At 69.7% G+C, this 45849-nt stretch carries 42 protein-coding genes, 1 tRNA gene and 1 pseudogene; 27 read left to right on the top strand and 17 right to left on the bottom strand.

The window, feature by feature from the left end:
* Positions 1 to 74: 74 nt before the first annotated feature.
* The gene (locus JHY01_RS13630) at positions 75 to 2549 is read right to left on the bottom strand and encodes a glycoside hydrolase family 3 protein (protein WP_205326198.1); all 2475 of its coding nucleotides are present in this window, start codon (positions 2547 to 2549) and stop codon (positions 75 to 77) included.
* Between the two features lie 141 nt (positions 2550 to 2690).
* On the opposite strand from JHY01_RS13630, the gene JHY01_RS13625 reads away from it, so the two are divergent.
* From JHY01_RS13625 to JHY01_RS13605, 5 genes are all read left to right on the top strand, one after another.
* On the top strand, positions 2691 to 3278 hold the full coding sequence (locus tag JHY01_RS13625) for a TetR/AcrR family transcriptional regulator (RefSeq protein ID WP_205326197.1): 588 nt from the start codon (positions 2691 to 2693) through the stop codon (positions 3276 to 3278).
* An 11-nt stretch (positions 3279 to 3289) separates the two neighbouring features.
* Entirely contained in the window at positions 3290 to 4162 is an 873-nt protein-coding gene (locus JHY01_RS13620; protein WP_374199532.1) for a putative RNA methyltransferase, read from the top strand.
* A gap of 99 nt (positions 4163 to 4261) precedes the next feature.
* Positions 4262 to 5107 (top strand): glutaminyl-peptide cyclotransferase, encoded by an 846-nt coding sequence (locus tag JHY01_RS13615; protein ID WP_205326195.1) that lies wholly within the window; start codon positions 4262 to 4264, stop codon positions 5105 to 5107.
* 42 nt (positions 5108 to 5149) lie between these two features.
* Positions 5150 to 5659, top strand: a complete 510-nt coding sequence (locus JHY01_RS13610) for a GNAT family N-acetyltransferase (RefSeq protein WP_205326194.1) — start codon at positions 5150 to 5152, stop codon at positions 5657 to 5659.
* 87 nt (positions 5660 to 5746) lie between these two features.
* Positions 5747 to 6910 (top strand): hypothetical protein, encoded by a 1164-nt coding sequence (locus tag JHY01_RS13605; protein WP_205326193.1) that lies wholly within the window; start codon positions 5747 to 5749, stop codon positions 6908 to 6910.
* Between the two features lie 35 nt (positions 6911 to 6945).
* On the opposite strand, the gene JHY01_RS13600 is transcribed toward JHY01_RS13605, so the two are convergent.
* Together JHY01_RS13600 and JHY01_RS13595 are read right to left on the bottom strand one after the other, a co-directional pair.
* Positions 6946 to 7863 carry a carbohydrate kinase family protein gene (locus JHY01_RS13600; RefSeq protein WP_205326192.1) on the bottom strand — a complete coding sequence of 306 codons (918 nt, stop codon included), beginning with the start codon at positions 7861 to 7863 and terminating at the stop codon, positions 6946 to 6948.
* A gap of 90 nt (positions 7864 to 7953) precedes the next feature.
* Entirely contained in the window at positions 7954 to 9066 is a 1113-nt protein-coding gene (locus tag JHY01_RS13595; protein WP_205326191.1) for a hypothetical protein, read from the bottom strand.
* Positions 9067 to 9378: 312 nt separating this feature from the next.
* Between JHY01_RS13595 and JHY01_RS13590 the strand changes: the two genes are divergently transcribed.
* Positions 9379 to 10626, top strand: a complete 1248-nt coding sequence (locus JHY01_RS13590; protein WP_205326190.1) for an ABC transporter substrate-binding protein — start codon at positions 9379 to 9381, stop codon at positions 10624 to 10626.
* A 106-nt stretch (positions 10627 to 10732) separates the two neighbouring features.
* Here the strand turns inward: JHY01_RS13590 and JHY01_RS13585 are convergent, their stop codons facing one another.
* Genes JHY01_RS13585 through JHY01_RS27360 form a run of 4 tightly spaced genes read right to left on the bottom strand, consistent with a single transcriptional unit; the run spans position 10733 to position 14833 of the window.
* Entirely contained in the window at positions 10733 to 11569 is an 837-nt protein-coding gene (locus JHY01_RS13585; RefSeq protein WP_205326189.1) for an ABC transporter ATP-binding protein, read from the bottom strand.
* A gap of 8 nt (positions 11570 to 11577) precedes the next feature.
* Positions 11578 to 12474, bottom strand: a complete 897-nt coding sequence (locus JHY01_RS13580; protein ID WP_205326318.1) for an ABC transporter ATP-binding protein — start codon at positions 12472 to 12474, stop codon at positions 11578 to 11580.
* The gene (locus JHY01_RS13575) at positions 12464 to 13507 is read right to left on the bottom strand and encodes a branched-chain amino acid ABC transporter permease (protein WP_205326188.1); all 1044 of its coding nucleotides are present in this window, start codon (positions 13505 to 13507) and stop codon (positions 12464 to 12466) included. The genes JHY01_RS13580 and JHY01_RS13575 overlap by 11 nt, the downstream gene beginning before the upstream one ends.
* A gap of 9 nt (positions 13508 to 13516) precedes the next feature.
* Positions 13517 to 14833, bottom strand: a complete 1317-nt coding sequence (locus JHY01_RS27360) for a branched-chain amino acid ABC transporter permease (RefSeq protein ID WP_205326187.1) — start codon at positions 14831 to 14833, stop codon at positions 13517 to 13519.
* A gap of 373 nt (positions 14834 to 15206) precedes the next feature.
* On the opposite strand from JHY01_RS27360, the gene JHY01_RS13565 reads away from it, so the two are divergent.
* The 4 genes and pseudogenes from JHY01_RS13565 to JHY01_RS13550 form a co-directional block, all read left to right on the top strand.
* Positions 15207 to 15280, top strand: a tRNA-Ile gene (locus JHY01_RS13565).
* 133 nt (positions 15281 to 15413) lie between these two features.
* Entirely contained in the window at positions 15414 to 15506 is a 93-nt protein-coding gene (locus tag JHY01_RS28135) for a helix-turn-helix domain-containing protein (RefSeq protein WP_205326186.1), read from the top strand.
* A gap of 60 nt (positions 15507 to 15566) precedes the next feature.
* Entirely contained in the window at positions 15567 to 15806 is a 240-nt protein-coding gene (locus JHY01_RS13555; protein ID WP_205326328.1) for a hypothetical protein, read from the top strand.
* Positions 15692 to 15994: pseudogene (locus JHY01_RS13550) on the top strand (zinc ribbon domain-containing protein); the annotation flags it as partial. The gene JHY01_RS13555 and the pseudogene JHY01_RS13550, both read left to right, overlap by 115 nt.
* Before the next feature lie 69 nt (positions 15995 to 16063).
* Here JHY01_RS13550 and JHY01_RS13545 read toward each other — a convergent pair.
* A complete protein-coding gene (locus tag JHY01_RS13545; protein WP_205326184.1) occupies positions 16064 to 16537 on the bottom strand; it encodes a GNAT family N-acetyltransferase in 474 nt (157 codons plus the stop codon).
* 64 nt (positions 16538 to 16601) lie between these two features.
* Positions 16602 to 17372 (bottom strand): SDR family oxidoreductase, encoded by a 771-nt coding sequence (locus tag JHY01_RS13540; protein ID WP_205326183.1) that lies wholly within the window; start codon positions 17370 to 17372, stop codon positions 16602 to 16604.
* Positions 17373 to 17475: 103 nt separating this feature from the next.
* Between JHY01_RS13540 and JHY01_RS13535 the strand changes: the two genes are divergently transcribed.
* Complete coding sequence (locus tag JHY01_RS13535; protein ID WP_205326182.1) at positions 17476 to 18330, top strand: helix-turn-helix transcriptional regulator; 855 nt, start codon at positions 17476 to 17478, stop codon at positions 18328 to 18330.
* Positions 18331 to 18543: 213 nt separating this feature from the next.
* Entirely contained in the window at positions 18544 to 19728 is a 1185-nt protein-coding gene (locus JHY01_RS13530; protein ID WP_205326181.1) for an MFS transporter, read from the top strand.
* Positions 19729 to 19969: 241 nt separating this feature from the next.
* Here JHY01_RS13530 and JHY01_RS13525 read toward each other — a convergent pair whose 3' ends face one another.
* Together JHY01_RS13525 and JHY01_RS13520 are read right to left on the bottom strand one after the other, a co-directional pair.
* Positions 19970 to 20950 carry a zinc-binding dehydrogenase gene (locus tag JHY01_RS13525; RefSeq protein WP_205326180.1) on the bottom strand — a complete coding sequence of 327 codons (981 nt, stop codon included), beginning with the start codon at positions 20948 to 20950 and terminating at the stop codon, positions 19970 to 19972.
* A gap of 8 nt (positions 20951 to 20958) precedes the next feature.
* Positions 20959 to 24192 (bottom strand): BTAD domain-containing putative transcriptional regulator, encoded by a 3234-nt coding sequence (locus JHY01_RS13520; RefSeq protein WP_205326179.1) that lies wholly within the window; start codon positions 24190 to 24192, stop codon positions 20959 to 20961.
* 204 nt (positions 24193 to 24396) lie between these two features.
* On the opposite strand from JHY01_RS13520, the gene JHY01_RS13515 reads away from it, so the two are divergent.
* Positions 24397 to 25212 (top strand): putative hydro-lyase, encoded by an 816-nt coding sequence (locus JHY01_RS13515; protein ID WP_205326178.1) that lies wholly within the window; start codon positions 24397 to 24399, stop codon positions 25210 to 25212.
* Here the strand turns inward: JHY01_RS13515 and JHY01_RS13510 are convergent.
* Entirely contained in the window at positions 25209 to 25889 is a 681-nt protein-coding gene (locus JHY01_RS13510; protein WP_205326177.1) for a winged helix-turn-helix transcriptional regulator, read from the bottom strand. The two genes, JHY01_RS13515 and JHY01_RS13510, sit on opposite strands and share 4 nt — an antisense overlap.
* 206 nt (positions 25890 to 26095) lie before the next feature.
* Between JHY01_RS13510 and JHY01_RS13505 the strand changes: the two genes are divergently transcribed.
* The 3 genes from JHY01_RS13505 to JHY01_RS13495 all read left to right on the top strand — a co-directional run bounded on the left by JHY01_RS13505 (position 26096) and on the right by JHY01_RS13495 (position 27520).
* The gene (locus JHY01_RS13505) at positions 26096 to 26707 is read left to right on the top strand and encodes a carbonic anhydrase (protein WP_205326176.1); all 612 of its coding nucleotides are present in this window, start codon (positions 26096 to 26098) and stop codon (positions 26705 to 26707) included.
* A gap of 26 nt (positions 26708 to 26733) precedes the next feature.
* Entirely contained in the window at positions 26734 to 27048 is a 315-nt protein-coding gene (locus tag JHY01_RS13500) for a 4a-hydroxytetrahydrobiopterin dehydratase (RefSeq protein ID WP_205326175.1), read from the top strand.
* Positions 27049 to 27172: 124 nt separating this feature from the next.
* Complete coding sequence (locus JHY01_RS13495; protein WP_205326174.1) at positions 27173 to 27520, top strand: hypothetical protein; 348 nt, start codon at positions 27173 to 27175, stop codon at positions 27518 to 27520.
* A gap of 10 nt (positions 27521 to 27530) precedes the next feature.
* Here the strand turns inward: JHY01_RS13495 and JHY01_RS13490 are convergent, their stop codons facing one another.
* Positions 27531 to 28790 carry a pyridoxal phosphate-dependent aminotransferase gene (locus tag JHY01_RS13490; protein ID WP_205326173.1) on the bottom strand — a complete coding sequence of 420 codons (1260 nt, stop codon included), beginning with the start codon at positions 28788 to 28790 and terminating at the stop codon, positions 27531 to 27533.
* 101 nt (positions 28791 to 28891) lie between these two features.
* Here JHY01_RS13490 and JHY01_RS13485 point away from each other — a divergent pair, with 101 nt between their 5' ends.
* Positions 28892 to 29812 carry a LysR family transcriptional regulator gene (locus JHY01_RS13485; RefSeq protein ID WP_205326172.1) on the top strand — a complete coding sequence of 307 codons (921 nt, stop codon included), beginning with the start codon at positions 28892 to 28894 and terminating at the stop codon, positions 29810 to 29812.
* A 17-nt stretch (positions 29813 to 29829) separates the two neighbouring features.
* On the opposite strand, the gene JHY01_RS13480 is transcribed toward JHY01_RS13485, so the two are convergent.
* Positions 29830 to 31110 carry a YibE/F family protein gene (locus JHY01_RS13480; RefSeq protein WP_205326171.1) on the bottom strand — a complete coding sequence of 427 codons (1281 nt, stop codon included), beginning with the start codon at positions 31108 to 31110 and terminating at the stop codon, positions 29830 to 29832.
* 217 nt (positions 31111 to 31327) lie between these two features.
* Entirely contained in the window at positions 31328 to 32110 is a 783-nt protein-coding gene (locus JHY01_RS13475; protein WP_205326170.1) for a maleylpyruvate isomerase family mycothiol-dependent enzyme, read from the bottom strand.
* Between the two features lie 144 nt (positions 32111 to 32254).
* Between JHY01_RS13475 and JHY01_RS13470 the strand changes: the two genes are divergently transcribed.
* Positions 32255 to 32824 carry a thiamine phosphate synthase gene (locus JHY01_RS13470; RefSeq protein ID WP_205326169.1) on the top strand — a complete coding sequence of 190 codons (570 nt, stop codon included), beginning with the start codon at positions 32255 to 32257 and terminating at the stop codon, positions 32822 to 32824.
* Positions 32825 to 32864: 40 nt separating this feature from the next.
* On the opposite strand, the gene JHY01_RS13465 is transcribed toward JHY01_RS13470, so the two are convergent.
* On the bottom strand, positions 32865 to 34211 hold the full coding sequence (locus JHY01_RS13465) for a GH1 family beta-glucosidase (RefSeq protein ID WP_205326168.1): 1347 nt from the start codon (positions 34209 to 34211) through the stop codon (positions 32865 to 32867).
* A 318-nt stretch (positions 34212 to 34529) separates the two neighbouring features.
* Here JHY01_RS13465 and JHY01_RS13460 point away from each other — a divergent pair, with 318 nt between their 5' ends.
* The 3 genes from JHY01_RS13460 to JHY01_RS13450 all read left to right on the top strand — a co-directional run bounded on the left by JHY01_RS13460 (position 34530) and on the right by JHY01_RS13450 (position 37866).
* The gene (locus JHY01_RS13460) at positions 34530 to 35858 is read left to right on the top strand and encodes an ABC transporter substrate-binding protein (RefSeq protein ID WP_205326167.1); all 1329 of its coding nucleotides are present in this window, start codon (positions 34530 to 34532) and stop codon (positions 35856 to 35858) included.
* An 86-nt stretch (positions 35859 to 35944) separates the two neighbouring features.
* On the top strand, positions 35945 to 36919 hold the full coding sequence (locus JHY01_RS13455; RefSeq protein WP_205326166.1) for a carbohydrate ABC transporter permease: 975 nt from the start codon (positions 35945 to 35947) through the stop codon (positions 36917 to 36919).
* Complete coding sequence (locus JHY01_RS13450) at positions 36916 to 37866, top strand: carbohydrate ABC transporter permease (RefSeq protein WP_240192743.1); 951 nt, start codon at positions 36916 to 36918, stop codon at positions 37864 to 37866. The genes JHY01_RS13455 and JHY01_RS13450 overlap by 4 nt, the downstream gene beginning before the upstream one ends.
* 52 nt (positions 37867 to 37918) lie before the next feature.
* On the opposite strand, the gene JHY01_RS13445 is transcribed toward JHY01_RS13450, so the two are convergent.
* Positions 37919 to 39028, bottom strand: coding sequence for a phosphatidylserine/phosphatidylglycerophosphate/cardiolipin synthase family protein (locus JHY01_RS13445; RefSeq protein ID WP_205326165.1), 1110 nt, complete (start codon positions 39026 to 39028; stop codon positions 37919 to 37921).
* Positions 39029 to 39279: 251 nt separating this feature from the next.
* Between JHY01_RS13445 and JHY01_RS13440 the strand changes: the two genes are divergently transcribed.
* From JHY01_RS13440 to dapB, 6 genes are all read left to right on the top strand, one after another.
* Positions 39280 to 39519 (top strand): hypothetical protein, encoded by a 240-nt coding sequence (locus tag JHY01_RS13440; RefSeq protein ID WP_205326164.1) that lies wholly within the window; start codon positions 39280 to 39282, stop codon positions 39517 to 39519.
* A gap of 100 nt (positions 39520 to 39619) precedes the next feature.
* The gene (locus JHY01_RS13435; RefSeq protein WP_307814431.1) at positions 39620 to 40549 is read left to right on the top strand and encodes a bifunctional riboflavin kinase/FAD synthetase; all 930 of its coding nucleotides are present in this window, start codon (positions 39620 to 39622) and stop codon (positions 40547 to 40549) included.
* A gap of 86 nt (positions 40550 to 40635) precedes the next feature.
* Positions 40636 to 40911 carry a 30S ribosomal protein S15 gene (gene rpsO / locus JHY01_RS13430; RefSeq protein WP_205326163.1) on the top strand — a complete coding sequence of 92 codons (276 nt, stop codon included), beginning with the start codon at positions 40636 to 40638 and terminating at the stop codon, positions 40909 to 40911.
* Positions 40912 to 41242: 331 nt separating this feature from the next.
* A complete protein-coding gene (locus JHY01_RS13425; RefSeq protein WP_205326162.1) occupies positions 41243 to 43669 on the top strand; it encodes a polyribonucleotide nucleotidyltransferase in 2427 nt (808 codons plus the stop codon).
* Positions 43670 to 44968 (top strand): pitrilysin family protein, encoded by a 1299-nt coding sequence (locus JHY01_RS13420; protein WP_205326161.1) that lies wholly within the window; start codon positions 43670 to 43672, stop codon positions 44966 to 44968.
* Positions 44965 to 45699: a 4-hydroxy-tetrahydrodipicolinate reductase gene (dapB, locus tag JHY01_RS13415; RefSeq protein ID WP_205326160.1), complete on the top strand. Its 735-nt coding sequence runs from the start codon at positions 44965 to 44967 to the stop codon at positions 45697 to 45699. Before JHY01_RS13420 ends, dapB begins: the two co-directional genes overlap by 4 nt.
* Positions 45700 to 45849 lie beyond the last annotated feature (150 nt).

The following is a 45849-nucleotide window of genomic DNA, read 5'->3' as shown; positions in this document are numbered from 1 at the left end:
CGCCCCCGGGTTTCTCAATCCTTTCCCGCCCCCGGGGGGGCGGGGGGTACTCGGGCCCCCCCCGCCGCGCTTTTCTAGTGCTTTTTGACCTGGGTTTTCAGTCGCAGGTCGGCGACGCTGCGGCCCGCGGCCACGGTCCAAGCGCCCGGCACGGTCCGCCAGGCGTGGTCCGCCTCGCTCCAGAACTGGAACGAGCGCTCCTCGAGCGGGATCGTGACCTCGACGGTCTCGCCAGGGGCCGCCTCGATGGCGGCGAAGCCCGCCAGGCGGTGGGTCTCGATGCCGCCTTCGATGTTGAGACCGGACTCAGAGGCGAGGTAGACCTGGACGACCTCGCGGCCGGTCACCTCGCCGGCGTTGCGGACCCGGATCCTCGCTTCGCCGCCGTCGACGACCAGGCCCTCGTATTCCCATGCGGTGTAGGAGAGGCCGTGGCCGAACCAGTACGCGGGCTCGTACCCGTCGCGCTGCTCCCAGGCCCGGTAGCCGATGAAGACGCCCTCGTCGTAGTGGAGTTCGCCGTCGCGCGGCACGACCTGGACGACGGGGGCGTCTTCGAGGCGGCGCGGCCACGTCGTGGTGAGGCGCCCGCCCGGTTCGGCGCCGAGCAGGACGTCGGCGAGCGCGTGCCCGCCCTCCTGGCCGGGGAACCAGGTGAGGAGTATCGCGGCGACGTCGTCGGCCCAGGGCATCTCGACCGGGGAGCCGGTGTTGACGACGACGACCGTGTGCGGGTTGGCCTCGGCGACGGCCGCGACGAGTTCGTCCTGGCGTCCCGGCAGGCGCAGGTCGCGCCGGTCGAAGCCCTCGGATTCGGTGAGCGCGGTCGTGGAGACCACGACGACGGCGACGTCGGCGGCGCGGGCCGCGTCGACGGCCTCGGCGATGAGCCGGTCCTCGTTCGGGCGGGGTCCGGTGTGCATGAGCCCGAACAGGACCGAGGGCGGGAAGCCGGGCGGGAACGAGAACGGCGTGAATTCGAGCCTGACCGGGATCCGCTGACCCGCTTCGAGATGCAGGGTCACGCGTTCGACGCCGGGCCCGAAGAACGCCTCGAACGGGTCGTCGGTCTCGTAGAACTGGTCGGCGTCGAAGACCACGTCGCCGTCGATGACGAGCCTGTGGTGCCCGAAGCCCCTGGTGCCGAACACGTGCTCGCCCGTCTCGGCGACGGTGAAGACGCCGTCGAGGACGGCGTGGTCGAACTCCTCTTGCGGGAGGTCGCCCGGCAGGTAGCCCATCCATTTGACGTCGCCGTTCGCGAGCGGCTCGGCGGGCAGTTCGCCGCCGTCGGTCCGCACCGGCCGCACGTTGAGGTCGAAGCCCCGCCCGGCGGGCTGGATCTGCTCGAACAGGTCCACGCCCTGCGCGTAGTGGACGCGGTCGCCGAGAGCCTCGCGGAGGCCGTCGAGCGGGGAGACCACCTCGGACGGGAACACGGTGGCGGAGCCCCCGCCGAGGATGCGGGCCTCGGCCGCGGCCGGGCCGATGAGCGCCAGGTACCGGATCGCGTCGGCCTGAAGCGGCAGGACCGGGTTGTGGCCGCCTTCGGGGGCGTTGTTCTGCGCGAGCACGAAGGAGCGCTGGGCGATCTCGCGCAGCAGCGCCTCGGGGTCGGCGACGGCTTCGATGCGTTCGTCCACCGCTGCCCGGACGCCTTCGAGGGCGCCGACGCGGGCGGCGAGCTTGAGCATGCGGCGCACCGCGTCGTCGACATGCGTCTCGCTGGTGCGGCCTTCGCGGACGGCCGCGACGAGGTGCTCGCCGTACACGGTGAACGGCCCTGGCATGGCGAGGTCGAGCCCGGCCTCGATGCCCTCGACGGCGTGGCGCGCGGCGCCCCAGTCGGAGACGTTGAAGCCGTCGAATCCGAACTCCCGGCGCAGGACCGCCATGAGCTCCTTGTGCGCGGTCATGGTGTGGCCGTTGACAGAGTTGTAGGCGGTCATGACGCCCCACGGGTGCACGGCGGCCGTGACCATCTCGAAGGGCCGCAGGTAGAGCTCACGAAGCGTCCGCTCGCCGATGATGTTGTCCACCGTGAACCGGTCGGTCTCGGCGTCGTTGCCCACGTAGTGCTTCATCGTCGTCCCGACGCCGCACTCCTGGACCCCGGCCACGTACGCCTGGGCGATGCGCCCGGTCAGGTACGGGTCCTCGCTGAACGCCTCGAAGTGGCGACCGCCCAGCGGCGACCGGTGCAGGTTGATGGTGGGCGCGAGCAGCACGTCCACGTTCTTGCGGCGGGATTCGGCCGCGAGCAGGTTCCCGATGCGGCGCACCAGTTCCGGGTTCCACGAGGCGGCCTGCGCGGTAGGGCTCGGCAGCGCGAGCGACGGGTCCGCGGCGGTCCAGAAGCGGCCGCGCACCCCGATCGGGCCGTCGGAGACGGTCATCGACCGCAGGCCCGCCTCGGGCACGGCGATCGTCCGCCACATGTCGAGCCCGGCCAGCAGGTCGGCCTTCGTCTCCAGGTCCATCTTCGCCAAGGCCGCTTCGACGGCCGCGTCGTACTCGGGCCTGTCGGCCGGAACGCTCCAGTCGCTCATGACGCCATCCTCTCAGTGTTCCTCGTTGATCCCGGGGGCATGGAAATCTTTGCACGCTTACCGAGTGATCGGTAGATTCCGTGTCTCAACTGTTACCCTCTATGCTCGGAGCACCCGCCCCCCCGCAGATTCGAGACGCCCATGACGAGCACGCAGCACAGCGCCCGCGGCCAGGCCCGCCGCGACGAGATCGTGCGGGCCGCCATCGAGGTCATCGCCGAACGCGGCTACCGCGGCGCCAGCCTCGCCGCCGTCGCCGAGAAGGTCGGCCTCACCCAGCAGGGGCTCCTCCATTACTTCCCGAGCAAAGAAGCCCTGCTCATCGGCGTGATCCAGTTCCGCGAACGCACCGACACCGGCGGCCGCGACACCACCGCCGAACCGATGACCATGGCCGCCACCATGGGCGTGGTGGAAGCGAACGCGCACCGCGAGGCGATCGTCCGCACCTTCTCCGCGCTCCTCGGCGAATCCGTCACCGAGGACCACCCCGCCGCCGAGTACTTCCGGCTCCGCTACCGCCGCGTCCGCGTGGCCCTCGCCGCCACCCTCCGCCAGGAATGGGGTGACCGGCTCCCGTCCGGGCTCACCCCGGAGGAGGCCGCGCCGCTCGTCATCGCGATCATGGACGGTCTGCAGTTCCAGTGGCTCCATGAGCCCGAGTCGTTCGACATGCCCGCTGCGTTCAGGGCCTTCGTCCGGCTCCTCGACCCGAAAGCGGCACCTTGACAGACAGCCCAGTGACCCTGCCCGCCCTCGACGCGCTGGCCTGCCCGAACTGCGGGGAGCCGCTCGCCCAGGCCGAACGGCGCCTGTCCTGCCCGAACGGCCACTCCTTCGACCTCGCCAAGCAGGGCTACGCCCCGCTGCTCGCGCCCGGATCGAACGCGACGACCGGCGACACCGCCGAGCAGGTCGCCGCCCGCGAGGACTTCCTCGACTCCGGCGTCTACGACCCGCTCATGGCGGCCGTCGCGAACGCCTCCCTCACCGACGCGCCCGGCGTGATCATCGAACCGGGTTGCGGCACAGGGCATTACCTCGCCGCCGCGCTGGCGGTCGACGACACGCGCGAGGGCATCGGCCTCGACACCTCGAAGTACGCGCTGCGGCGCTGCGCCAAGCGCGCCATTCCGGAGCGCGACCCGCGGCGAGCCGCCGCACCGCAGCGGCGTCCCGCCGCGGTGCTCGCCGACGCGTGGCAGCGACTGCCCGTACGCGACGGCGCGGCCGCCGCGGTCCTCAACGTCTTCGCCCCCCGCAACGCCGACGAGATCGCGCGCGTGCTCCACCCACGAGGAGCACTCGTGGTCCTCACCCCCCGGCAGGACCACCTGCGCGAACTCGTCGACGCCTTGGACATGCTGAGCGTCGACCCCGCGAAACCGCAGCGGACCGCCGATCAACTCGGCGCCCTCTTCGAAGCCGAGCGGACCGACGACATCCGGTATTCGATCGGTTTGGGACATGACGAGGTGCTGCGGCTCGTCGGCATGGGCCCGAGCGCCCGCCACCTCGACGCCGCCGAGCTCGCCGCGGCCGTGGCCGCGCTGCCCGAGAAGATCGAAGTGACGGTGTCCGCGAACGTGACCCGGTGGCGCAAGAAAGATTGATGGATTTCAATTTCTTGGATCGGTTCGAGTACTTGTCCTCGTTTGTCTCGACCAGTACGGTACGAACCAGCACCCACGAACCGGCTGGAGATGAGATCAGTGTTCGATGAGAAACGCGCGGCGCGGCGCGGCCTGGCCTTCGGCGCGACCGGACTGCTCGCCCTCGCCGGATGCGGCACCGGCGACGCCGCGGCCGAGGGGGCGGAGCGCTGGGCGATCCCAGACCAGGACTCGAACCTGCAGGGCACGATCGAAGTCCTCGAGACCCACGACCATGATCCCGATGCGTTCACCCAGGGCCTGGAGCTCGGCGAGCACCCCGAGTACGGCACCGTCTTCTACGAGAGCGCCGGGCTCTACGGCGAGTCGGACGTGCGCATCGTCGACCCCGCCACCGGTGACGTGCTGGCCTCCCAAGATCTCCCCGTAGAGGACTTCGCCGAAGGCCTCACCCTCACCGACGATGCGATCTGGCAGATCACCTGGCAGGAGCACCGCGCCTACAGACGCGACCTCGAGACCCTGGACATCGTCGAGACCGTCGAGTACGACGGCGAAGGCTGGGGGATCTGCTACGACGGCGAACGGCTCGTCATGAGCGACGGATCCGACCGGTTGACGTTCCGCGATCCGGCCACCTTCGAAGCGACCGGAACGGTCGCCGTCGAAGACATCGGCGGCGATCCGGTCTTCTCGATCAACGAGCTCGAATGCAGCCACGGGCTCGTGTGGGCGAACATCTGGCAGACCGATGACATCCTGGCGATCGACCCCGAGACCGGCGCCGTAGAAGCCCGTGTCGACGCCACCGGGCTCCTCCCCGAGGAGGAATCGGCCGGCGCCGACGTCCTCAACGGCATCGCCGCGGGCGAGGAGGACGGCACCTTCTACCTCACCGGCAAGCACTGGCCCAAGCTCTACCTCGTCCGCTTCACTTGGCCTTAAATCCGTTTCGCCGCCGGCCGGGACTGCGGTAGCGTCCCGGCCGTGACACCCGTACTGCGCACCGCGCGCCTCGTCCTCGAACCGTACGTTCCAACGGACGAAGAGGACTTCGTCGCGCTCTTCGGCGACCCCCGCGTCTCGCAGTGGATGGGCGACGGGCCCGAGCCCGAGGAGGCCACCCGGGCGCTGTTCCACCGCGTCTTCACGCACGTCTACGACGTCGACAAGTTCGACGTGTGGGCGGTGCGCGAGAACGGCGACCTCATCGGCCACGCCGAGATCAAACCCACCGAGGAGTCCGGCGGCCACGAGCTCATCTACGCCCTCGCCCACCGCGCCTGGGGCCGCGGCCTCGGCACCGAACTGGCCCGAGCGATCATCGACTACGGCTTCACCGCCCTCGGGCTCTCCGAGGTGCACGCCACCGTCGCCGACCAGAACACCGGCTCGCTCGCGGTCATGGCGAAACTCGGCTTCGAGCACGTGCGCGACAAGCCCGAGGACGACGGCTCCGTCACCAAGGTGCTCACCGTGAAGCGCCCCGGCGCGTAGCGAACCGCGCACACACCGTCCTCAAAGAACGGACCGGCCGCGAAAGCGGGAATTGCGCGGGAGGTGCGGGTAGGCCATGATGAGGTCATGGCCATCACACCCCTGGACCGATTGCTGGAGTACAAGATGCACCTCTTGACCGACTCCCGGCAGCCCCGCGCCTACGCCACCTGGTGGCAGGACCTCACCACAGCGGCCTTCTCCGCTTGGTTCTTCGGCGGCCTCATCCTCGACGTCAACGCCCACGCCCAAGGCTGGGCCGAATCGTTCTTCACCTGGTGGCACCTGACGTTCTACACCGGCTTCTTCGCCACCGCCGCCTGGATCGCCTGGATCTTCGTCCGCGCCCACCGCGCCGAGGGCCGCACCGGCATGGCCGCGGTCCCGCACGGATACGGCCCCGCCGTGATCGGCGTGCCGCTGTTCGTCCTCTCCGGCATCGCCGACATGATCTGGCACGAGGTGCTCGGCGTCGAGTCGAACCTCGCGATCCTCTTCAGCCCGTCGCACCTCACCCTCGCCGCGGGCGGCGTCCTCGTCGTCGCCGCGCCCCTGCTCTCGGCCTGGCGGCGCGTCGCGCTCGCCGCCGAACCGGAGCCGATCCCGCTCGAAGCCCGCATGGCCGCCCCCGCGCTCTCCCTCGGGTACATCACGACCGCGCTGGTGCTCTTCCTCGCCTACCTGGTGCCCCACGCGAACTCGCCGCACGCGGTGGCGGCGGCCCTGGAGGGCCCGAACGTCTACGACGGCTTCCCGGTGGCGGGCATCGTGTTCACCACGGTGCTCGTGCTCGCGCTGGCGGTCTCCATGACCGGCAGGTTCCGCCTGCCGCTCGGGTTCTTCACCGTCGCGTTCGCCTATCCGGCGGTCATGGTCGGCGCCTACACCGGTTTCGCCTACGGCGGGTACGTCTGGATCTTCCTGCTCTCGGGCGCGTGGCTGGACTTCCTGGTCTGGCTCGTCCGGCCCGAACTGCGCCGCCGCCGCGACCTGCTCGTGCTGGCCGGGGGCTGGGCCGTGCCGGTCTGGGCCGCGTTCCTCATCGCCACGGGCGCTGCCACCGGCGTGTGGCCGGCCGCCGAGATCGGTCTCGGCGCGCCCGTCGTCGCGGCCTTGGTCGGCGGCCTGTTCATGCTCGTGGTCCAGCCCGAGCGGCGCGACGTGATGCCCCCGGCCCCGACCGACCCCTCGCCGTTCGACGACGTGATCGCCCGCGCGAAGGCCATGACGGCCAACAAACCCGCGCAGTAGCGCACGGCCCCGGCGCGGAGCCGGGGCCGTGTTCGCTACTTCCTCAGCGCCGCAAGGCTTGCAGTCATCTGCTCGGCCGAGATGAGGGCGGTGCTCGTGCCCTTCGTGCGGCACGCGTACGCGCCCGCGACGCGGCCCGCGTCGAGCGCCATGGCGAGGTCGCCGCCCTGCGCCCGCGCCCAGAGCATCCCCGAGACGAACGCGTCGCCCGCGCCGTTCGAGTCCACGGGCGCCCAGTCGCTCCACCCGAGTTCGCGCACCGGGTCGATCGCGTCGTAGTGCTCGAGGGACCCGCCGCGCTCCAGTACGTACCCGCCGTGCTCGCCGTCCGTCGCGATCACGACCGAGGCGCGGCCGTTGTCGAGGACCCAGCGCATCGCCTTCTCGGGGTTCCCGCCGAGCCTCGCGGCCGACATGGTGACCAGGTCCGCGCGCTGGGCGAAGGCTTTCTGGTGCTCGGCCTCGCCGTCCCATCCGTGCAGGTCGGTCGAGACCGTCACGCCCTCGGGAACGGCGGTCAACACCGTCCTGGTGTGGTTCGGGATCGAGACGTGCACGTGGCGGGTCTCGGCCACGTGCGGCCCGAAGAACTCGGCGGGCATCCGCAGGTCGCGGTCGTGGCGGTAGTCGTAGAAGGAGAACCGGCGCCCGCCCGCGTCGACGAGGTTCACCGAGCGCGAGGTGCCGTCGGGGGAGATGAGGTGGCGGAAGTCGAGGCCGTGCTCCTCGTAGTGGCGGAGGACGAGGCGTCCCTGCTCGTCGTCGCCGATGTAGTCGATGAAGCGGGTGGCGAGCCCGAGGTGGAGGCAGCCGAGCGCGACCCCGTTGCCGGTGTGCGCCACGTAGTCGTAGATCGGTTCCACGCCGAGCGAGTCGCCCTCGCCGATCGCGATCTCGGGGACGCGCACGATGGTGTCGACGCCGACGCCGCCGACGACCAGGATGTCGAGCATGTGATTGCTTCCTTTGCAAGAGTTTGCAGTGAAATGTGGAACATGTTGCAGGACTCGACCTTAGGCCGAGTCCTGGCGTCGGTCAAGCCGCTATCGGACCACTCCGGCCCCGACCCGCCCCCGCCGGATCGCGTAGGCCAGCGTCGCCGCGCCGAGAGCGGGCCCCCAGAGCCAGAACGGGAACGACCAGACGATGTCGTAGGCGCCATGGCGCAGGCCCAAGGCGATCATGGGTACCGCCATGAACGTGAACACCGCGGCCATGATCGCCCCGGGGACGATCGCGATCATCGGCGGCACCGGCCGGCCCTTGACCGCGAACATCCAGAACGGCCAGCGTTCGCCCCACCGCTGGGTCAGGCCCAGGCACAGAATGCCGCCGCCGAGCGCGGCGAAGCCCAGGAGCAGGCCCCAGATCCGGGTGGCCGGGTCGAGCTCGTCGCCGAGCGGGCCGCCCATGTAGGCCCACGGCGTCAGCCAGGTCATCCGGACCAGGCCGTAGGGCAGCGCGCACGCGAAGGCGGTCCAGGCCGCGACCCGGCCCCATTTCGCGGCGCTGTCGGGGGCGAGCCAGCGGGGGGCGGGCTCGCCGTCGCGGCGCAGCACGAGCAGCTGGAGCGTCAGCGCGGTCCAGATCGCGGCGCCCGTGACGGTCCAGGCCTGTGCGAAGAGGTAGCCGCTCATCTCCGCGACGACGCGCCCGAGTTCCGCCGCGAAACCGCCCACGGCGGCGTAGTCGACGACTCCGGTGACGCCGAGGCCGGCGAGGACCGCTGCGATCGCGGCGGCGGTGAGGACTCGTGCGAGCGTGCCGCGCGCCAGGAGGATCGGGACCACGACGGCCGCGATCGGGAGCAGGAAGGCGACCAGGTACCCGGCGAACGAGATGAAGGTGGTGGTGGTGAGCAGCAGCCCGAAGACCGCCGCGTAGAGCGCGGTGAGCGGCCACAGCCGCGTTCTGGCCCTGGCGATGAGCAGCCCGAGGAGCCCTGCGGCGATGAGCGCGGCGGGCGCGATCCAGTCCGGGACCGCGGCGGGGAGGGGGATCGTGGGTTCGAAGAGGTCGTGCGAGTAGGGGCCGTGCTCGGGGTCGAGGAGCTGCCAGAGCCCGATCGGGAGGGCCAGGAGCGACCAGAGGAAGGCGGCGAGCACGGTCGTCCGCGTGAGCCGGGTGGGCCGCTGCAGCGGCGTAGTCGTTGTCATGCCTCCAGATTCGCGGTTTCGAGGGCCCGTTCCCTCCCGCGCGAGGGCGACTTCGCTCCCCTCGCAGGGGCGTCCGCGCTCCCCCTCGCGGGGGAGCGCCGGGAATCGGCGGTTGCGGGCGACTCTGGGCGGCAACACGGCCGAAGCGCGATTGCAATACCTGTTCGAGAAGGTCACGGGCTCATCACAAACAGGATCGGGTGTGGTCACGACCTGTGCCATCACCCCGGTCACTGCCATAGTGTGTAACTCGGATCACGCAGACCTCCAATCTCCCCTGTGATCCTCTCGAACAGAAAACTAGGAGCAACCATGTCTCGCTTCCCCCGGGCACTGCTGGCAGCCGCCACAGTGGGTATCACAGCGCTCTCGCTCACCGCGTGCGGCGAAGACTCCGGATCAGGCGGCACCGGCACTGACTGCGAGAGCGACGGCTTGAAGATCGGCACGATCCTGCCGCAGACCGGCTCGCTCGCATTCCTCGGCCCGCCCGAGTTCGCCGGTGTCGACCTCGCCATCCAGGAGATCAACGAGTCCGGCGGCGTGCTCGGCTGCGACGCCACCGTCATCCACCAGGACTCGGGCGACACCACTTCGGAGATCGCGAGCCAGTCCGCCGACGCGCTCGTCCGCCAGGGCGTCCACACCGTCATCGGCGCCGCCTCCTCCAGCGTGTCGCTCAGCTTCATCGACAAGCTCTACCAGGAGGGCATCGTCCAGATCTCGCCGGCGAACACGTCGCCCGAGTTCACGACGTACGCGAACGGCGACTACTACTTCCGCACCGCGCCTTCGGACGTCCTCCAGGGCCGCGTCCTGGCCGACACGATCATCGCCGACGGCCACAAGGACATCATCATCCTGGCGCTCCAGGACTCCTACGGCACCGGCCTCGCCGACGCCGTGGAGGCGAACTTCACCGAGTTCGGCGGCACGGTCATCGACAAGATCGTGTACGACCCGTCCGCGACCGAGTTCTCGGCCGAGGTCGGCAAGGTCGCCGACTCCGGCGCCGACGCGGTCGTCCTCATCACCTTCAACGAGATCGTCAACCTGGCCCCGGCCCTCGCCGAAGAGAACATGAGCGCGCAGGACCTCGGCTGGTACCTCGTCGACGGCAACCTCTCCAACTACGGCGACCAGTTCCCCGCCGGCTTCATGGAGGGCGCCAAGGGCACCTACCCGGGCGCCGACACCGCCGGCATCCAGGAACGCCTCCTCGAAGTGGACCCGGAGCTCGTCGACTTCACGTACGGCCCCGAGTCCTACGACGCCACCGTGCTCGCGGCCCTCGCCGCGATCCAGGGCGGCAAGGTCGACTCCGAGACCATCAAGGACAACCTGGTCGACGTCAGCCGCGAGGGCACCAAGTGCAACGGCTTCACCGAATGCGCCGAGCTCCTGGCGGACGGCGAGGACATCGACTACGACGGCTACTCCGGCCCCATCGAGTTCTCGCCTGAAGGCGACGTCACCGCCGCGACCATCGGCATCTTCCAGTACCAGGCCGACAACACGTTCGTGAACCTCGAGTACCGCTTCGGCGACCTCGAAGGCTAGGGCGCCGCTTCCCACGCACAAAGGCGATGCCCCCGGGGACCACAGGACCCCGGGGGCATCGCCTTATCCGTGTTCTAGCGAGCAGTACCGGTGAGCTTGCGAGCCGTCAGCGCGCACGGCCCAGCGTGCCCAGGTACAGCTCGACCACCTTCGGATCGTCGATGAGGCTCTCGCCCGGACCGGTGTAGGCGCTGCGGCCCTGGTCCAGCACGTAGCCCCGGTCGCAGATCTGGAGGCACCGCCGGGCGTTCTGCTCGACCATGACCACCGTGACACCGGTCTGGTTGATCTGCTTGGTGTTGAAGAAGACCTCGTCCTGCATCGCCGGGGACAGCCCCGCCGACGGCTCGTCCAGCAGCAGCACCGTCGGCTCCATCATGAGCGCCCGGCCCATCGCCACCATCTGCCGCTCGCCGCCCGAGAGCGAACCGGCCCGCTGCGCGCGCCGCTCGCCCAGGATCGGGAACAGGTCCGTCACGAAGTCGAACCGCGCCCTGAACGCCTTGGGCCGCAAGAACACCCCCATCTCGAGGTTCTCCTCGACCGTGAGCGTCGCGAACACGTTGTTCGTCTGCGGCACGAAACCGACCCCGAGCGGCACCAACTGGTGCGCCCTCCGGTTCGTGATGTCCTCGCCTCGCAGGGTCACCTTGCCGGCAGTGACCCCCACCAGCCCGAACATCGCCTTCAGCAGCGTCGACTTCCCGGCCCCGTTCGGGCCGATGATGCCCACCAGCTCGCCCTCGTTGGCGTACAGGTCCGTGCCGTTGAGGATCGACACGCCCGGCAGGTAGCCGGCCGTCACCTCGTCGGCGCGCAGCAGCGCCTCCTGCGAGGCTGCCAAGTGCCCCTCACGGGAGCACACTTCCGTGTCCGACTCCGGGACGGCCTCCAGGGGCACGCCCGTCGGCCCGATGCCGACCGCAGTCTCGTTGTCGCTCATGTCGTCTCCTAGTGCTGAGCCGCGTCGTGGTGGGCGCCCAGGTACGCGTCGATGACCCGCCGGTCCGCCGAGATCTGGTCCGGCGTGCCCTCGGTGATCAACTGCCCGGCGGCCATCACGGCCACCCAGTCCGCGATCTCGTGCACCATGTCCATGTCGTGCTCCACGAACAGGACCGTCATCCCTTCCTCGCGCAGGTCCTTGATGTGCTCCAGCAACGACTGCTTCAACGCCGGGTTCACCCCGGCCATCGGCTCGTCGAGCATGACCATCTTCGGATTGAGCATGAGCGCCCGGGCCATCTCGAGGAGTTTGCGCTGGCCGCCGGAGAGCTCCCCGGCGTAGTCCTCGCGCTTGTCGATGAGCTTGAACCGCTCGAGCAGTTCCATGGCCTTGGCGCGGTTCGCGGCCTCCTGGGCCTTCCACATGGGAGGGATCAGCCCGGCCCAGAACCGCTCGCCGACCTGGTTCGCGGCGCCGATGAGCATGTTGTCCATGACGGTCATGCGGGTGAGCGCCTTCGTCAGCTGGAACGTGCGGACCATGCCCGCCCGCGCCACCTGGTAGGAGCGCATCCGGTCGGCGCGGCGGCCGTCGAACACCCACTCGCCCCGGCTCGGCCGGTCGAAGCCGGTGAGCAGATTGAAGAACGTGGTCTTGCCCGCGCCGTTCGGTCCGATGAGCGCGGTGATGGTGCCCCGCTGGACCTCCAGGTGCTGCACGTCGACGGCGACGAGGCCGCCGAAGGCGCGGCGCACGCCGCTGGCCTTGAGGATCGGATCCTGTTTGGGCACACCGGGTTCGGTGCCCACGCCCGCGAGGGACGCGCGTGCCGCGGTGATACCCGCCCTGGCGTCGCCCACCGGCTCGGCCGGCTCGGTCTCCGGCTGCGCTTCATCGGACATCGAGCATCAGCTCCCTTCGGTTGCCGAGGATGCCCTGCGGCCGGAAGATCAGCAGCAGGACCATGCCGAGGCCCAGCAGGAAGAACACCAGCGGCCCCACCTGCGTCTGGTTCATGACCTCGGGCGAGATCAGCCCCGAGTTGATCGCCTCGCTCAGGCCCTGCGCGAGGATGTTGTACAGGAACCAGAACAGCGCCGCCCCGAGCACGGGCCCGAAGAGCCGGGCCGCGCCGCCGAGGATCAGGACGATGTAGAAGTAGAACGTGAAGTCGGTCGAGAACGTGTCGGGCTGCACGTTGGCGCGGGCCAGCGCGTAGACGAACCCGGCGACCGCGCCGATGAGACCGCCGATGGCCAGCGCCTGCATCTTGTACGCGAACACGTTCTTGCCCAGGCTCCGCACGGCCTCCTCGTCCTCGCGGATGCCCTTGAGGACGCGGCCCCACGGGCTGTGCACGAGCAGGCCGATGATCACCAGGAAGACGGCGATGAGCGCCCAGCCGACGGTCATGACCCACAGGTCCCGGTTCGAGTACTGGAGGTCGAACAGTCCGAAGTCGACGGTGAGGCGTCCGCCGTCCATGGAGACGAACGCGAACGTCCAGGACGCGTCCTTGGGGAACGGGTTCAGGTTGAAGAAGGGGTCCGAGAACTCGCGCATGCCGTCGGAGCCGCCGGTGTGCTCCGCCCAGACGGTGGCCCGGAAGAGCCGCCGTACGATCTCGGCTGCGGCGATCGTGACGATCGCGAGGTAGTCGGCGCGCAGGCGCAGGGTCGGTATGCCCATGAGCAGGGCCAGAACGACCGCGGCGCCCAGGCCGACGACGATGCCCCACCAGAACGGCAGCCCGAAGGTCGCCACCGAGAGGGCGAGGCCGTAGGCCCCGACCGCGGCGAACGCGGCCTGCCCGAAGTTGAGCAGGCCCGTGTAGCCGAACTGGAGGTTGAGGCCGATGGCGCCGAGCGCGTACACGAGCATCGTCGGCCCGATGGCCTGCGTGAGGGCCTGGCTGAGGACGAAGTGCCAATCCATTTCGCTCTCCTAGCCGATTCTCTCGCGGCGGCCGAGGATGCCCTGCGGCCGGGTGAGCATGATGATGATGAGGACGGCGAGCGCGCCGACGTACTTCAGCTCGGGCGCGATCACGAGGGTCGACAGCTGCACGAACACGCCGATGAGCATCGCGCCGACGAACGCGCCGAACGCGGTGCCGAGCCCGCCGAGGACGACGGCGGCGAACACCATGAGGAGCAGGTGCTGGCCCATGTCGAACTTGACGCCGTCGCTGATCGAGAGGAACACGCCCGACATGGCCGCGAGCGCGCCGCCGATGGTCCACACCAGGCGCACGACCTGCGTCACGTTGATGCCGGTGGAGGCCGCGAGCGAGGGGTTGTCGGCGACGGCCCTGGTGGCCTTGCCGAGGCGGGTGAAGACGAGGGCGAGGCCGACGGCGACGCACACGGCGAGCGCGATCAGGCCGGTCGCGACCTCCTTGGGGGCGATGACGAGCCAGCCGAAGTCCCAGGGCTTCTGGCCCACGTACTCGTCGTAGCGCTGGCGTTCGCCGCCGACGAAGAAGAGCGTCGCGAAGCGGATGAGCAGGGCCACGCCGATCGAGATGATCATCATCGAGACGAGGCCGGTGCCGCGTTTGAACAGCCGCGACCACAGGCCCCAGTCCTGGACCCAGCCGAAGGCGGCGCCGAGGAGGACGGCCGCGATCGCCGCGACCCACACCGGGACGCCGAGGGAGATGTTGAACAGGAGGGCCATGACCCCGCCGAAGGTGACGAGGTCGCCGTGGGCGAAGTTGGTGAGTCCGGTGGTGCCGAACACCATCGAGAGGCCGACGGCCGCCAGGGCGATCATGAGCCCGAAGTGGAGACCCGACACGAGCAGGCTGGCGGCGCGGGTGGCACCGCCCTCGTCCTCGATCTCGCCGAGGTTCTCGCCGTTCTCGGCGCCGTCGTCGCTCGACTCGCCGTCGGGGTCGCCGGTGGCGTCGCCGCCGGAAGTGGAGGGTTCGTCCCCGCCGGGGCCCGCGCCGCCGACGACCTGCGTGTCGAGCGGGAACAGCACGGTCCTGTCGGAGCTGATGTGGACTTCGAGCTCCGGCCTGCCGTTGCGCACGACCAGACCGTCGGGGAGGGTGGACTCGTCGAGGGTGACGACGTAGTCCCCGCCGGCGTCGAGCGGTACGGCCCAGGTGCCGTCCTCGGCGCTCTCGACCGTCGCGATCTCGGTGCCGGAGGCGTCGGACACGGTGATCGAGACCCCCGCGACCGGTTCGTCCTGCTGGTTCTCCAGGGTGCCGCGGACGCCGAAGGCGTCCTGGGCGAAGGCGCTGCTGTTCACCCCCAACCCCAACAACAGGCCGGCGAACGCAGCCGACAGCAACAACACTGCACGTCTCAATGGGCCCCCTCGGGAGGTTTGGGCTTCGGAACCCGCGCATCGTGGATTGTTCGAGAAACACGAAACGACGGGAGTGACTCGGATCTTATGGAGACGTGAGTAACAACTGCAGGTCTCGTTATCAAACCGTTGCCGTTGTGGCTCAGATGTTATCGGCGGTCACCGTCGTTGCGACCGGTTGTGCCCTACGTCCGTTGCGGCCGTATTCGGGTCCGATGACATCCCTGCGACATTCCCGCTCGACCGTCCCGGGCCCCCGAGTTCCCCTCCGGACACCGCCCGGCCACGAGGTGTGAGAAGATGTTCGGCGCCTGGGGCAGTAGCTCAGCTGGTTAGAGCAGGGGACTCATAATCCCTGGGTCGCGGGTTCAAGTCCTGCCTGCCCTACAGAGCGAAGGCCCCGCGAATGGCGGGGCCTTTTCTCATGCCCGGATTCCGTTCAAAAGTTATGTCGTATTTCAACCTCGAAACGCCATTCATGTCCTTCTGTCTTGTTGGTGTCTGTCTTTACTCTTGAGACATGCGTCGAAGTTTTCGTGTCCGTTTGTACCCAACTGCAGAGCATGAGCAAGTTCTGAGCCGCAGCTTGGGTTGCGTGCGCGTCTGGAACTAAGTCCTCAACTGGCGCAAGGAACTCTGGCAGGAGAAGAGGATCCTCGCTGCCTCCAGGTTCTTGGCGAACATCGAGCGCCAGAAGGACTTCGAGCTCCTCAATGAGGTGTCGAGCGTGCCGCTCGAGCAGGCCCTGCGGCATCAGCACCGGTTCTTCGTGAACTTCTGGGAGAAGCGTGCCAACTTCCGACGAGCAAACGCTGCTCGAACCTCGAATGCGGGCATGTGCTCGCTGAACTTCCGTTGGATGTCCGGAAGTGGACCTGCCCAAGCTGCGGCACCCGGCATGATCGGGATCTGAACGGTGCGAAGAACATTCTTGCCGCCGGGCTGGCGGTGTTGGCTGAGGAACAGGGCCGGAATGCACCTCCGGAGCAATCCGATCCCTCAGCTGACGAAGCCTGTGTAAGACCTTGGGAGCATTCGCCTCCGGGACAACGGGTGTTGAAGCAGGAAGCGCTCCTCAGCGAGGTCAATCTCCTCTGGTGAGCCTGAGACGATGCCAAGAGTCATCTGCTCTTACTTGTGAGAGGTCAAGCCAAGAGGCTGCGTCTCCACCTACCCGGCTGGTCTGGGTTTGCGAAGGTGCACGAGCTCGACGCCGGGCCTGCCCGGTCCGCGGTGGGACTCGGTGTATCCCAGGCGCCGGTAGAGGCGCAGGTTCGGTTCGCTCTTCGCGCCCGTGAACAGCGCGAAGTGCGCAGTGCCTTCGGCCGCAAGGCCTTCGAGGGCCGCGATCAGCCGCGAGCCGATGCCCCGGCCCTGCAGATCCGGGGCCACCGCGATCCGGCCCAGATGCAGAGCGTCGCCTTCCTGTCGTGCGCGTCCCGCGCCCACGATGCGGCCGTTCAAGACCGCTTTCAGGACACAGGCGGCATCGATCTGCGCCGCGACCTCCTCCAGCGTCTCGACCAGCGGCGGGAGGAACGGGTCGTCGTAGAGCTGCGCTTCGCTGACATAGGCGGCGCGCGAGAGGGTCAGGATCTCGCCGGCGTCGGCCGGCTCGGCAGGGGCGATGACGGGTCCGGCCATGGCGGGAGCCTAAACCCGGCCCGCCTGCGGGGCAAGCCGGATTCCGCCAGGCCGGACCGGTTCTCTACCAGGGCACCACTTCGGTCGCGAAGTACTCGTTGCCCTCCTGGAAGAAGCCGCCGTTGGGGCCGTCCTCAGGGAGCAGCGCCAGCTTCACCGCGGCCCGCGCGGCGTCCTCGGGCTTTCGCCAGCCCCGGTTGCCGTTCAGATCGGTCGCGGTGTAGCCCGGGGTCATCGCGTTGATCTTGACGCCGGTGGGCGCCAGCTCCTTGGACCAGGACACGGTCAGCATGTTCAGCGCCGATTTCGAAGCGCCGTAGGCGCCGCCCTGCATCGCCGCGAATTCGTGGTCGCCGGTCATGAAACCCAGGGAGCCGACCTCGCTGGAGACGTTCACGATCCGGCCCGCATCCGCCTTGCGGATGAGCGGCAGGAACGCGTTGGTCACCGAGACGACTCCGATCACATTGGTCTCGAAGACCTTCCGGGCCGTCGCGACCGTGAGCTCGCTGGTGTTCCAGTCCCCGTCCGCCAGGGCGATGCCCGCGTTGTTGACGAGCACGTCGAGCTTCCCGAACTCGTCCCCGACCCGTGTCGCGGCGGCCGCGACCAGGGCTTCGTCGGTCACGTCGAGGTGCAGGAAGCGGGCGTCCAGGCCTTCCTCTCGGAGCGATGCGGCGGCCTGCTCGCCGCGCTCCGGCGAACGGGCCCCGATGAGGACCGTGTGGCCCTCGCTTCCGAGGGCGCGGGCGATGTGGAATCCGATGCCCTTGTTGGCGCCGGTAATGAGGGCAACCCGGTTACGAGCGGTCTTGGGTGTCTGGTTCTCGGTCATGTCGACGAGCCTGCGCTCGATTGCGGGCCCTGCAAAGAGGACCGCTTATAGTGGTACCGGCCGTACCTGGTTCCGGCCGGCGATCCGGGGCATGATCGTGGGCATGGACCGCCAGCAGCTCGCCGACTTCCTCCGCACCCGCCGTGCCGGACTCCGGCCCGGCGACGTGGGGCTGCCCGAGGGGCCGCGGCGGCGCACGCCCGGACTGCGGCGCCAAGAGGTCGCGCAGCTGGCCGGAATCTCGGTGGAGTACTACATCCGCCTGGAACAGGCCCGCGGGCCGAAGCCGTCGCGGCAGGTGCTCGGCGCGCTGGCGCGGGCGCTGATGCTCGTCCACGACGAGCGGGCCCACCTGTTCAATCTCGCCGACGAGCGGCCCGACACGAGCGCTTCGAGTCGCGGCGACGTGCCGCCGACGATCCGGAACCTTCTGGCCGGGCTCGACGACTTCCCGGCGTACGTGGTGAACGCGGCGTACGACATGCTCGCCTGGAACCCGCTCGCGGACCGGCTGATGGGGTGGCTCTCGAAGCTGGCGCCCGAGCAGCGGAACATCCTGCGAACGAACTTCTCCGGTCCGCATGCCGCCGCGGCCCTGTCGGATTCGCGCTATGCGGGGTTCCTGCGCCAATGCGTGGCCGACGTGCGCGCCTCGCTCGCCCGCGACCCCGGGGACGTCGTGCTGCGGGCGCTCGTGGACGAACTCCTGCGGTCCAGCCCCGAGTTCGGGGAGCTGTGGGCCGACCACGAGGTCGGCGTCCGCACCGTCCAGAGCAAGCAGGTGGTGCACGAGGAGTACGGGCCGCTCGAGTTCGACTGCCAGGTCTTGGAGGTGCCCGGCACCTGCTTCCGGATGATCTTCTATGTGCCGCAACCGAATTCGCGCACCGCAGAAGTGTTCGCGACGATGGCCGCATTGGCGCCCGTCACTCCCGAAACCCCCGCGCGCCGTTCGTAACGCCACGGCGATCGACATCACGCCGGAATTTCATCTCCAGGACTTTTGCTCGGGCGGCGAGTGTATCTATGCTTGGCCCCAGAGGCGCGACAACCGCCTCCCGCTCTTGAACAGCGACCGGTAAGGCAAGGACGCAGCCGGTGACAGCCTCAGCGTTCTCACCCTCCCCACTTCCTTCCCGGAGCTGCTCCCATGCGCATGCCCCTGTTCGCCATGTCAATCGGTGCGTTCGGCATCGGCACCGCCGAGTTCGTCATCATGGGCATCCTGCCCCAGGTCGCCGCCTCCTCGGGCGTCTCGCTCGCCGAGGCCGGCCTCGCCGTCTCGGCCTACGCCATCGGCGTCGTCCTCGGTGCCCCGCTGCTCACCGTCGCCACCACCCGCGTCCCCCGCAAGCCGCTGCTCATCGCCCTGATGGCGTGGTTCGCGGTCGCGAACCTCGTCACCGCCCTGGCCCCCGACTTCGGGACCCTGCTCGCCTCCCGGTTCTTCGCCGGACTCCCGCACGGCGCGTTCTTCGGCGCGGCCGCGGTGGTCGGCGCGAGCCTGGTCTCCTATGAGCGGCGCGCCCGCGCGATCTCGGGGATCATGTCCGGCCTCACGGTGGCGACGATCATCGGCGTGCCCGCGAGCGCGCTGCTCATCGGGCAGTTCTCCTGGCGCTGGATCTTCGCGGCCGTGGCCGCCCTCGGTCTGGTCGCCGCCGCCGCGATCTGGGCCACGGTGCCCGACACCCGCGGGGTCATCGTGCCGACCAAGGCCGCCGACGAGATCCGGGCGATCCGCTCCAAGCGCGTCCTGCTGCCGCTCATCACCGGCGCGGTCGGCTTCGGCGGCATGTTCGCGGCCTACACGTACCTGACGCCGATCCTCGAGGAGGTCACCGGCCTCGGCGCGGTCGCCATCGCGATCACCCTCGCGGTGTTCGGCCTCGGCCTCACCGCCGGGAACATCGTCGGCGGCCACGTCGCCGACCGCGCCCCGATCCAGGGCCTGTTCGCCTCGTTCACCACCATCGCAGCCGTGATGCTGATGATGTACTTCACGATGGCGAACCCGGTCCTGGCGATCGCCGGGGTGTTCCTGATGGCGCTCTCGTCCTCGCTGGTCGGCCCCATCATGCAGCGGCTGCTGCTCGACGGCGCCCACGCCGCCCCGTCGCTCGCCTCCTCGCTGCACCACGCGGCCTTCAACCTCGCCAACGCGAACGGCGCCTGGCTCGGCGGTCTGGCCCTCTCGGCCGGGCTGAGCCTCACCGCGCCGATCCTCGTCGGCGTCGGCCTGGCCCTGGCCGGTCTCGCCCTCTCGGTCCCGCTCGCGCGGGCCCACGCCGAGGCCGAGGTCGTGCCGGTGGTGCCGAACCACCTGACCACCGCCGAACTCGCCCGGGCCTCGTAACCGCAGGTCTCCTGAACCGGCTGCGCCGCCCGCGTCAACCGCCGGGCGGCGCAGCCGTGTCCGGAGGGCGCCGATCGCATGTCCCACTTGGTTCCCCAGGCCGCGTGGCGCCGACGGAGTCGGCAGGCCCGCGCACGTACCCGATGATCACCGCCAGGACCGGCCTGCTCCCGGCCCGCATCATCAGCCCGGGCGTGCGTGCGATCCTCGGCGCCGTCTCGCAGCCTGGGGAACCGTGTTCCTACGGGATCAGCACCACCTTGCCGGTCGTGGCCCGGTTCTCCAGCGCCCGATGGGCTTCGGCCGCCTCGGAGAGCTTGAAGGTGTGCACCGCGGGCCGGAGGTTCCCGGCCGCGAGCGCGGCGAGCGAGCGCTCTTCGAGGGCCCGCAGACCGCCCAGTTTCTGGAGGAGTTTCGGTCCGAGCGCGCCCGAAACCGTGAGGCCGCGGCCCACGATGTCCTCGACCGTCGCCTCGGTCGCCTTCCCGGCCGACCATCCGAAGACCACCATCCGGCCGCCGAATCCGAGCCGGTCGAAGGCGGCCCGCCCGGTCTCGCCGCCGACGGAGTCGAACAGCAGCGTCGCCTCGCGGCCTTCCAACGCCTCGTCCAGCACCGAGGTCCAGTCCTCGGCCTTGTAGTCGATCGCCGTGTCGGCCCCGTTCGCGGCGACCTGCCGTACCTTGTCCGGCCCGCCCGCGAGGCCGATCACGTAGGCGCCCGCGTTCTTCGCGGCCTGCACCAGCAGTGTGCCGATCCCGCCGGCGGCGGCCGGGACGATCACCACGTCCTCGGCGCTCACCGGGCCGATCGACAGGACCATGAGCGCGGTCCGGCCGGTGCCGATCATCGCGATCGCCTCCGCGTACCCGGCGCCCTCGGGGATCTCGTGCACGTGCTCGACTTCGCGCACGGCCTTCTCGGCGTACCCGCCGGAAGCGAATCCGAGATGGGCGACCACGCGCTTGCCGATCCACGAGCCGTCGACGCCCTCGCCGACCGCGTCGACGATCCCGGCCGTCTCGCGGCCGGGGATCATCGGCAGGTCCGGGAGCGGGTACGGGCCGTTCCTGTCGCCGCTGCGGAAGGTCGTGTCGAGCAGGTGGACCCCGGCGGCGCGGCTGTCGATGCGCAACTGCCCGGGACCGGGCTCGGGGTCGGCCGCCTCCTCGTACACGAGCACTTCCGGGCCGCCGAATTCGTGTTGCCTGATCGCCTGCATGTCGTCCCTCACTGTCGTTCAGATGCGCTGTCTCGGTGGGTATGGGGACAACTGTAGAAACGGGACGACTGGGCCCGCATCTGTCGGACGACTGGAGCCGGCCCGGACCTTCGCCATCCGCTTGCCGCCGCAGCCCGGCCCCGGCGTGGTTGCCGCCATCGGAGGTCGTGGCGATGTTCACGATCCCCATGTCCAACCCCGTTTCGTAATCCTGGGTCGACGCCCAAGCCGCTCAGCAGCTCGCGGCGTTCCTGCCTGCATCGGTCGGCCTCCCGCGGGTGGCCGGCCGCCTGGTAGGCGTCGGCCAGCGCGCGCAGGCTGCGCGCCTGTCGCAGCGGATCGGGCATCGCGGCGAACACGTCGCAGGCCTGTCTGCCCATGCGCACGGCCCGGCGGAGGTCGCCGTCGGCGGTGTGGAGCTTGCACAGCACACGGGCCTTCACCGCGAGGGTCTCCGAGGTCTCGTACCGGTCGAGCGGCGCCGCCTTTTCGAGCGCGTCCCTGGCGTGGTCGAGCTGCTCGGTGTCGACGTAGAGCTCGGCGAGCCAGTAGGTGTAGACGAGCTGGTGCCGCCAGGCGTTGACCTGCTCGACCAGTTCGAGGCCGTGCAGCAGCGCGGCCTCGGCGCGCGGGTAGTCCTGGTCGGCGTGGTGCACCGCGGCCTGCCGGAAGTAGAGGCGCGCCCGGTAGTACTTGGAGGGGTGGTCGCGCAGCATCTCGGCGATCTCGTGGCACAGCTCCTCGGCGGTGCTGATGCGGCCCTGGTCGGCGTACAGCTCCGAGAGCGACAGCAGCGGGTAGACCGTGGTCGGCCCGTCCTCGGCGGACGCGTCGAGCTCGCGGGCCTTCAAGAGCAGGGTCTCGGCTTCGGCGAAGATGCCCATGCGGCGGAGCACCGTGCCGAGGGAGGTCAGGACCTCGACCTGGACGTACCGGTTCCCGGAGCGTTCGGCGGCGAGCATCGCCTCGCGCAGCAGCGAGACGGCCTCCCGGTAGCGGCCGAGCTGGGTGAGCGTGGTGGCGAGGTCGTTGCGGGCCTTCCCGGTCGCGTCGCCGTGCGGGGTCAGGCGCAGGTATTCGAGGGTCTTCTCGGCGAACGTCTTGGACTGGTGGAGGTCTCCGGACGCGTAGGCCACGGCGTCCGCGAGCGCGAAGGCGCGCACCGCGTCCATGGGCTCGTCGGAGCGCACGCCGGTCTCGATGCCGCGTTCGGCGACGAGGGCGAGCTCGGAGAGCTCGTACTGCGAGTCGGCGAGCGGCCGCCGCCCGGTGAGGTCCTCCCGGTACCCCGCGTCGGCGAACGCGATGAGCCTGGTCAATAGCCGCGAGACCTGCGGGTGGCCGTTCCATTCCAGGAAAGTCGCCACGATGTTGCGGTATTCCAGCACCGGGAGCCGGGTCGAGCCCTTCGCGTACCACGCCACCGCCTGCTCCCGGAGCCGTTGCAGCGCAGCCGGGTCGAACGCCGCTTCGGCTTTCCGTCGGGCGTATTCGCGCACCAGGTCGTGGAAGCGGTAGCGGCCCGGCCGGTACTCGTCGATGCGGTGGGCGGTGACGAGGTTGGCCAGGAGCCGTTCGGCCGCTTCGGGTTCCCAGGTGACGAGCGCGCACGCGAGGCCCTTCGAGAAGTCGGTCCCCGGCAGGCACGCGAGGTTGAGGTACAGCAGTTCCTCTTCGGGCTCGAGGGCCTGGTAGGACAGGTCGAACGCGGCCGCCACGGTGGTCGTGGGGTCGCCTTCGACGGCGAGGCGGGAGAGCCGGTCGTGCCCGGCGAGAGCCGTGGCGGTCGCCGCCAAGGTGGTGCCGGGTTGCGCGTCGAGGTTGGTGCCGACGATCCGCAGCGCCAGTGGCAGGCCGCCGCAGAGCTCGGCGACCCGCCGGGCCGCTTCGAGTTCGTGCGCGACGCGGCTTTCGCCGATGAGGCTCTCGAGGAGGCGCACCGAATCGCCGCCGTCGAGCGCGCCCACGGTGACCTGCCGGATGTCGTGTGCGGCGGCGAGATCGGGGAGCCGCCCGCGGCTCGTGACGACCGCGACGCACCCGGCCGTCGCGGGCAGCAGCGGCTGCACCTGGGCCGAGTTCCTGGCGTTGTCGAGGATGAGCAGCATCCGGGTGTCCGCGAGACGCGAGCGCAGCAGCGCGGCCGCCTCGTCGAGATCCGACGGGATCGCCTCGGTGGGGACCCGCAGCGCCCGCAGGAACCCGGCCAGCGCGTCGAGCGGCGCGAGTGACGGCGTCCGGTCGAAACCGCGCAGGTTCACGTACAGCTGCCCGTCCGGGAACCGCTCGCGGACCAGGTGCGCCCAGTGCAGCGCCAGCGTGGTCTTCCCCGAGCCGCCGATCCCGGAGATCACGGCGACCTGCGGGCCCGCATCGAGGAGCCGGTCGAGGACCGCCAGCTGTTCGGTGCGGCCGGTGAAATGGATGCTGTCGGAGGGCAGCTGGGCCGGGGCGGGGAGTTCGGCTCTCGGTTTGGGCGGCTCGGGTTTCGGTGCGGCCCTGAGGGACGGGTCGTCGCGCAGGATCGCGGTGTGGAGGTCCTTGAGGCGCCTGCCGGGGTCGATGCCGAGTTCCTCGGAGAGTTGGCGGCGGATCGACTCGTACACGTCGAGGGATTCGGCGGGCCGGTCCTCGCGGTAGAGCGCGGTCATGAGCAGTTCGGCCGTGTGCTGCCGGTACGGGTGCGCTTCGAGGACGCGCCGCAGGTCGGCCACGACGGATACCCCTGTGGCGAGCGAGAGTTCGAGTTCGGCGCGGGTCTCCTCGGCGGCGGCGCGTTCCTCGTCCCAGCGGCGGGCCCCGGCCTCGATGACGCGGCCGCCGAGTCCGGCGAGGGTGGGTCCGCGCCACAGGTCGAGGGCTTCGCGGAGGCTCGCGAGGGCCGCTTCGGGTTCGGAGGCCGCCTCCTGCTCGCGGGCGATGCGGACGGTCCGCTGGAAGCGCAGCGAGTCGAGCTTCTCGGGGCGCACCCGGAGCCGGTAGCCGTCGCCGACGGTCTCGAGTTCGCTGGTGCCGGCGGAGAGCAGGAGTCCGCGGGCGCTCGCGACGGTGTTCTGGATCTGCCGCCGCGCGGTCGCGGGCGGCACCTCCTCCCAGATCGCGTCGACGAGCTTCGGCAGGGGCACCACGTGTCCGGCTTCCAGGAGCAGCACGGCGAGCAGGCGTGGCAGGGTCCGCCCGGGGAGCGCCACGGGCAGGCCCTCCCAGGCCAACTGCAGGGGCCCGAGGATGCCGAAGTCCACGGTCCACCTCCCGGGGGAGTCGAGGTGCGGCCGTCATTGCATGGGGACGAATCCAGTCTATGGGCAGTTCATGATCAATTGGGAACGCTCGCTTCGGGTTTGCGCAGAGTGACGATGCAGGTACCGGTTTTTGTCTCGTGAACGACTCGTGAAGGTCTTGACGCGGCCGCCGCGATGCTCGACGTATCGAGCGAAGGAGGAGCGATGTTCACGAGACAGCGTCCCGAGTCCCAGACCAGGCCGCAGGAGGCCCGCGCCAGGTTCCGGAGCGGCCTGGTCGCCACCACGAGCGGCTGGTCGCACGGGTATGTGCAGGCGAACCTGGTGTCGGTCCCGGCCCGCCATGCGATCGCCTTGCGCCGCTTCGCGGTGCGCAACCCGCGGGCCTGCCCGCTGCTGGACGTGGTGGGGCCCGGCCGGTACCGGACCGAGTTGGCGTTCGGCGCGGACCTGCGTCGCGACCTGCCGGCCTACCGGGTGTGGCAGAAGGGCGAGCTGGTCGCCGAGCGCACCGATGTGGCGGATCTGTGGAGCGGCGACCTGGTGACCTTCCTGATCGGCTGCACCTTCACGTTCGAACCGTTCCTGGAGCGGGCGGGCATCCCGTTGCGCCACCTCGAGCAGGGCGTCAACGTCCCCATGTACCGCACTGCGCTGAAATGCCTGGGCGCCAGGCGGTTCCGCGGCCCGGTGGTGGTCTCGATGCGGCCGGTCCCGGCTGCGATGGCCGACCACGCGGCGGCGATCACCGGCGACATGCCGTACGCTCACGGCGCGCCCGTTCATATTGGACGACCGGCCGCGATCGGCATCCGCGATCTCGCCCGCCCCGACTTCGGCGAACCGGTGCGGCTCCACGACGGCGACGTGCCCGTGTTCTGGGCCTGCGGCGTGACCCTTCAGGAAGCGGTGGTCAGGGCCAGGCTGCCGTTCGCGATCACGCACGCGCCGGGGCACATGCTCATCACCGACCGCCGCGCCAAGATCAACGGCACCGGCGAGATACGCGTCATCGGCTAAGCCGGGCCCGGGGTCGCCCCCGCCGAGGCCGGGGCCGGCTCGGGCAGGCGGAACAGGCCCAGGAACCGCTCCGCCATGGCCTGGTCGCCCTGGACGGTGACCCGGCCCGCGTGCAGCGAGACGTCGAGGCTGCGGCTGCCCAGGGTGAGACGCTTCAGTGTCTCGGCGTCGGTGCGGATCACCGCGTGCGGGTGCTCGGGCCGGCCCGGCGCGAGGAGCAGCTGCGCGTCGATGATCTCGGCGATGAACGGCCGGTCGTCGACCCAGAGCTCGAACGCCGCGTCGAAGCCCCGCGCCGCCACGGGCATGAACAGGGTCCGCATCGAGAGGATCAGCGCGTCGGCGCCCATCGGCGCGTCGAGCGGGATCGCCGCCGAGCGCGCGCCCCAGCGCAGCAGGAACACGATCACCGGCTCCAGATCGCGGCCCCACTCGGTGAGTTCGTACACTTTGGACGCGGCAGGGGGCGGCAGGCGGCGCTTGGAGATCACGCCGTGCGACTCGAGTTCGCGCAGCCGCTGGGAGAGGACGTTCGCGCTGGCCCCGTGGAGGCCCGCGCGGAGGTCGGTGAAACGCTTGGGGCCGAGCAGCAGTTCGCGGACGATGAGGAGCGACCAGCGTTCGCCCACGAGGTCGAGCGCGTGGGCGGCCGGGCAGCCGTCGCCGTAGGTGCGCACGGTTCCTCCAAGAAACGGCGGGAGTGAAACCGCAGGTGAATCCCATTGCGGTAGTACGTATTCATCATAGAGTCACGTAAGACGAGAAGCTAGTCCTGGTTAATGACCATAAGATCTCGAAACGGTAACGTGCGCTCTGTAAAAGGTGCGTGTCCAGCGGCCGGTCCCGCTTGCGCCCGGGCGGATCCTGCGGCACCATTCAGGGCGTGCCAGAACTGACCGCCTCCTCGCTGATGGAGCACCACCAAGCCGCCAGCACGCTGCTCGCCCTCCTCGAAGGCAACGGCCGATTCGTGGCCGGCGAGCCGCGATACAAGCGCGACATCGTCGCCGCCCGCGAGGCCGCGCCCGGGCAGACGCCCAGCGCCGCGGTCTTCACCTGCATCGATTCGCGCGTCACCGCCGAGAGCGTGTTCGACTGCGACTTCGGGCAGCTGCTGGTGGTCCGCACGGCCGGGCACGTCCCCGACCGGGCCGCGGTCGGCTCCCTCGAGTTCGGCGCCGCCGAACTCGGCGTCTCCCTCGTCGTGGTCCTCGGCCACGAGCGGTGCGGAGCGATCAACGCGGCCCTGCACGCGGTCGAGGACGACTCCCACGACCCGCGGACCGGTTACCTCGTCGAGCAGCTGTGGCAGCCCGCCTCGCAGGCCTGGGCGGAGACGAAGGACCCTGAGGATGCCGCCTCGCGCGCGCTGCGGCTGCAGGTCCGCCGCACGGTCGCCGATCTGGGCCGCCGCGAGAACCTCGACGGGGTCCTGGTGGTCGGCGCGGTCTACGACCTGGACACGGGCAAAGTAACGCTCATCGACGAGAACTGATCGCGAAGAGCTGTCAGAATCAGGGTATGAAAGACCTACCCTTGACCGAGGCCGAGATCGAGCTCGCGCTGTCGGAACTGCCCGGCTGGAGCCATATCGGCGATCGCCTGGAGCAGACATGGACCTTCGACGGCCACCTCCAGGCCCTCGCCGCCGCGACCGCCGTCGGCTTCCTCAACGAGCAGCGCGACCACCACGCCGACCTGACGATCAACTACAACCGCCTCCGCGTCTCGACGACCACCCATTCCGCGGGCAACAAGGTCTCCGCGAAGGACACCGACCTCGCGCGGGCGGTGGGCGACCTTCTGGCGCTTTCGGTCGCCGACTTCCTGGAATAGCGCGGGAGTGGCCGCTGCGCTTCGTGATGCGCCTGCGCCCCTGACGCGTACCACCTGTGGAAACGGGGGACGCGACAGGCCTTCGTCTCTGCGATGATGAAGGAAGCACAGGTGGGAGCACGTCATGGACGCATATGCCGCTCGGGCCTCCGGGACCGACAAGCGCATCGCCCTCGACCGCCTCGCCAGGGCCCGGCGCAGGGGCATGATCGACTCCCGGGAGTACCGTCTGCGGCGTCAGCTGGCCGAGCAGGCCGACAGCGTCGCCGACCTCCAGACGCTCCTGCTGGACGTCGGCGACGACGAGCTCGGCCGGGACCACTGGCGTTACGGCCGCTGGCGCGGGCCGGTCAAGGACGGCCGCGAACTCGAGATCCAGCGCTTCGTGGGGGCGCTGTTCCTCTTCGCCGCGCTCGTCGTGGTGGTCGTCTGCGTGTCGGTCGCGATCGTGCTCTACGAGCACTGGAACTAGCAGTGCGCGCCTAGGCGACGAGTGCCTTCAGCTTGTCCCGCAGGCCGTCGAGGGACTCGGCGATCCACGGCATCTCCAGCGGGTCGTTCGAGAGCAGCGCCGCGAGGCGCTCGGAGTCGGACTCGCCGTAGATGCCGGGGACCGCGACGCGGATCGTCAGCGCCGCCGGGTCGTCCCCGAACGCGTCCCCGGCGATGACCACGATCCCGAACTCGTCCAACAGGACCCTCGCCAGGTCGGCGCTCGTGCGCACGCCCCAGCGCTCGGCCAGCGCCGCGCGCAGCGGCGTGAACTCCGGCCACACGTAGAAGCCGCCCTGCGGGACGCGAACGTCGCAGCCGACGGCCGCGAAGGCCTCGGCGACGGCGTTCGCGACCGCGCCGTGCAGCCGCCGCGCCATGGCGACCCGGTCGACGAGCTCGGCCGGGTCGGACCAGGCGTACGCGGCGGCGTGCTGCATCGGCAGCGGAGCGGAGGACCACAGCTCGGAGGCGACGCTCCGCGCCGACTCCTGGAGCCGCTGCCCCAGTTCGGAATCCGGGCCGTTCTTTGGAAAGCGTGCTGCGCCGATGCGCCAGCCGCCCAGGGCGTAGTTCTTGGACAGGGCCGTGGTCGTCACCGTCCGCTCGGGCGCCCACCGGCTGGGGGAGGGGAACGCGCCGGGCTTGAACATGAGGTCGCGGTAGATCTCGTCGGCGACGATCACGAGGTCGAGTTCGCGCGCCGCCGCGCACAGGGCCTTCACCGACGCTTCCGAGGCGAGGCGCCCGGTCGGGTTGTCCGGCAAGGTGGCCACGACGAGGCGCGGGTCGCGGCCCGCGGCGCGGGCCTCGCGCACGGCCGCGACCATGAGCGCGGCGTCGGGGACCCCGCCCTCGCCCGCGGGCACGGGCACCCGGATCGGTTCGCGGCCGAGCAGCTGCGACTGGGCCGCGTAGGACACCCACGCGGGCTGGGGGAGCACGACCTCGCCGCCGATGGCGTGCTGGAGCGCGAACAGGAGCGGCTTGGAACCGGGTCCGAGGAGCACCTGGTCGGCCTCGGTCGGGTTGCCGCGGCGGGTCCAGTACCCGGCGGCGGCCTCGCGGGCCTCCTCGGTGCCGGCGACGGGCCCGTACGCGATCCTCCCGGCGGCCTGGGCGAGGCGTTGGCTCAGCAAGGGGTGCACCGGAATCCCTGCCTCACCGAAGCCGAGCGCGAGCACCTCCTGCCCGGCGGCGCGGCGAGCGGCTACGGCCTCATTGGCGGCGAGGGTGGCGGAGACGGTCACAGGTGACTCCTTGGTGGATGCTCGTTCGACCTGCACCAATCTCCTCTCAACGGAGCATCAACGCAAGTATTTCTACCTTTCGCCGAGGGTAAGATTTCCTTATGCTCGATGTGCGCCGCCTGCGGCTTCTCTACGAATTCGCGGCCCAGGGATCGATAGCCGCCACTGCCGTGGCGACCGGCCAGACCGCCTCCGCCGTCTCACAGCAGTTGGCCGCCTTGGAGAAGGAGACCGGCGTGTCGCTCCTCGAACGCACCGCCCGCTCCGCTCAGCTCACCGACGCGGGACGCCGCCTCGTGGCCCACACCGCGCACATCCTGGAGGCGATCGACGCCGCCGAGACCGACCTCGCCGCCGAGTCCGCCGAACCGCGCGGCCGCGTCACCGTCACCGCGTTCCCCACCGTCGCCGTGGCCCTCGCCGGCCCGATCGTGCGCCGCCTGCGCCGCTACCCCGAACTCCAGATGGTCCTGCTCCAGCAGCACACCGTCTCCGAATCGCTTTCCCGGGTGCGCTCGGGCGAGATCGACCTGGCGCTCATCGACGACTGGTCCGGCCAGCGCCGGCCCGCCACCACGGGCCCGCTCACCTTCCACCACCTCGTGAGCGACCCGCTCGTGGCCGTCCTGCCGGTACGGCATCCCTTGGCGGGCAAGGAGGTGCTCTCGGCGCACGAACTCGCGGGGGAGTCCTGGATCGCCTCCCCGCACGGGGAGCCCTCGCGGATGGCGCTGGCTCGGCTGTGGCGTGCCGAGGGGATCAGCGCGCCGGTCTCGGAGTTCGAGGGCCTCGACACGATCCTGACCCTGGTGGCGAAGGGGCTCGGGGTGACGGTGGCGCCGTGGATGGCCGCGGCCGAGCGCAAGGACGTGGCCGTGCGGAAGGTGGTCGAGGACCTGCCGGGCCGGGACGTCTACGTGGTCCACCGGACGGCCTCGACGGGCCGCCCGGCGGTGATGACCGTGCTGCAGGCGCTCCACCAGGCCGCCCGGAAGCTCATGGCGGCGGCGGAGCAGTTCTGAAAGGCCGCGGTCGACCCTCAGCGCAGGTGCGAAGGCGGGTAGGGCGACTCGTCCTCGTCCCAGCCCGCGGCCTCCGGCTTGGGCTTCGGTTTCGGCTTCTCCTTGGGCGCCTTCGGCTCCTTCGGTTTGGGCTGTCGACGTGCGAGGGAGGCGGCGAGCCAGGTCGTGATCGGCACGGCCGCGACGAGACCCAGCGTGCCCGCGACCGTCCGCACGATCTCGGTGGCGATCGTCTGGCTCGTGAGCACCTGCTCCAGCGGACGGTTGGCCGCGGCGATGAGCACCAGCAGCGGCAGCGACGCGCCCGCGTACGCGAGGACGAGCGTGTTCACGACGGAGGTCAGATGGTCGCGCCCGACCCGCATCCCGGACTTGAAGAGCCGCGTCGAGCCCCACTTCGGGTTGGCCTTCGCGACCTCGTCGACGGTGGCCGCCTGCGAGACCGTCACGTCGTCGATGACGCCGAGCGCGCCGATGAGAATGCCGGCCAGGAGCAGGCCCGACATGTCGATCGGGTACTGCAGCGCCAGGTTCGTGGTGTTCTCGTCGTTGACGCCGTTGAGCTTCGTGAGGTTCACCGCGGCCTCGGCGAGCAGCACCGTGACGATGAGGGACGCGAGCGTGCCCACCACGGCCACCGTGGTCGTGCGGTTCCAGCCGTGCGACAGATAGAGCGAGACGAGCATGATCGCGGACGAGCCGACCACGGCGACGAGGATCGGCGAGGACCCGTCGAGCACCGCCGGGACCATGAACAGCAGCACGACCGCGAAGGTGATGCCGAGGCTCACCAGGGACCGCACGCCCTTCCACCGTCCGAACGCGACGATCGCGAGCGCGAACGCGATCACGAGCGCCCAGAGCGCACTGGACCGGTCGTGGTCGATGATGTGGTACTGCTGGCCCGAGACCGAGTCGGGCGTGTAGAGGAGGATGACGTCGTCCCCGGCCGCGACGACGGGAGCGCCCGGCCCGCTGGGGATGTCGACGATCGCCTCCTCGCCGGCGTGCTCGCCGGTGAGGAGCTGCACGACCACGTCGCCGCAGACGGTCACCCGCAACTGCTCGTTGATCTCCGCGTCGGCCGGTTCGCATTCGGTCTCGTTGACCGTGATGACGCGGCCGTCGACCTCGGTGCCGTAGCCTTCGATCCCCTCGGCGTCCGCGACGCCGGTGGGCCACAGCAGGATCAGGCCGAGGATCGTCGCGGCCGCCGCCGGGACCAGGATCCACAGCGCGGCGCGGGGGACGGCGTCGTTCGGGACGACATGACTGTGCTTCAGAGCATCCTGGTTCACGACCGTGAGCTTACGATCCCCCGGCCCCGTCGCCGCGCAGCAGCGCGCCCTGCGCGCCCTCTTCGCCCTTCTTGGCTCCGCAGAGCAATGGCTCGCACGCGCCGCCGAGGGGGCCTGCGGGCCACGAGTTCGCACCGCACGGACACAACGGACGGTGAGCGGTCGGCTACCTGCGACTTCACACTGTAGCGCTCCAGTCGCCCACGGTCAGCATTCGTCATACGTCCACGGGATCGACCCAGCGGACCGCGGAGTAATTGCGCCACAAGTGGAGCAGTGCCGGGTCCCCGCGGACCAGCAGATCATCGAACGGCAGCCGGTTCCACAGCGCCAGGTACAGCAGCTCGACCGGACCCTCGATGACGCAGTGCGGGGTCTCGACCTCGCTGAACGTCACGAGCGGACCCGTGTCGGTGGGGTGGATGTACCAGTCGCCGCGCCCCGGTGGCAGATCGGTGGCGTGGATGTGGAGCACGGTCGGACGAAGCGCCCGCACCCTGCTCGACGGCCTGCCGTGGAAACCCAGCAGCAGTTCGTCGATGCCGTCCGCCGCGAACTCGGGGCAGATCGGTGAGATCTCGTCCCCCCGGGCCTGCTCGGCGTCGACACGGTGGATGGTGGTCTCGTGAGCCTGCCTGCGGACCCAGAAGCGGCGCGACGACTCGGAGGGGAACATCTGCCAGCACTGGAGCCCGCTCGGAGCGGCCTCCAGCACGGCCGCGAGTCGCAAGAGCCCTTCGCGGACCCAGTCGACCAGCAGGTCGTCGTGCGGCAAGGGCCCGACGATGTGCTGGAACTCCTGTTTCCGTGGATCGTAAGGCAACGCTTCGCCCACGATCGCCGCCGCCCATCGATGGACGGTTCCGATGTGGGTCAAGAGATCCTTGACGTTCCATCCTGGGCAGGTGGGCACGCTCGCATTGAGCGCGAGTTCTCCACCAGCGACAGCGATCCGCTCCCCTTCGGTGCGCAGCCCGTTGATTTGATCGCCGATGTTCATCCCATGAAGTTTCGCACCTGTGTCGTGAATTACGCAAGTTCGAGGCCTGGACCGATACACAAGTGTTAAACCGGTGGAGCCATGGCGAGTCGGACGCGAGGCGACACATGGCACTTGCGCCACTTCGGACGTAGCATCGGGCGCGTGCGCCACCGACTCCTCGTCATCTCCGACCTGCCCCGGTGCCCGCGGCCGCTCACCGAGCAGGTCGCGCTGGCCCTCCGCGGCGGGCCGTTCGCACTCGTCCTGCGCGACAAGCACCTTCGTTGGGAGGAGCGGACGGCGCTGGCGGCGGGGCTGCAGCCGGTATTGGACGCGGCCGGGGGCCTGCTCATCGTCTCGGACCCCGCCGGGCCCGTCCGGGCCGCGCATCTCTCGAGGAACTTCCCGATACCGGTGCCGCGGCCCGCGCTCGTGGGCCGCTCGGTGCACGCCGGGGAGCCGATCGACCCGGCGCTCGACTACTGCACCTATTCGCCGATCTGGCTCTCGGACTCCAAACCCGGTTACGGGCCCGCGATCGGGCTCGCCGCGCTGCGGGAGGCGTGCGCGGCGAGCCCGGTCCCGGTGTACGCGCTCGGCGGCGTCGACGGCCCCGCCAGGGCCCGCGCCGCAAGGGAGGCGGGTGCGGCGGGGGTCGCTGTCATGGGCGCGGTCATGCGCGCCGCCGACCCGGAGCGCGCGGTGCGCGAGTTCCGGGCCGCGCTGGTGTAAGGGCGCGTTCGGCGCCCCCGTTCGGGGCGCCGAACCGGCCTTAACGCGTGAGGCCGTTGTCGGCGATCACCTTCGAGTAGAACTTCGCGCTGTCCTTCGGGGTGCGCTTCTGGGTCGCGTAGTCGACGTGGACGATGCCGAAGCGCTTGTCGTAGCCGAAGGCCCACTCGAAGTTGTCCATGAGCGACCAGGCGGTGTAGCCGCGCACGTCCGCGCCGGCCTCGATGGCGTCGTGGACGGCCGTGATGTGCGAGCGGAGGTACGCGACGCGCTCGGCGTCGTGGACCTCGCCGTCCTCGCCCGGTCCGGTCGGGTAGGCCGCGCCGTTCTCGGTGATCATCGTGGGGACGCCGTAGTCCTTGTGGATGCGGACCAGGAGGTCCGTGAGGCCCGTGGCGTCGACCGGCCAGCCCATGTCGGTGAATTCCAGGCCCTCGGGCGTGTAGCCCTCTATGCCGACGGTGCCGGGGCCGGTCTCCTGCTCGGGCTCGTCCGGGTTGGCGCGCAGCCAGGTCGGGCAGTAGTAGTTGATCCCGAGCACGTCGATCGGCTGGTTGATCTGGGCGAGGTCGCCCTCCCGGATGAACGACCAGTCGGTGTGGTGCCGCGTGCGCTCGATGACGTCCGTGGGGTACTGGCCGCGCAGGATCGGGTCGAAGAAGACCCGGTTCGCGATGCCGTCCACGACCCGCACGGCGTCTTCCTCGCCGCGGCACTGGGTCGGGTTGAGCACGATGGACACCCGGTCGGCCCCGGCGGCGCGCAGCGCCTGCACGGCGAGGCCGTGCGCGAGGTTGAGGTGGTGCACGGAGGCGAGCGCGGCGGCGGGCTCGGTGCGGCCCGGCGCGTGGTGGCCGTTGCCGTAGCCGAGGAACGCCGAGCACCACGGCTCGTTGAGGGTCCACCAGGTGTGGACGCGGTCCGAGAGGCGGGCGCCGACGATGGCGGCGTAGTCGCCGAATCGCTCGGCGGTCTCGCGCTCGGGCCAGCCGCCGCGGTCCTCGAAGGACTGGGGGAGGTCCCAGTGGTAGAGGGTCGGCATCGGCTTGATCCCGGCGGCCACCAGCTTGTCGACGAGCCGGTCGTAGAAGTCCAGGCCCTTCGGGTTGGCGGGCCCGGTCCCGTCGGGCTGGATGCGCGGCCACGCGATCGAGAACCGGTAGGTGTCGACGCCGAGGGAGGTCATCAGCGCGATGTCCTCGTCGACGCGGTGGTAGTGGTCGCAGGCCACGGCCCCGGACTGGCCGCGCCAGGTCTTGCCGGGCGTCGCCGAGAACGTGTCCCAGATGGACTGGCCCCGGCCGTCCTCGTTCGCCGCGCCCTCGATCTGGTAGGAGGCCGTGGCGGTTCCCCACAGGAATCCCTGCGGGAAGGTCAGCTGCGTCATCGATCGCACCTTTCGCGAACTATCGGCTGTATTTTATGAACAGCATTCGGTTGCCGGGCTCCGGAATAATACGTCATTGGTATCGCTCCCATACATTGAGTGTCGACAGATATCGATCCAATTGCACCCGGTAACGATTCAGCAATGCACACTTGACATTGAGTGTTACCCAGAGCACCATTGCCAGCGTCGCCCCAACGGCGGGTGAGGCAGTCCCGACCAGGGGCGGAACCGGTGAGAGCGGTTCCCCGCAGGTCGGGACAGGGAGGCAGTCGGACTCGCCCGGGGCACCATACCTGCGAAGAGAGGGAAACCCCGATGAGCAAGAGACGCATTTTCTGCCTTGCGGCTGCCGCCAGCGCCATCGCGCTCGCCGCGGCCGCGTGCGGCGCACCGGACGACGAAGGCGAGGACCGCGGAGCGGTCCCCGACGACGCCACCGACTGCGCCAACTACGAGCAGTACGGCGATCTCGAAGGAGAGACGGTCTCCATTCTCGGCTCGATCCGCGACACCGAGGCGGACGAGATGGTGGAGGCCTGGAGCTACTTCGAGTCCTGCACCGGCGCCACCATCGACTACGAGGGCTCCGGGGAGTTCGAATCGGACATGAAGGTCCGCGTCGACGGCGGCAACGCCCCCGACATCGCGCTGTTCCCGCAGCCCGGACTCATGGCCAACTTCGCCGCCGACCTCAAGCCGGCCTCCGACGAGGTCAGCAAGCTCGCCACCGAGGGCTGGACCGAGGACTGGCTCAATTACGGCACCATCGACGGCACGCTCTACGCCGCGCCGAACTCGTCGAACGCCAAGTCCTTCATCTGGTACTCGCCGTCGTTCTTCAGCGACAACGGCTACGAGGTCCCGACCACTTGGGACGAGCTCATCGAGCTGTCCGACACGATCGCCGCAGACGGCGTCATGCCGTGGTGCGTCGGCTTCGAGTCCGGCGGCGCCACCGGCTGGCCGGGCACCGACTGGATCGAGGACATCGTCCTCCGTGAGGGCACGGACCTCTACGACCAGTGGGTCAACCACGAGATCCCGTTCAACGACCCGCAGATCGTCGCCGCGATCGACAAGGCCGGGACGATCCTGACGAACGAGGAGTACATCTACAACGGCACCGACACCATCAGCTCGACGGCGTTCCAGGAGGCCGCGTACCCGATCCTGGACGGCGGTTGCGCGATGCACCGCCAGGCCTCGTTCTACGGTGCGATGTGGCCCGCCGACACCAATGTGGCCGAAGACGGCGACGTGTTCGCGTTCCGCTTCCCCGAGTCCAACGAGGGTGACAACACCATGCTCGTCGGCGGCGAGTTCGTGGCCGCGTTCGACGACTCGGAGTCCACCGAGATGGTCCGCCAGTTCCTGGCCTCCGAGCTCTACCACAACGCCCGTCTCCAGACCGGCCCGTGGAGCACCGCCCGCCAGGGCGTGGACCCGGCCAACGCCACCACGCCGATCAACCAGTTCGCGACCGAGATCCTGACCGACCCCGCCGTGACCGTCCGCTTCGACGGCTCGGACCTCATGCCGGGCGAGGTCGGCGCCTCCTCCTTCTGGACCGGCATGGTCCAGTGGGTCGACGGCGACAAGACCAGCCAGCAGATGGCCGACGACATCGAGGCCTCCTGGCCGTAGAGGGCTACCCGTGTAGCCGACAGTTAGCCGAGCGGGGCCCACCGGCCCCGCTCGGCCCATTGCCCGGACAACTGGAGTCGCACAACGTGAACATCTCCGCTCTCGCCGACCGGTTCGGACTCTTGGTCATCGGACTGGTCGCCTTCCTGGCGATTCTGCTCGCCCTCTACGGCCTCGCCGAACTCGCCTCCCGCCGCGACCGCAGCCGTGCGGTCGCGACCGTGTTCTTGGCCCCCGCGGTCATCTTCCTGCTCGTCGGACTCGTCTACCCGGCCGTTCGCACGCTCGTCATGTCGCTCTTCAGCGGCGACGGCACCGAGTTCGTGGGCATCGACAACTACAAGTGGGCGTTCACCAACCCCGACGCCCTGCAGACCATCGCCAACACCGCGGCGTGGATCGTCATCGTCCCGCTGCTGTCCACCGGCATCGGCCTGGTGTACGCCGTCCTCATCGACGGCCGCCGGGGCGAACGCACGTACAAGGCCCTCGTGTTCCTGCCGATGGGCATCTCCTTCGTGGGCGCGTCCATCATCTGGAAGTTCATCTACCAGTACAAGGCCTCCGGTGAGCAGATCGGTCTGGCCAACCAGGTCCGCACCTGGTTCGGGCTCGACCCGATCAACTGGCTCAACGTCTCGGTGCTCAACAACCTCCTGCTCATGGTGGTGCTCATCTGGATCGAGGTCGGTTTCGCCACCGTGGTCCTCTCGGCGGCGCTCAAGGGCGTACCGACCGAGATCATCGAGGCCGCCCGCATCGACGGCGCGAGTCCGAGCCAGATCTTCTGGAGGGTCACCGTCCCTTCGATCCGCTCGGCGATCATCGTGGTCGCCGTGACCGTCTTCATCGCCACACTCAAACTGTTCGACATCGTGCGGGCCATGACCGGCGGCCATCACGGCACCGACGTCCTCGCCCACAACATGTGGGATCAGGCATTCCGCCTCGGCAACGACGGACGCGGCGCCACCATGGCCGTGCTGCTGTTCGCCTTGGTCGTCCCCGTCGTCATCTACCAGGTGCGCAACATGCGCCGCCAGGAACTGGAGGGCCGATGAGCACCGACATGCAGACGCCTGTGCAAGGCCGCCCGATCGCCGAGAGTCGCGGCGACCGCATCCGCCGAGTGCTCTCGAGTCGGTTCGCGAGCATCTTCGCGCTGGTCATCGCGGTGTTGTGGACGATCCCGACCGCGGGCCTGTTCATCTCGTCGCTGCGGCCGGAGGACGACATCCGCGCTTCGGGCTGGTGGACCGTCTTCACCGATCCGAGCTTCACTCTGGACACCTACAACTACGTCCTGTACTCGGATTCGCAAGGCGGCGGGCTCATCCGCAACCTCGTCAACACCATCGTCATCACGATCCCCGGCGTGCTCGTACCGGTCGCGTTCGCCGCGATGGCCGCTTACGCGCTCTCCTGGATCGACTTCAAGGGCCGCAACCTCCTGTACATCGCGATCTTCGCGCTGCAGGTGGTGCCGCTCCAGATGGCGCTCATCCCGCTCCTGTCGTTCTTCAGCCAGGGCCTGCACATCGGCGACTTGGCGATCATGCCCGCGTGGAACCTCTCGGGCGTGAACACGATCGTGCAAGTCTGGATCGCCCACTCGATCTTCGGCCTGCCGCTGGCGATCTTCCTGTTGCACAACTTCATGCGCGAACTGCCGTCGGATGTCATGGAGGCCGCCCGCATCGACGGCGCCAGCCACTCGCAGATCTTCCGCAAGGTGGTGCTGCCGCTGGTGACCCCCGCGATCGCCTCGATCGCGATCTTCCAGTTCCTGTGGGTGTGGAACGACTTCCTCGTCGGTCGCACCTTCGGCGGCGGCGAGGCCACCAGGCCGCTCACCGCCGTGCTCGGCGACATGGCGGGAACCTGGGGCTTCGGCTGGACGCGGCTCCCGGCCGCGGCCTTCATCGCGATCATCGTGCCGCTCGTGGTGTTCCTGCTGCTCCAGCGCTACTTCGTGCGCGGGCTGCTGGCGGGCTCCGTCAAGGGCTGAGCGACGCAAGACCGAGAAGAGGGGAGGGGCCGCAAGGCCCCTCCCCTCTCGCCTATCTGCCGCCGTTCCACAAACGCTGGAAGTGCTGCGCGTACCGATCGGCCACCCCCTCGTTCGCGACCCGGAGCAGGTTGTCGTCCGCGTGCTTCATGCCGTTGCCGTTGAGGTTGTGCGTACCGGTCCACACCACGGCGCGGTGCCTCCCGCCGAAGGACGCCTCCGCGACGATGTACTTGTTCCGGTGCGCCCCGTGCACCCGCACGTTGCCCGAACCGAGCTTCTCCTCGATCCATCGTGGACTCGACGTGGACGCGTCGAGCACCACCACGCGCACCTGGCAGCCCAGGCCCTGGATCCGGTCGAGCTGGCTGCGCACCGCCGAGCGGTTGGACTGGAAGTTCGCGTGCGCCACCAGCACCCGGTCGCCTGAGGCGCATTTGGTGATCTCCGCGAGCTGCGCCGCGATCGCGTCGTCACCGCGCGGGAGCACCCACGCCCGTCCGAGGTTCCCGGTGGTGCCCTTGTTCTTGTCGGTCCAGCCGTCCCAGTTCTTGCCGTACAGCCGGTTCCAGTAGGACGTGTAGAAGTCGAACAGGCCCCGGTCGCCGTGGACGCCGAGCAGGTTGTGCGACTGCGTGGTGTGCGAGCGCACGAAGCTGAAGCTCGTCACCAGGACCGTGGGCGAGCCGCCCCGCTCGATGAGGAAGAACCGGTTGTGCATGGGCCCCTTGCGGGTCCCGTCCGCGTTCGGCAGGCATGAGCCGCTGCACTGGCGGACCTTCGCCCCGGCGGCCCTGAGCTTGTTGATCACCGGGTCGTTCGCCGAGGGCTTGTCCGAGCGGGTGCCGAGCACGGCCCGCACGTCGACGCCGCGCTTCTCGGCCGCGACCATCGCCTCGGCGAGCGGGGCCACGGGCGCGTCGAGCGTCCACTGGAAGACCGCGGCGCGGATCGTGTCGCCCTTCCCGGTCGCACCGACTTGCTCGACGATCTCGCTGATGATCGAGGTGTCCTTGGCGCCGTTCGGATCCGTGGCGCACATGGTGTAGCTGCCGGTGCGGGCGCAGCCGGTTCCCGCCGCATCGGCTTGAGTCGAGACGGTGACGGTCACGACCGCGAGCAGGGCGCCCGCCGCCACCAGTGCGAGGATTCTCCGGTGCATGCCGGCCCTCCGATCGATCGGTTCCAATACACGAACATGTCACGGCTTCGGTGCCTCGGCGGGCTTTCGGGCGGCTACCGGACGTTTCGCGTGGTAGGGCCTTCACGACCGTGTAATTTCCACGAGGGTGAAATGCGGCAGTTGTCAGGCGGATTCCTGGAAACGACGGTCGGATAGCCGACGATCTCTCAACATTTAATGGAGAGGTCCCCACCACAGCGCTTCGCAGACCAGTGCAGTCAGGAGTCGTCATGAGCATGTACGCCGCAGAAGAACTGCCAGAGGAATTTCGCCGGAGCCTTGCCGAGCAGCTCAGGCAGGACCCCGACCACCCTGAACCGCAGGTCCTCGCCGAGGAGCAGCCCCGACTGGCCGAGCCCGCGAGCACCGGCTGGCTGTTCATCGGCATGCTGCTGGTGGTGGCCGTAGGGGTGCTGCTGCTCCTGATCTTCGCGTCGGGCGGCAACGCCGACCAGTCGCTGATGCTCTAGGAGGTTCGAGAAACCCCTAGGGCCCGCATCGGAACACGCTTGCATCACTGCCGCCCCATCAGAGTGCCGTCCGCCTTGCGGAAGTGGCAAGATCGGGGCCGTGGAAACCTGGCGTGGAATAGACGCGACCCCCGAGGGCTGGCCCGCCTCCGTCGTCGCCATCGGCGTGTTCGACGGGGTGCACCGGGGCCACGCGGCACTCGTCCGCACCGCCGTCAAGGCCGCCGCCGAGCGCGAGGCACGCTGCGTCGTCGTCACCTTCGATCCCCATCCGACCGCCGTGGTCGCGCCGCACGCGATGCCGCCGCAGCTCACCCGTATCGAACGGCGCATCGAACTGCTCGGCGCGCTCGGCGTCGACGCGGTGTGCGTGCTCCCGTTCACGAAGGAGCTCTCGCAGCTCAGCCCGGACTATTTCGTGCGCCACGTCCTCGTGGGCGGTCTGCACGCGAAGGCGGTGGTCGTGGGCGAGAACTGGCGCTTCGGCCACAAGGCCGCCGGCGACGTGAAGAAGCTCGCCGAGCTCGGCGAGGAGTACGACTTCGAGGTCCTGCCGCAGACCCTCAGCGCCGACGAAGAGGCCTTCTCGTCGACGCGCGTACGCGGGCTCATCGCCGAGGGCGACGTCGCGGGCGCGGCCGAGGTCCTCGGGCGCGACTACGGCACCGAGGGCACGATCGTGCACGGCGCGGGCCGCGGCGGCACGGCGCTCGGCTTCCCGACCGCGAACCTCGACATCCTCGCGGGGACGGCGATCCCGGCCGACGGCGTGTACGCCGGCTGGCTCCACCGCGACTCGCACCGGTATCCGGCCGCGATCAGCGTCGGCACGAACCCGACGTTCGACGGCAAGGAGCGCACCGTCGAGGCGTACCTGCTCGACTTCTCAGGGGACCTGTACGGGGCCGAGGTCCGGCTCGACTTCACCGCGCGGTTGCGCGGCCAGATCGCCTTCGACGGGATCGAGCCGCTCATCGCGCAGATCGAGACCGACGTCGCAGACACCCGCCGGGCTTTGGACCTGGGCTGACACCCTGTTAGCCTGGACAGGATGTTCATTTGACCAGCCTGCTCGACACCGCGGGTTGGCCGTAATCCATGAAAGGGTGTTCGAACATGGCGCTCGACGCTGAAAAGAAGGCCGCGATCATCAAGGAGTACGCGACCAGTGAGGGCGACTCGGGTTCCACCGACGTCCAGGTCGCGATCCTGACGACCCGCATCCGCGAGCTCACCGCCCACGTCCAGGAGCACAAGCACGACCACCACTCGCGTCGTGGCCTGCTCCTCCTGGTCGGCAAGCGCCGCCGCCTCCTCAAGTACCTGAAGAAGGAAGACATCGCGCGCTACCGCGGCCTCATCGAGCGCCTCGGCATCCGCGACAACGCCTGACACAAGGCTTGCAGAAGGGAGCGTCCCTCGCGGGACGCTCCCTTTCGCGTCTCCCGCGCCCTTGCTCCGCACTGCCTACCGCGGCTCACTTTTACTTCGCCAGTGCCGCCGCGTCGGCCGGGTAACGTAAGGTGGGCGATGAGCGCCAATGCTCACCGCAGCGCCTCAGCGAGGCGCGGCGCGGCGCGCCAGAGACCGCCCCGGTCCTCGGTAGTGGCATCCGGAACGTCCCGCACGAAGCGGGGCCGAGCTTCCGAGTGCTTCGATCGAAGACCGGAAAAGCGCGCAGGCGAACCGCGCATTCCGAACTACACAAGGAGATCGACACTCTATGTCCGATAACGAACGGACACCCGAGGCCTTCAACCTCGGGGAGCACCACGCCACCGCCGTGATCGACAACGGCGCCTTCGGCACCCGCAAGATCGTCTTCAGCACCGGCCGCCTGGCCAAGCTGGCCCAGGGCTCCGCGATCGTCCAGATGGACGACACCGTGGTCCTCTCGACCACCGCCGCGTCGAAGAACCCGAAGGACCACTTCGACTTCTTCCCGCTCACCGTCGACATCGAGGAGCGGATGTACGCCGCCGGGCGCATCCCGGGCTCGTTCTTCCGCCGCGAGGGTCGCCCGAGCGAGAACGCCATCCTCACCTGCCGCCTGATCGACCGCGGCCTGCGCCCGTCCTTCGTGTCGGGTCTGCGCAACGAGGTCCAGGTCATCGGCACGATCCTCTCGGTCGACGCCCGCGACGAGTACGACGTGGTCGCCATGAACGGCGCCTCCATGTCGACCCAGCTCGCCGGCCTGCCCTTCTCGGGCCCGCTGGGCTCGACCCGCATCGTCCTCATCGAGGGCACCTGGGTCGCGTTCCCGACCCTGGAGCAGATCGAGAAGGCCACCTTCGACATGGTCGTCACCGGCCGGGTCCTCGACTCGGGCGACGTCGCGATCATGATGGTCGAGGCCGAGGCCACCGACAACACCATCAGCCTCATCGCCGCCGGCGGCACGAAGCCGACCGAAGAGGTCGTCGCGAGCGGCCTCGAGGCCGTCAAGCCGGTCATCGCCGAGCTCGTGCGCGCCCAGGCCGAACTGGCCAAGGTCGCCGCGAAGCCGCAGGCCGACTACCCGCGCTTCCTCGACTACCAGGACGACGCGTACGCCGCCGTCGAGGCGGCCGTGTCGGCCGAGCTCGACCAGGCGCTGCAGATCGCCGACAAGACCGACCGCCAGGACGAGCTCGACCGCGTCAAGTCGGTCATGCTCGAGAAGCTCGGCGCGGACTTCGAAGGCCGCGAAGGCGAACTGGGCGCTTCGCTGCGCTCGCTCACCAAGAAGCTGGTCCGCAAGCGCGTCATCACCGAGGGCGTCCGCATCGACGGCCGCCTCCCGGCGTACATCCGGCCGCTCGCGGCCGAGGCGGGCATCCTGCCCCGCGTCCACGGCTCGGCCCTGTTCGAACGCGGCGAGACCCAGATCATGGGCGTCACCACGCTGAACATGCTGCGCATGGAGCAGGCCATCGACACGCTGTCGCCGGTCAGCAAGAAGCGCTACATGCACAACTACAACTTCCCGCCGTACTCGACCGGTGAGACCGGCCGCGTGGGCTCGCCCAAGCGCCGCGAGATCGGTCACGGCGCGCTCGCCGAACGCGCCCTCGTGCCGGTGCTGCCGAGCCGCGAGGAGTTCCCCTACGCGATCCGCCAGGTCTCCGAGGCGCTCGCGTCGAACGGTTCGACCTCGATGGGCTCGGTCTGCGCGTCCACGATGTCGCTGATGAACGCCGGTGTGCCGATCAAGGCTCCCGTCGCGGGCATCGCGATGGGCCTCATCTCCGAGGAGGTCGACGGCGAGACCAAGTACGTCACGCTGACCGACATCCTCGGTGCTGAAGACGCCTACGGCGACATGGACTTCAAGGTCGCCGGCACGGCCGAGTTCGTGACGGCCCTGCAGCTGGACACCAAGCTCGACGGCCTGCCGTCGGACGTGCTGGCCAAGGCGCTGCAGCAGGCCAACGACGCCCGCCACGCGATCCTCGACGTCATGCTCGACGCGATCAGCGAGCCGGGCGAGCTGGCCGCGACCGCGCCGCGCATCACGACCCTGAAGATCCCGGTCGACAAGATCGGCGCGATCATCGGCCCGAAGGGCCAGACGATCAACCAGATCCAGGACGACACGGGCGCGGACATCACCGTCGAGGACGACGGCACGATCTACGTGTCGGCGGAGAACGGCGAGGCCGCTCAGGCCGCGGTCGAGACGATCAACGCGATCGCGAACCCGACCCTCCCGAACGTGGGGGACCGGTTCCTGGGCACCGTCGTCAAGACCACCGACTTCGGCGCGTTCATCTCGCTGACGCCGGGCCGCGACGGCCTCCTGCACATCTCGAAGGTCGGCGACGGCAAGCGCGTCGAGCGGGTCGAGGACGTGCTGAGCGTCGGCGACAAGGTCGAGGTCGAGATCGGCGACATCGACAACCGCGGCAAGATCTACCTGGACAAGGTGTACCCGGAGGGCCAGGAACCCGAGGGGTACAAGAAGGGCCGTCCGGCCGAGCGCAAGGAGTCCCGCGGGGACCGGGGCGACCGCGGTGACCGCGGCCCGCGCCGCGACCGCGAGCGTTCCGGCGGCGGCGAGCGCGGCGAGCGCTCGTCCACCGGCGGCGACCGGGGCGGTTCCGGCGACGGCGAGCGCCGCCGCCGCCGCACCCGCCGCAGCGACGAAGGCGGAGGCTCGGAAGAGTAGATGAGTCGTCCCCAGACTCACACGCTGATTGACGATCCGCTGGGCGGCACGGTCCGAGTGACCGTGCTGCCCGGCGGTTTGCGTGTGCTCACCGAATCCGTCCCGACCATGCGCTCCGCTTCGGTGGGCGTGTGGGTCGGCGTCGGGTCCCGCGACGAGGCCCCCGAACTCGCCGGCGTCTCGCACTTCCTGGAGCACCTGCTCTTCAAGGGCACCGAGAAGCGCACGGCCACCGAGATCGCCGAGTCGGTCGAGGCCGTCGGCGGCGAGTCGAACGCGTACACGGCGCGGGAGCTCACCTGCTTCTACGCGCGCGTGCTCGACGACGACCTGCCGATGGCCGTCGACGTGCTCGGCGACGCCATGTGCAACTCGCTCGTGACCCCCGCCGACGTCGAGGTCGAACGCGACGTGATCCTCGAGGAGATCGCGGCGTCCGCCGACGAGCCGTCGGACGTCGTCCATGAGCTGTTCTCCCTGGCGCTGTTCGGTGACGGGGCCCTGGGCCGCGACATCGCCGGCGACCCGGGCACGGTCCGGGCGCTCACCCGCGACCAGATCTATGCGTTCTACCGGCAGCACTACACGGCCGCGAACCTGACGGTGTGCGCCGCGGGCGGGGTCGACCACGCCGAGACCGTGAAGCTCGTGTCGGAGGCGTTCGCGCCGCTCCTGGGCGGCGCCGACGTGCCGCGCCAGCGCCGCCACGACGAGGACCTGCTGCCCGCACCCGTGCCGCTCATGGTCGAGCGGCACGACACCGAGCAGGCGCACCTGGTGGTCGGCTGCCGCCTGTTCTCGCGGCACGACTCCCGCAAGGACGCCTTCGAGGTGCTGAACAACATCCTCGGCGGCGGCATGTCCTCGAGGCTGTTCCAGTCGGTGCGCGAGCGGCGCGGCCTGGCCTACACCGTGTACTCGTTCTCGACGTACTTCGCGGACACGGGCATGTTCGGCGTCTACGCCGGATCCAACCCCGACAAGGTTCACCAGGTCCGCGACCTGGTGCTCGCCGAGCTCGCGAAGGTGGCCGCCGAGGGCGTCACCCCGGAGGAGCTGCGGCGCGGCAAGGGCATGAGCAAGGGCGGCATGGTGCTGTCCATGGAGGACTCCGGTTCGCGCATGAACGCGCTGGGCCGCGAGGAGCTGCTGTACGGCGAGCACCTGAGTCTGGAGCGGGAGCTCGCCGACATCGAGGCGGTGACCGTCGAGCAGGTCAAGGCGGTGGCCGCCGCGATCCTGACGCAGCCGATGACGACCGTGGCCGTGGGGCCGTTCGACCAGAGGGATTTCGCATGATCAAGGTGGGTGTGCTCGGTGCGCACGGCCGCATGGGCAAGGCCGTGTGCGAGGCGGTGGACGCCGCCGAGGACACGGAGCTGGCGGCGACGGTGGGCCGCGACGAGGCGCTGGACGCGCTTTCGGGCGTCGACGTGGTCGTGGACTTCACGCTGCCCGACGTCGTGATGGGCAACCTGGAGTGGTGCGTGGACCACGGCATCCACACCGTGGTCGGCGTGTCGGGCTTCGACGCGAAGCGCCTCGAGTCCGCGCGCGAGATCCTCGCGGCGGACCCGGAGGTCGGTTCCGTGATCGCCCCGAACTTCGGGATCGGCGCGGTGCTGATGATGCAGTTCGCCGCGAAGGCCGCCAAGCACTTCGACTCGGCCGAGATCATCGAGTCGCACCACCCGCGGAAGGTCGACGCGCCATCGGGCACTGCGGTGCACACCGCGCGGCTGATCGCGGCGGCGCGCGCCGAGGCCGAGCTGCCGGACATGCCCGACGCGACCGAGATGGACCCGCAGGGTTCGCGCGGCGCGGAGGTCGACGGGGTGCGCATTCACGCGATCCGCTCGGCCGGGTACGTGGCGAGCCAGGAGGTGCGCTTCGGCGGCCCCGGCGAGCGCTTCGCGATCAGCCACGACTCGCTCGACCGGGCCTCGTTCATGCCCGGCGTGCTGCTGGCGGTGCGCGAGGTCCTGAAGCGTCCGGGCCTCACGGTGGGTCTCGACGACCTGCTCGACTGAGCGTTTGGGAACGACCGGCTTCTAGGAGCGACTGAGCAGCTGCGAACGACCGGGCTTCTGCGAGACAGCACGGCGAACGAAGCGGAAGGCCCCGCCGAAAAGGCGGGGGCCGGACCGGAGGGTGGCCGGGGAAAGGGCGCCGGGGGGGGG

It is taken from the genome of Glycomyces sp. YM15, assembly GCF_016918015.1.
Taxonomy (GTDB): Bacteria; Actinomycetota; Actinomycetes; order Mycobacteriales; family Micromonosporaceae; genus Glycomyces.
The sequence above is the reverse complement of the archived record's forward strand: the minus strand, read 5'-3'. Positions and strand labels throughout refer to the sequence as shown.

Coding starts and splice junctions, on each gene's coding strand:
- JHY01_RS13540 (WP_205326183.1), bottom strand. CDS start 17,372: ATGACCGAGAACCAGACACCCAAGACCGCTCGTAACCGGGTTGCCCTC.
- JHY01_RS13440 (WP_205326164.1), top strand. CDS start 39,280: ATGAGCATGTACGCCGCAGAAGAACTGCCAGAGGAATTTCGCCGGAGC.
- JHY01_RS13465 (WP_205326168.1), bottom strand. CDS start 34,211: ATGACGCAGCTGACCTTCCCGCAGGGATTCCTGTGGGGAACCGCCACG.
- JHY01_RS13525 (WP_205326180.1), bottom strand. CDS start 20,950: ATGCAGGCGATCAGGCAACACGAATTCGGCGGCCCGGAAGTGCTCGTG.
- JHY01_RS13450 (WP_240192743.1), top strand. CDS start 36,916: ATGAGCACCGACATGCAGACGCCTGTGCAAGGCCGCCCGATCGCCGAG.
- rpsO (WP_205326163.1), top strand. CDS start 40,636: ATGGCGCTCGACGCTGAAAAGAAGGCCGCGATCATCAAGGAGTACGCG.
- JHY01_RS13625 (WP_205326197.1), top strand. CDS start 2,691: ATGACGAGCACGCAGCACAGCGCCCGCGGCCAGGCCCGCCGCGACGAG.
- dapB (WP_205326160.1), top strand. CDS start 44,965: ATGATCAAGGTGGGTGTGCTCGGTGCGCACGGCCGCATGGGCAAGGCC.
- JHY01_RS13495 (WP_205326174.1), top strand. CDS start 27,173: ATGGACGCATATGCCGCTCGGGCCTCCGGGACCGACAAGCGCATCGCC.
- JHY01_RS13535 (WP_205326182.1), top strand. CDS start 17,476: ATGGACCGCCAGCAGCTCGCCGACTTCCTCCGCACCCGCCGTGCCGGA.
- JHY01_RS13485 (WP_205326172.1), top strand. CDS start 28,892: ATGCTCGATGTGCGCCGCCTGCGGCTTCTCTACGAATTCGCGGCCCAG.
- JHY01_RS13475 (WP_205326170.1), bottom strand. CDS start 32,110: ATGAACATCGGCGATCAAATCAACGGGCTGCGCACCGAAGGGGAGCGG.
- JHY01_RS28135 (WP_205326186.1), top strand. CDS start 15,414: ATGCGTCGAAGTTTTCGTGTCCGTTTGTACCCAACTGCAGAGCATGAG.
- JHY01_RS13545 (WP_205326184.1), bottom strand. CDS start 16,537: ATGGCCGGACCCGTCATCGCCCCTGCCGAGCCGGCCGACGCCGGCGAG.
- JHY01_RS13575 (WP_205326188.1), bottom strand. CDS start 13,507: ATGGATTGGCACTTCGTCCTCAGCCAGGCCCTCACGCAGGCCATCGGG.
- JHY01_RS13460 (WP_205326167.1), top strand. CDS start 34,530: ATGAGCAAGAGACGCATTTTCTGCCTTGCGGCTGCCGCCAGCGCCATC.
- JHY01_RS13425 (WP_205326162.1), top strand. CDS start 41,243: ATGTCCGATAACGAACGGACACCCGAGGCCTTCAACCTCGGGGAGCAC.
- JHY01_RS13600 (WP_205326192.1), bottom strand. CDS start 7,863: ATGCTCGACATCCTGGTCGTCGGCGGCGTCGGCGTCGACACCATCGTG.
- JHY01_RS13420 (WP_205326161.1), top strand. CDS start 43,670: ATGAGTCGTCCCCAGACTCACACGCTGATTGACGATCCGCTGGGCGGC.
- JHY01_RS13585 (WP_205326189.1), bottom strand. CDS start 11,569: ATGAGCGACAACGAGACTGCGGTCGGCATCGGGCCGACGGGCGTGCCC.
- JHY01_RS13500 (WP_205326175.1), top strand. CDS start 26,734: ATGAAAGACCTACCCTTGACCGAGGCCGAGATCGAGCTCGCGCTGTCG.
- JHY01_RS13605 (WP_205326193.1), top strand. CDS start 5,747: ATGGCCATCACACCCCTGGACCGATTGCTGGAGTACAAGATGCACCTC.
- JHY01_RS13515 (WP_205326178.1), top strand. CDS start 24,397: ATGTTCACGAGACAGCGTCCCGAGTCCCAGACCAGGCCGCAGGAGGCC.
- JHY01_RS13580 (WP_205326318.1), bottom strand. CDS start 12,474: ATGTCCGATGAAGCGCAGCCGGAGACCGAGCCGGCCGAGCCGGTGGGC.
- JHY01_RS13445 (WP_205326165.1), bottom strand. CDS start 39,028: ATGCACCGGAGAATCCTCGCACTGGTGGCGGCGGGCGCCCTGCTCGCG.
- JHY01_RS13530 (WP_205326181.1), top strand. CDS start 18,544: ATGTCAATCGGTGCGTTCGGCATCGGCACCGCCGAGTTCGTCATCATG.
- JHY01_RS13595 (WP_205326191.1), bottom strand. CDS start 9,066: ATGACAACGACTACGCCGCTGCAGCGGCCCACCCGGCTCACGCGGACG.
- JHY01_RS13630 (WP_205326198.1), bottom strand. CDS start 2,549: ATGAGCGACTGGAGCGTTCCGGCCGACAGGCCCGAGTACGACGCGGCC.
- JHY01_RS13590 (WP_205326190.1), top strand. CDS start 9,379: ATGTCTCGCTTCCCCCGGGCACTGCTGGCAGCCGCCACAGTGGGTATC.